Origin of the sequence: Photobacterium carnosum, assembly GCF_021236965.1 — a bacterium.
In the GTDB taxonomy this organism is placed as follows: Bacteria; Pseudomonadota; Gammaproteobacteria; order Enterobacterales; family Vibrionaceae; genus Photobacterium; species Photobacterium carnosum.
On sequence record NZ_WMDN01000007.1, the window covers coordinates 115,343 to 173,013 of the forward strand.

A 57,671-nucleotide genomic window follows, 5' to 3' on the forward strand; every position below is an offset into this window, starting at 1 on the left:
TCGGCTCCCCATTCTTTCAAGAGCATTATTCTTAGAGAGAGCAAAATAATGGCAAAAGAATTTAGCCGTACCCAACGTGTAGCTCAACAGCTACAAAAAGAATTGGCAGTGATTTTACAGCGTGAAATCAAAGACCCTGCGATCGCAATGACAACTATTTCAAGTGTTGATGTGTCGCGTGACATGAACTACGCCAAAATTTATGTAACGTTTTTCCCGATTGGTGAACAAACGGCTGAAGGTAGTTTAGACGCATTACGTGAAATGGCACCTTACATCCGTTCACTACTAGGTAAAGAAATTCGCCTACGTGTAACGCCTGAATTGAACTTTATCTTTGATCAGTCACTGACTGAAGGTATGCGTATTTCAAACCTAGTATCTAAAGCGGTACGTGACGATGAAGATCGTCGTGGTGATGAAGAAGAAGTAGAAAAAGGCGAGGAGTAAACATGGCACGTCGTCGTAAAGGTCGTCCAATTAACGGTGTGATCTTGGTTGATAAACCAACAGGCATTAGTTCTAACGATACCCTGCAAAAAGTGAAACGTATCTTTTTTGCACAAAAAGCGGGCCATACAGGTGCGCTTGATCCTTTAGCGACGGGCATGTTACCGCTTTGTTTTGGTGAAGCGACAAAGTTTTCACAATTTTTGTTAGATTCAGATAAGCGTTACCGTGTGGTTGCTAAATTAGGCGAGCGTACAGATACGTCTGATTCTGATGGTGAAGTGGTTGAAACCCGCGCTGTGAATGTTGAACGTGATCAACTTGAAGCATGTATTGATCGCTTTCGTGGTACGACAGATCAAATTCCATCCATGTACTCAGCATTAAAGTACCAAGGCCGTAAACTGTATGAATACGCTCGTGAAGGAATTTCTATTCCTCGTGAATCGCGTAAAATTACAGTGTATTCGGTTGAGTTACTGCGCTTTGATAACAACGAAGTTGAAATGGAATTACATGTGTCAAAAGGCACATATATTCGTACTATTGTTGATGATTTAGGTGAAATGCTAGGTTGTGGCGCTCATGTGATTTATTTACGTCGTATTGGTGTCTCTAATTTCCCTTACGATCGTATGGTAACGATTGAGCAGTTACAAGCCATGCTTGATCAAGCGAAAGTGGATGAAATTGAGCCTGGAACAGTATTAGATGCGTTGTTATTGCCAACTGATACTGCTGTGCAAGATTTACCTGAAGTGAATGTTACAGCTGAAGCTGCAGTTCATGTCTTACATGGTAATCCTGTCTGTGCTGAAGTTGTTCCTGCTGAGGGCACATTAGTGCGCATTACAGTGGGTGAAGCAGCGGAATTTATTGGTGTTGGTACCATTGATGCAAAAGGCATGTTGGCACCAAAACGCGTAATGGCTAACGAACAAGAGCAATAATGACGCCAAGGAATCATAAGTAATTCTGAGTGACAAATCAGTTTGATTATTACACATGAGTTGCTTGAGATTAAAAATAAAACTGGTTAATTATTCGCTTGTAGTTAGTACCTCTGATCAGTATAATCCGCGGCTTGGGTGTCGGCTGAATCAGAGATTGGCGGCACAAATTATAACATCTTGTATTAGGAATAAGTTATGTCTCTGAATGCAGAAACTAAAGCAGCAATCGTTGCAGATTACGCACAATGTGAAAATGATACTGGTTCTCCTGAAGTTCAGGTTGCACTTTTAACAGCGCAAATCAACCACCTTCAAGGTCACTTTGCTAACCACAAGCATGACCACCACAGCCGTCGCGGTCTACTACGCATGGTTTCTCGTCGTCGTAAGCTTCTAGATTACCTTAAAGGTAAAAATCTAGATCGTTACCAAGACCTAATCAAGCGTCAAGGCCTACGTCGCTAAGATTGCTTTAAGAAAGGAGCCCTAGGCTCCTTTCTTTTTATCTGCTCTTTATTATTGATACCGCTATTATTGATTCGTCCCCCTGTTATCTTTCGCAATTTCGTCTACTATCTGTACCGGAGTTAAGCTCAAGTTTGTTGTATGAATGCTTACGCAGAGATATGATAGGTGTCGAGTAAATAACTGCACATATCCACTTGTTATGACTTCGCGAGTCGTTTTCGTCGACCTTCAGGTCGCGGCTAATGATAGTTTTTTCATGGCTGAGAACTTTCATTAGTCGCGATACGTGAAATCACTACAAAAAGTGGACATCATTACATGACGCTTATGTTTGTCTTGGTTATAATCAACCAGTAAATAAAAAGCGGAATATATTTAAGGAAATTCACGTGAATCCTATCGTAAAAACTTTCCAGTACGGTAACCACACGGTTACTCTTGAGACTGGCGTTATGGCACGTCAAGCGACTGCTGCAGTAATGGTTAGCATGGACGACACTTCTGTGTTCGTTTCTGTTGTTGGTAAGAAAACAGCAGTAGAAGGCCAAGACTTCTTCCCGCTAACAGTAAACTACCAAGAGCGTACTTACGCTGCAGGTAAAATCCCTGGTGGTTTCTTCAAGCGTGAAGGCCGTCCTTCTGAAGGCGAAACACTGACTGCACGTCTAATTGACCGTCCAATCCGTCCGCTATTCCCTAATGATTTTAAAAACGAAGTACAAGTTATTGCAACAGTGGTTTCTGTAAACCCTGCAGTTAACCCTGATATGGTTACAATGATCGGTACTTCTGCAGCACTTGCTATTTCTGGTATGCCATTCAATGGTCCTATCGGTGCAGCACGTGTTGGTTACATCAACGATCAATTCGTTCTTAACCCAAGTAATGTTGAACTAGAAGATAGCCGTCTAGATCTTGTTGTTGCTGGTACTAAAGACGCAGTGCTAATGGTTGAATCAGAAGCTGATCGCCTATCTGAAGAGCAAATGCTACAAGCAGTTGTATTTGGTCACGATCAACAACAAGTTGTTATCAATGCAATCAATGAGTTTGCTGCTGAAGTTGCAACTCCTGTTTGGGATTGGGCTGCGCCTGTTGAGAACACAGCACTTAAAACTAAGATCGCTGAATTAGCTGAAGCTAAGCTTGTTGAAGCTTACCAAATCACTGAAAAAATGGCTCGTTACGATCGCATCCATGAGATCGCTGCTGAGCTAAATGACGTGCTACTTGCTGAAGATTCTGCACTAAGCACTAAAGAAATCCACACTATCTTCCACGATCTAGAGAAGACAGTTGTTCGTGGCCGTATCATTGCGGGTCTTCCTCGTATTGATGGTCGTGAAAAAGACATGATTCGTGCGCTAGACGTACGTACTGGTGTACTTCCACGTACTCACGGTTCTGCACTATTTACTCGTGGTGAAACACAAGCACTTGTTACTGCAACGCTTGGTACACAACGTGATGCACAAATCATTGATAGCATCATGGGTGAGAAGAAAGATCATTTCCTTCTTCACTACAACTTCCCTCCATACTGTGTAGGTGAAACTGGTTTCGTTGGTTCGCCTAAGCGTCGTGAAATTGGTCACGGTAAGTTGGCTAAGCGTGGTATTGCTGCTGTAATGCCATCTGTTGACGAATTCCCATACACAGTACGTGTAGTATCAGAAATCACTGAATCTAACGGTTCATCTTCAATGGCTTCTGTATGTGGTACTTCACTTGCTCTTATGGATGCTGGTGTGCCAATCAAAGCGTCTGTTGCGGGTATCGCAATGGGTCTTGTGAAAGAAGGCGATGATTTCGTTGTTCTTTCTGACATTCTTGGTGACGAAGATCACCTAGGTGACATGGACTTTAAAGTAGCGGGTACTAACGACGGTATCACAGCGCTTCAGATGGATATCAAGATTGAAGGTATCACTAAAGAGATCATGGAAATTGCACTTAACCAAGCTAAAGGCGCGCGTAAGCACATCCTTAGCGTAATGGATAACGCAATTAACTCTCCTCGTGAAGATATCTCTCAGTTTGCTCCTCGTATTCACATGATGAAGATCAATCCTGAGAAGATTAAAGATGTTATCGGTAAAGGTGGTGCAGTTATCCGTGCACTTACTGAAGAAACTGGTACAACTATTGAAATCGAAGACGACGGTACAATCAAAATCGCTGCGACAGAAGGAACTGCTGCACAAGAAGCAATCCGTCGTATCGAAGAAATCACTGCTGACGTTGAAGTTGGCCGTGTTTATACTGGTAAAGTAATGCGTATCGTTGATTTCGGTGCGTTTGTATCAGTTATCGGTACCAAAGAAGGTCTAGTTCACATTTCTCAAATCTCACAAGATCGTGTAGAGAAAGTGTCTGATTACCTACAGATGGGTCAAGAAGTTCAAGTTAAAGTACTTGAAATTGACCGTCAAGGCCGTATCCGTCTAAGCATGAAAGAAGCAGTAGAAGCGCCAGCCGCAGCTCCTGTACAAGACGAACAGCCACAAGGCTAAGCGTTTTGCTAATATCATGATATAAAGGGGCTATTAAGCCCCTTTTTTTGATCTCAATATTATCATAGACGCCGGATCGTCATTAATGTAACAGGGAGAACTGAGTTGATAATACGCCATCTTCGATATGCTGTAATAGCTACTGCACTGGTGCTGAGTGGATGTTCAGCAACGCCAACGACATGGACCCATCCGCCAATGGCGATCCCTTATCAACCTAGTTTGCAACAGCAGATTCAGTTGGCAAGAATTGAGCAAATATTACAACAACCCAATATTCCTCAAATAACCTTAGCAACCATTTATTATGATCGTGGTTTACTGCATGACAGTTTAGGTTTGCGTGATTTCGCCCGACTTGATTTTAATAAGTCGTTAACCTTAAATCCTAATCAACCTGATTTATTTAATGTTGCAGGCGTTATTTTTACTCAAATGGGGATGTTTGATTCTGCTTATGAATCCTTTGATTCCACGTTAGATTTAGCCCCTGATCATCCTTATGCCCACCGTAATCGTGGTATTGCGCTGTATTATGGCGAGCGTTATGATTTAGCTAATGATGATTTATTACCCCATTATCAGCAGGATATTAATGATCCTTATCGCGTGATTTGGTTATATATTAATGATTTGAAATTTGTGCCACAGCAAGCACAATCGTTGCTTCAACAGCGTTATGTGATGAGTGATAAACAAGATTGGGGTTGGCAAATTGTACGAATGTACCTTGGTGATATTAGTGAAGAGCAATTTGTCACGGATATTGCAGAAAGTAGTGATAACAATGAACAGTTAGCATTACGACTAACGGAAGGCTATTTTTATTTAGCGCAGCGATATCAACAGCAGCAAGATTATTCAACAGCAGTGATGCTATATAAACTCGCTTTATCCGGAAATGTGTATGAGTTTATTGAACATAGATTGTCGCTACTTGAATTGAGTCGTATTTTTATGGCAGAACAAAATGCAGCGCCAGAATTATCTTCGCTAAGCGAATAATCACAATGATTTTATATAAAAATAGCCACTATAATTAGCGGCTATTTTTTTATTTCTTTTGGCCCTCTAACGAAGATCCAATCCCGCAAGATTATGCCAATAGCCATTACATTGATGACCATTAATAAGAGGATGGCGAATAGTGCTTTGCTCATTAGCACGAAAATCATCAATTAAGGTCAAAGTATCAAGTCCCATAGGGCTTAATCGCACCACATCAACCATGTCTTTCATGCCTTTTAAATCATTGATTAAGTTATAGCAGTAACCTGATTGGGTTTGAATACCATTAAGAGTGAAGATTTTTTGATCTTCTTGACTGTTAACCGTGATCCCTTGAGGGTACTTAATACAACATGTCTCGCAATCATCTTTGGCTTTATTTTCAGCGCGAGCAGTAAAACAACGGGCTGAGTAGGCTAATGGTAGGTAACCATAGCTAAAAACTTCAGTTTCAAATTGATCACGGATCCCCAATTTTGCACATTCAGTTAAAGTGTTACTTAACCAATCACGAGACAGTTCTACAGGCATACACCAACGAGTCATGCCTTGTTTAACAAACAGTTTTAAAGTCTGCGCGTTATAGCAGTTAACTGCGGGGCCTACTACAAACGGTACTTTACTTTGTGATGCTAGTTGAATAGCTGATACATCGTTAGCTTCAACAATAAAGTCGCCATTATCGATATATTTTTTCATGATGTTAACTTCGCTAGGGGCTTCTAGCAACGCCATGGTTGATAGCACGACTTGTTTACCATTAGCAGCAAGTTCTTTTGCGATATCAATCCATTGAGTTGTTTTAAGTGCTCGACGTTTGGAACACACCGTTTCCCCTAAATAAATAATATCAACGTTGCTATGCTTTGCTTGTTGATAGAAGGTTTCAACATCATGCTGAGGCCAAAAATAGAGTAATGGCCCAAGTGAATATTTCATTAATGATCCCTTATTGCCATTTACGGTGGTATGCACCTAATGTTGTTTGTTTGCCTTCAGACAGATTACCCAAACATGAATTCCACGCAGGATTAACACTGTAGCCATCAGGATTCGCTAAATAGTGGTCAATCGCGGCGCGCCAAGTACGGGTTACTTGTTCAACATACGCAGGGCTACGTTGACGGCCTTCGATCTTAACTGATGCAATATTTGCTTTAAATAACTCAGGCAAAATATCAAGTGTATTAAGACTGGTGGGTTCTTCAAGCGCATGATAACGCTTCTGTTCACCGTCAATATTAATATCAAATCGACCTTTACAGAGTGTCGGATAGCCTGCGTTTTCACCTTCAGCGTAGCGATCAATTAATATTTCATTTAGACGCGACTCTAGCCCTTGTGGTGTTTCTTGCCAGCGAACATATTTTGCAGGTGAACAAGCGCCGACAGTATTTGGTGATTCGCCTGTCATATATGAGGATAAATAGCAGCGACCTTCCGACATAATACATAAGCTACCAAACGCAAATACTTCTAACTGCATATTGGTGTTACGTGCTAATTGCTTAACTTGATGCATAGACAATACGCGCGGCAATACCACACGTTTAATATTAAAATTTTGCTGATAATAATCAATTGCAGCGGTATTGGTTGCGGAAGCTTGAACAGAGAGGTGCAATTCTAAATCAGGGTAAGTCGTTGCTGCATATTCAAGTATACCAATGTCAGCTACAATCAGCGCATCAACACCCATTGCAGCAGCCTTATCAACCGCTTTTGTCCAACGGCTAAAACCATCAGGATGAGCAAAGGTATTTAAAGCGACATGTAATTTACGATCATGATCTTTAACATACTGTACCGCTTTTTCTAGTTTGCGCTCGGTGAAGTTTAAACCAGCAAAGTGGCGGGCGTTAGTATCATCTTTAAAACCGATATATACAGCATCCGCACCATTATCGATGGCGGTTTTTAATGCTGGAAGATTACCAGCAGGGCAAAGAAGCTCCATGTTATTTTATTATCCAATCTTTGCATAAAAACGATGTCATCATAGTAAAAGTGTTTATGGTTATGGATCTTGATGCGAGGCAGGTTTTGTTGATATTAAACAATAAAATTGTTACTAAATGATCGTGTTTTTAGATTCACATCAATCGTTAAGATAAATTTTTTCTTTTAATAATAAAGCTTCTAATTCTTGTTTTGGCATTGGGCGATGAAAATGAAATCCTTGAATATAATCACAATTGAGGTTTGAGAGTAAGGTGGCTTGCTGATGGGTTTCAATACCTTCAGCGACGACACTCATATTAAGTGATTTTCCGAGATTAATGATATTTTCGATTAAGATAATTTGTTTAGGGATAGTGTCTATGTCTTTAATAAAGGCGCGATCAATTTTAAGTTCATCAAGCGGAAAACGGGCTAAATAAGACAGTGATGAATAGCCAGTACCAAAGTCATCAATAGATAATGCAAATCCTAGATTTTTAATGGCATTGAGCATTTGAATAGTATGTTCACCATCATTCATCACCGTACTTTCAGTTAGCTCAAAGGTAAAATCATTGGTATTAATACCCGTAGATTGACGTAGGTTGTCAACAAAATTGATGAGGTTTGGGTTTTCAAATTGTCGTGACGATAAGTTAATAGCGACGCGTCCTTTTAATAACTTCTTATTTTTTAGTTGCTTAATGGTTGTGAATACTTCTCGCATCACAACCTGGCCAAGTTGTTCGATTAACCCTGAGCGTTCCGCTATAGGAATAAATTGTGCTGGACTAATATAGCCCTCAACGGGATGTTTCCAGCGTACTAACGCTTCAGCCCCGTCAATTTCAAAGTTTTTAGCATTAACTTTAGGTTGGTACCACACTTCTAAGCTGTTATTTTGCAATGCTTTTTGTAGTTCCATTTCAAGCCATAATCGCATTCTTGCTTCTTTGCTCATGGCATCACTGAAGACGACTAAGCGATTACGACCGCGATTTTTGGCCTCATACATTGCGGTGTCGGCATTTTGGATCATTATTCGCGCATCGTGACCGTTACCGGGTGATTTGACCATGCCGATTGAGCAGGTGAGGTGTTTACTAAAATAATGGAGATCAAATGGCTTGTTAATTAAAGTAATGATCTGTTCAGCTATCATATCACCACTATTTTCATGTTCTGGATGCGTCAATACAACCGCAAATTCATCACCGCTTAAATGACCGATAATGGCATTTTTCGGTAATAGTTGTTGTAATCGTTGGGCTATTTCTTGTAAGACTTTATCACCAATATGATGGCCTAATGAATCATTAATATTTTTGAAGTTATCAATATCGATATACAACATAAATAATGGGGTACTGGCTTTCATTAATTGATCAAGTTGGCGACTAAAACCATGACGGTTAAACAATCCCGTTAATGGATCGCGTTGGGTTAATTGTTCAATTTTATGGTGTTGATCATTGGTGTTCGTTGTGGGGGTCAGTTTTATGAATAAAGCAGTCTCACCCAAGAGAGTGATTGGGGTTGTTGTTATTATTAGTGGTAAGTGGTCGGTATTATTGATGGCGTAATAATGTTGATTATCACTATGGGTGGCTTGGGTTAATGCATTACAGTGACAAGGTTGGTTGTTACTATCTAGCAATAGCTCATCAAACTTTTTACCGAGTAATATGTGTTTTGATGTGATGCCTAATAACGCAACAGCACGTTGATTAGCATTGTTGATAATATTATTTTCTACAATGCAAATGCCATCAGTGATGAGATTTTGAAGTTGGTTTAATTGGTGCTCAGATTCTTGTAATGAATTAATCAGTATATGACGTTCTGAAGTATCAATTGAATGTGAAATAATATGTTTAATTTCACCTTGAGCATTTGTTAATGGCGCTAGACTAATATGCAAACTGGTATGATGCGGAGTGTCATTAATGGTGACTTCAGCTTCAATTACTTCACCATTAAAAGCACGCTCATAATACGGTTTTAGACATTGGTAATAGTAGTGGCCAAGAACATCGGTATCATTACTACCAATAAGCTCATGTTGTGGTTTACCACTGATATCACTATAACGAGTATTAACATTATAATAGCAGTGTCGGTCATCAATAATTGCAAACAGAAAAGGACTATTATTCGTCAGTAGCGGAAACCAATAGTCAAGTTGCTCTATCTGCATAACTGTTTGATCCTTGGTAATATGATTTTAATGTTAATAATAAGGCATAGCGCATTCATAACTAGTGTAAATGTTAGTCGACATAAATATAATACTCACTAACAAAATAATGACTTGTTTTAATCAAGCAATTGCTTTTTTTTGACTCAAGGCATAAAACAAATGGCTAAGATTGCCATAAAATTCATTTTTAGCGTTCGACTTTGAAACAGGAAAACAAATAGTGATTGCTCAACTTAGAAAACAATTGGTTCAACATGGTCCTGCATTATTACGTGTCCCTGCGAAATTGACACCTTTCTCTCTTCAGAAAAAGATCATGTTAGAGAGTCTTGCCATGGTTTTCAAAGAAGCATTGGCCGATGGTGATTTTGAATTTCTTGAAGATCGGTGGTTAAAAGTTGAAGTGCGTGATTTAGATCTTCAATGGTTTATTAGTTATCAAGATCAAAAATTAGTCGTTGCTGAGCACTGTGAACATCATGATGTGAGCTTTAGTGGCGAGTGTAATGATTTAGTATTAATTGCAGCACGTAAAGAAGATCCTGATACACTGTTTTTCCAACGTCGTCTTCGTATTGAAGGGGACACTGAACTGGGATTGGAAGTAAAGAATCTAATGGACAGTATTGATCTTGATTCTCTACCTTCACCCGTAAAATTTTTGTTACAGCAGTCAGCTGATTTTATTCATCAGGGAATGCAGACTAACGTGATTGAAAAAGAGGTTATACATGCTCATTAGATCTGAAGCGCCTGCTGATATTTTATTGATTGATCGATTATTAAAATCAGTTTTTGACACCGACGCTGAAGCTAATTTAGTGATGCGTTTACGTGAAAATGGCTGTCGAACTTTATCATTAGTTGCTTGTACCGATGATGGTGAAGTGATTGGACATGCTTTTTTTAGTCCAGTAACGATAGCGGGACAAGAAACCAATTGGCAAGGACTTGCGCCGTTATCTATTCGCGAAGATCACCGTAATCAAGGGGTTGGTTTAGCTTTATTAGCAGAGGCTCAAGCGACGTTAGCTGATTTTGATTATCCGGTAGTTGTGGTATTAGGCGATCCAAATTATTACCACCGTGCGGGTTATCAAGCGGCTTTACAGTATGGTTTAACTTGTTGTTGGCCTGGCACAGAAGAAGCCTTTATGGTGTTAGAAATTGCACCGGGTAGTGTGCAACAACATCAAGGATTAGTTGAATATTGCGAAGAGTTTAATGCGTTAGCATAAATGAATAATGTGCTTAACAGTTGTAACTAAGCAAATAAAAAGCCATGACCTTATCTTTTACGAAAGAGTTTTACGAAATAGTTTAACGACAAAACGTTTAAGAGAGTTATGGTTTTTTAGTATTTATTCATAAGTCATTCATATTTGTGCAATAAGATTAATATTGAGAATTAAGAACTCTTTATTTGTCATTTAGCTTAATATTTGGTGGTGGTATTTTATTGCTAAGAGAAAATCATTAAGGAATAGTATTCATGATCCCACGTAGTATTACCTCACCAAAAAAATTCATTATTGGCCAAAACCTATTGCCTCAACTTGATGGGTTTATTAAAGATTTTGGTAATAATGCTTTATTGATTTGTGATGAATTTATTCTAAATAAAGTTAAAGCAGAAGCGTTACCAGCCTTAGAAAAAGCAGGCATTACTGCTCATGCAGAACAATTTCAATATGAATGTACTGATACTGAAATTGGTCGTATCCATGAGATCGTAAAACATCACGGTGCAAATGTGGTTGTGGGTATCGGTGGTGGTAAAACCATGGATGTTGCAAAAGCGGTTGCGCATTTTGCTCATATTCCGGTGATTATTTTCCCAACTATTGCGTCAACTGATGCGCCTTGTACTGCATTGTCTGTGATATATAAAGATGATGGTGAGTTTGACCGTTACTTGTTCTTACCTCAAAACCCAGATGCTGTTATTGCTGATACCGGTATTATTGCCGCAGCACCAACGAAGTTCTTTGCAGCAGGTATTGGTGATGCGCTAGCGACTTTCTTTGAAGCGCGTTCATGTTGTTATGCTGATGGTCTAAATCTTGTTCAAAAACGCGTATCACGTACCGGTCTTGGTATGGCATTAATGTGTTATGAACTGATTGTTGAAAACGTTGAAATGGCAATGGATGCAGCACGTCGCCATGTAGTTACGCCAGCATTAGAAGAAATGGTTGAAGCAACGATTTACCTAAGTGGTATCGGTGCTGAGTCAGGCGGTTTAGCCGCAGCACACGCAGTTAGCAACGGTATGTCTTCACTACCACAATTACACCATATTCAACATGGCGAAAAAGTGGCGTTTGGTTTGCTAACTCAATTAGTACTTGAAAAAGCTGACGCAGAAGAAATTGAAAACGTAATTTATGTTATGAAAACTGCGGGCTTACCATTAACACTTGCTGATTTTGGTATCGAAGAAATGGTGGAAGCTGATTGGCGTCAAGTGGCTGAAATTGCCTGTGCTGAAGGTGACACTATGTGTAATATGACCGTTAAAGTAAATGCTGATCGTGTTTACCAAGCAATGGTTGCTGCTGATGCATTAGCACAACGTTACCATGACTAATTTTTCATGTTAATGATGACTGAATAATAATAATCAATGCCGACTAAATGTCGGCATTGTTGTTTTTAAGCAGTTAGAGACAGAAGACAATAGTTTATGAGTACAAAGCAGTGTGGATTTGCTAGGATCAGCCTCCATTTATATTCCATAGCAGGTAGGGTATGAAGCAACGCGATATTCAGGTGTTACAGGAAATGGGGATCACCTATTGGCAAGTGCGAAAGCCAGAGCTTTTTCCTAACCAAGTATTACCTGTCATTAATCTGCCCGCTGAGTGTAAGCTGCTTTTTGTTACAGCTGAGGAATTAAATGAGCATGATGCTTGGTTATTTGGGCGGATTTTGTCAAGTATGAAATTGACGCCACAACAAGCGTTATCCTTGCCGTTATCGGCACTTGATCAAATCGCAGAACATCATTTAATGTGGTGTTGGTTTGCCGGTTGCCAAGGGGCACACCCTACTGGTTGTCAGGTTCTGAATTCGGCCTCATTAAAACTTATGCATAATGATCCTTCATCTAAGAAAGCATTATGGCAACAGATTTGTAGTTATGACTCATAAAATTATTCCATTAGAAGCGCACCATACCGATGATGTTTGGCGTATAGAACAAGCCGCGAATACCTTTCCGTGGGCAGAATCAATGATCCGTAAAGAGCCAAATCGTATTGCTGCTAACTATGTATTAGTGGTAAATGAGCAGGTTGTGGGTTATTGCTTTGGGCAATTAGTCGCAGGTGAAGGTACTTTGCTTAATATTGCGATTGATCCTACTCAGCAACGTAAGGGCTACGGTAAGTTATTACTCAATGGTTTTATTGATGCGTTAGATGCGAAACAAGCAGAAGAAATTTGGCTTGAAGTACGTGAAAGTAATCTTGGTGCTTATAAATTGTATGAAGCGACTGGGTTTAATGAAACCAATCGACGTGTCGGTTATTACCCAGCAGTTAATGGCCGTGAAGATGCATTAATCATGGCTTATATGTTTATGCCTTTTGGTTAATACTGTTGGTTACTAAATTAATATTAATAAAAAAGCCGCACATCATATGATGGCGGCTTTTTTGTATTTAACTTGTTTTAGAACGAGACATCATAACCAGAACGTTGATTAGTGTTCACGTGTCGCGCGGAAATCACCTTCAGGGAAACGCTCTTTAGCAAGGTTTAGGTTAACCATTGTTGGTGCGATGTAAGACAAGTTATTACCGCCGTCTAAGGCTAAGTGTGCTTGGTTCTTACGCTTGAATTCTTCAAGTTTCTTCGCATCATTACATTCAACCCAACGTGCAGTTGCCACGTTAACGCCTTCATAAATTGCTTCAACGTTGTATTCTGCTCGAAGGCGAGCCACAACTACATCAAACTGAAGTACACCAACTGCACCAACGATCAGATCGTTGTTTTGTAGTGGACGGAATACCTGTACCGCACCTTCTTCTGAAAGTTGCACTAAGCCTTTTAGTAATTGTTTTTGCTTAAGTGGATCTTTTAGACGAATACGACGGAAGAGTTCAGGGGCAAAGTTCGGAATGCCCGCAAACTTGATGTCTTCACCTTGAGTAAAGGTATCACCAATCTGAATTGTACCGTGGTTATGCAAACCAATAATGTCACCCGCATAAGCCACTTCAGTACGTGAACGGTCACCCGCCATAAAGGTAACGGCATCAGAAATACTGACGCTCTTGCCTGTACGAACATGGTTCATCTTCATGCCTTGGTCGTAAGTACCAGATACAATACGCATAAAGGCAATACGGTCACGGTGTTTAGGATCCATGTTAGCTTGGATTTTAAACACGAAGCCTGAGAATTTCTCTTCAGTTGCTTCTACTTCACGGGTATTGGCTTGGCGAGGTAATGGCTCTGGAGCCCATTCTGTTAAGCCGTCAAGCATATGGTCAACACCAAAGTTACCTAGTGCAGTACCAAAGAATACTGGTGTTAGTTCGCCCGCTAAAAAGAGTTCACGATCAAACTCATTAGATGCGCCGATCACTAACTCTAGTTCTTCACGCAAGATCGCCGCAAGATCGCTACCAATTGCAATATCAAGCTCAGGGTTATCTAAGCCTTTAATGATACGTTGTTCTTGAATGGTGTGACCTTGACCTGTGCTGTAAAGAATTGTTTCATTGCGGTGAATATGGAAAACACCTTTAAATTCTTTACCACAACCGATAGGCCATGAAATTGGCGCACATGCCATACCTAGTTCAACTTCAACTTCATCAAGTAATTCCATTGGATCACGTGTTTCACGGTCCAATTTATTCATGAAGGTAATAATAGGTGTGTCACGTAGACGGGTAACTTCCATTAACTTACGAGTACGATCTTCAACACCTTTTGCGGCATCGATAACCATTAGACAAGAGTCAACGGCGGTTAATGTACGGTAAGTATCTTCTGAGAAGTCTTCGTGTCCTGGAGTATCCAGTAAGTTAACCAAACAAGAATGGTAAGGAAACTGCATAACTGATGTGGTTACTGAGATACCACGTTCTTTTTCCATCTCCATCCAGTCAGATTTTGCATGCTGGTTAGAACCACGACCTTTTACTGTACCAGCTTTTTGGATCGCGTTTCCGAACAACAATACTTTTTCAGTAATGGTGGTTTTACCCGCATCGGGGTGGGAGATAATAGCGAAAGTACGACGTTTAGATACTTCGCTCTGAAACTGTGTTTGCGACATTAGCATGTTCTTTTTGAATGAAGTGCATTGTTTGCTATTGTCGCTGATTTTACCCTTAGACTCAATCTAGCCGCAGCGAGAATTACTCACAAAGGTAAATAATGCCGTATTTGAATGCTAATTTTCGTAATATTAGTAATAATATCTGCCTTAATAGAGACTCATAGTATGTCTATAGTAACCAGTGATTCAGTAATAATAGATAGCCACTGTCATTTCGACTTTGCTCCTTTCTCAAATAATCCCGCACAAGCATGGATACAAGCGCAGCAAGCAGGCGTGAAAGCGATTATTATTCCAACCGTTGGTGGCAGTAATTGGCAACCTGTTATCGAATTATGTCGGCAATTTTCAGGTTTATATTATGGGTTAGGTATTCATCCTTTTTTTAGCCGCCAACATTCTATTGATGTTGTGGATGAATTAACACGTCAGCTTACTAAAGCTAATAATGATGATCGGTGTGTAGCGGTAGGAGAGTGTGGGTTAGATTTTGCCGTAGTTGATGTTAATCGAGACCAACAGTTGCAATGGCTACAAGCGCAACTTCAATTAGCTAATAAGTATGATTTGCCCGTGATCCTACATTGCCGTAAAGCCTTTCCTGAATTACTAAAATTACTGCGTCAGCATCCGCCTAAAATGGGAGGTGTTTATCATGGATTTAGTGGTAGTTACCAACAGGCAACGCAGCTTATTGATCTTGGTATCAAAATTGGAATTGGTGGCACAATTACTTATAGCCGCGCTCAAAAAACACGCGCTACTATAGCGAAATTGCCGTTATCAACGTTGTTATTAGAAACTGATGCACCTGATATGCCGTTATTTGGGTATCAAGGTCAGCCAAATCGCCCCGAGCGTTTAGTCGATATCGTTACCGTATTAGCTGATATTCGAGGGGACACTTATGCACAAATAGCACAAGCAACAACCTTAACATGTACTGAATTATTTCAAATAAATGTGTGATTTTGCTGCCAAAGCCAAACGATTGCGTTAACAGTGTGACTTGTAACGTAAGTGTTATGTGATGCGAGTCACAATAGTTGATTATGGTACATCAAATTTCCTCATAAACTGTGATCTTTGCATTACATCATCCGTAACTCCATGAGTATAATGCGCGGGCTCTATAAAAGAGCCTAACTGTCAATACGCCAAAACTTAACTATAGGATTCCATAAATCATGAGCCTGCTAATGAGCCTAGTTGGGATGGTGGTACTGCTATTACTTGCCGTACTTCTATCTGATAACCGTAAAGCGATCAACTTACGTACTGTTGGTGGTGCATTTGCTATCCAATTTCTTTTGGGTGCCTTTGTTCTTTATGTGCCTGTAGGCCGTGATGTGCTGTATGGCATGTCTCAAGCAGTAGCTAACGTTATTGGTTATGGTAATGACGGTATTAACTTCTTGTTTGGTGGTTTAACATCAAACAAAATGTTTGAATTATTTGGTGGCGGTGGCTTTGTATTCGCATTACGCGTATTGCCAGTTATCGTTTTCTTCTCTGCACTTATCAGCGTGTTGTACTACATCGGTGTAATGCAGGTTGTTATCAATGTTCTGGGTGGCGGTTTACGTAAAGTACTGGGTACTTCTCACGCAGAATCAATGTCTGCAACAGCTAATATTTTTGTAGGTCAAACAGAAGCGCCTTTGGTTATTCGTCCGTTTGTTCCTAAGATGACTCAGTCTGAGCTGTTTGCAGTAATGTGTGGTGGTTTGGCGTCAGTAGCGGGTGGTGTACTTGCAGGTTACGCACAAATGGGTGTGCCTCTAGAGTACTTGATTGCCGCTTCATTTATGGCAGCTCCTGGTGGTCTATTATTTGCTAAAATCATTAAACCTGAAACCGAGCAGCCAATTGAGCAAATCGCAGGTAACGATGAAGATGAAAATGAAGAAAAACCAGCGAACATTATTGATGCAGCAGCAGCGGGTGCATCATCTGGTATGCAACTAGCACTAAACGTTGGTGCAATGCTACTAGCGTTTATCGGTTTGATTGCATTAGTGAATGGTATGCTTGGTGGTATCGGCGGTTGGTTCGGTATGCCTGAGTTAACACTAGAATTGATTCTAGGTTATGTATTCGCTCCACTTGCATTCCTTATTGGTGTGCCATGGGGTGAAGCACAAGTTGCTGGTTCATTTATCGGTCAGAAGGTTGTTGTTAACGAATTTGTTGCTTACCTAAACTTTGCCCCTTACCTAAAAGATGTCGCTGATGGTGGCATGTTAGTAGCACAAACTGGCGTAGAAATGACAGATAAGACTAAAGCTATCATCTCATTCGCATTGTGTGGTTTCGCTAACCTATCTTCAGTAGCAATTCTACTGGGTGGCTTAGGTGGTCTAGCACCAACGCGTCGTGCTGAAATTGCTCGCTTTGGTATGAAGGCTGTTGCGGCAGGTACATTATCTAACCTAATGTCAGCAACCATTGCAGGTTTGTTTATTACCTTAGCATCATAGTTATACGTAAATAGTTACCTCAGAGAAGAAACGCCATGGCTCATGCTGTGGCGTTTTTTTTGTTTAGAGAAAAGCGATTCCATTTAAGTTTTGCTTAATGTAATAAAATCGATTGCGTTCCCCTTTCTGAATTTTCACTCTGTTATTATTCTCTTATAGAAACAGTCGCGGGGTTGTTATTGATCTCCTTATTGATGTTATTTGCATCATAAATAAAAATCATGCAAAAAAGCGCTTTTTTTATGTCTCAGTTGCATGAGTTGCGAAAACACTTTTGATTTCAGTAAACATATTATCCACCACAGGAAACACGAGTTTGATGGTCGAGTTGTGGTTGAGTTGGTATTATAAGGTGGTAAAACCTAAATAGATTAGGGTGACTTAATCTTATACGGGGTAGCCTACGCGGTACTAAGGATAGTAATCAGAATCGATTTATTTGTGTTTCTGGGTCTTCAAGGAATAAAGTCCGACTATAGATGACAGCGATAGTGAATGTCGTTGCACCGCAGTGAATCACTGCTGAATTCATATTGAGTATTCAGGTAGCAATATTAACACTACCGCGATCAAACATTACGACTGGAGAGAGTCATGAGCGATTTAAAAGCTGCAGCACTACGTGCATTAAAATTAATGGATCTTACAACATTAAATGACGACGACACTGATGAAAAAGTGATCGCGCTATGTAAGAACGCAAAAACAGCGGTTGGTAACACTGCTGCAGTATGTATCTACCCTCGTTTTATTCCAGTCGCTAAGAAGCAACTACGTGAGCAAGGTACACCTGATGTACGTGTTGCAACAGTAACTAACTTCCCGCACGGTAACGATGATATTGAGATCGCAGTTGCTGAAACAAAAGCGGCTGTTGCTTACGGTGCAGATGAAGTCGATGTAGTATTTCCATACCGCGCGCTAATGGCTGGCAATGCAGAAGTAGGCTTTGAGCTTGTGAAGCAATGTAAAGCAGCGTGTGGTGATAATGCGCTTCTTAAAGTAATCATCGAAACCGGTGAGCTAAAAACGAAAGCGCTTATTAAGCAAGCGTCTGAAATTTGTATTAATGCAGGTGCTAACTTTATTAAAACATCTACAGGTAAAGTGCCAGTCAATGCAACACCTGAATATGCTGAAATCATGTTGAATGTGATTAAAGATATGGGTGTAGCAAAAACAGTTGGCTTTAAGCCTGCTGGTGGCGTACGTACTGCTGAAGATGCTCAACAATATTTAGCCATGGCAAACACTATTCTGGGTGAAGAGTGGGCTGATAGCCGTCATTACCGTTTTGGTGCATCAAGCCTACTTGCTAATTTACTTCACACGTTAGGTGAAGGCGAGCAAGCGGCAAAAGGCGGTTACTAAGCTTTAGCTAAATAAGGTGGTGTCATGCCACCTTAATTTTCATTTATTATTCTTAACGCTAATTATTTTATATTAGCTGCAATTATCTATTTTATTTAATGCTATTCCCAATGATGTTTTGGCATCACTGAGTGGATTCGTGTACGTAAATTTTATAAATAAATAGTTAATTTTCCCGATTGAAATACATATCAATAAGAGGATCGTCATGTATTTACCTCAAGAAATTATTCGTAAAAAACGCGACAACATTGCTCTAACAGCTGATGAAATTAATTTCTTCATTCAAGGTGTTGCTAAAAATACGGTATCTGAAGGCCAAATTGCTGCATTTGCAATGGCGGTTTATTTTAATGATATGACCATGGATGAGCGCGTGGCATTAACATGCGCTATGCGTGATTCAGGCATGGTGATTGATTGGGGCCATATGAATTTTGATGGCCCAATTGTTGATAAGCACTCAACCGGTGGTGTGGGTGATGTGACCTCTTTAATGCTGGGCGCTATGGTAGCGGCATGTGGTGGCTATGTACCAATGATCTCTGGTCGTGGTCTTGGTCATACAGGTGGCACGTTAGATAAACTGGAATCAATCCCAGGTTACAACATTACGCCAAGCAATGAAGTGTTCGGAAAAGTAACCAAAGAAGCAGGTGTGGCTATTATTGGTCAAACCGGTGATTTAGCCCCTGCGGATAAACGTGTTTACGCGACCCGTGATGTAACGGCTACAGTGGATAATATTTCATTAATCACCGCGTCTATTTTGTCGAAGAAATTAGCGGCAGGCCTTGATTACTTAGTCATGGATGTAAAAGTAGGTTCAGGCGCATTTATGCCAACTTACGCAGCATCAGAAGAATTAGCTAAATCAATTGTGGCGGTTGCTAACGGTGCGGGCACATGTACATCCGCATTGTTGACTGACATGAATCAAGTGTTAGCATCAACAGCGGGTAACGCGCTTGAAGTTCGCGAAGCGGTACAGTTTTTAACGGGTGAATACCGTAACCCGCGTTTATATGCAGTAACGATGGCATTATGTGCTGAAATGTTAGTTATCAGTAAATTAGCATCTGATTTACCACAAGCACGTGCGAAACTTCAAACTGTGTTAGATAATGGTCAAGCAGCTGAACGTTTTGGCAAAATGGTTGCAGGTCTTGGTGGTCCAACTGATTTTATCGATAATTATGATAACTATCTTGATAAAGCAGAAATCATTAAACCTGTCTTTGCTGAAACAACTGGTTTTGCAACTGCGATGGATACCCGTGGTTTAGGTATGGCTGTTGTCGGTATGGGTGGTGGTCGTCGTGTCGCTAGTGATAGTATCGATTATGCAGTTGGTTTATCAAATATGATTCGTCTTGGTGATGAAGTGTATGCTGATACCCCACTAGCGATGGTACACGCCCGTACTGAAGCACAATGGCAAGAAGCGGCTAAAGCGGTTCGTGCCAATATCAGTATTGCTGATACGCAGTCAGAGCCAACCCCTGAAGTATACCGTCGTATTGGCGAACAAGACGTATAACGGAGCAAACATGAAACGTTCAATTATTTTAGTTTTAGATTCTTTTGGTATCGGCGCGACGGAAGATGCGGTTGATTTTGGTGATGTAGGTGCAAATACCCTAGGTCACATTGCTCAAGCGTGTGCGCGTGGTGAAGCTGATAACGGTGATCGTAGTGGTGCTCTTTATTTGCCAAACCTGACTAAGTTAGGTTTAGCCAAAGCGTGTGAAGAGTCATGTGGTCATTTCCCTGAAGGTATGGATGCTGATGTTGAAATCGTTGGTGCTTACGGCCATGCGCAAGAAATATCATCAGGAAAAGATACCCCTTCAGGTCACTGGGAAATTGCAGGTGTGCCAGTATTGTTTGATTGGGGCTACTTCAGTGATAAAACCAATAGTTTCCCTAAAGAACTAACTGATCGCATCCTTGAGCGTGCAGGCTTAGACGGTTATTTAGGTAACTGCCATGCATCGGGTACACAAATACTGGATGATTTGGGCGAAGAGCACATGCGAACTGGTAAACCAATTTTCTATACATCGGCTGACTCTGTATTCCAAATTGCATGTCACGAAGAGACTTACGGTCTTGATAAGCTGATGGAACTTTGTCATATCGTCCGTGAAGAGCTAGAAGATTATAATATTGGTCGTGTTATTGCGCGTCCATTTATTGGTGCTGGCAAAGGTCAATTTGAGCGTACGGGTAACCGTCGTGATTTATCTCTTGAGCCACCTGCAATTACTATTTTGCAAAAGCTAGTTGAAGAGAAGCAAGGCGAAGTTATTTCTATCGGTAAGATTTCTGATATTTATGCGGGTTGTGGTATTTCTCGTAAAGTAAAAGCAACCGGTATTCCTGCTTTATTTGATGCAACATTAGCGCAAATTGATGTTGCGGGTGATAACAGCATCGTATTCACTAACTTTGTTGATTTTGACTCAGCTTATGGCCACCGTCGTAATGTTGCTGGTTATGCCGCAGCATTAGAATATTTTGACCGTCGTTTACCTGAAATTTTAGCATTGCTAAAAGAAGACGATGTATTAATTATTACTGCTGACCATGGTTGTGATCCAACATGGCCTGGTACTGATCACACACGTGAGCACATTCCAGTGATCGTAACTGGACCAAAAATTCAGGCGGGCTCATTAGGTCGTCGTGAAACATTTGCTGATATTGGTCAAAGCTTAGCGACACATTTTGGTACTTCTGATATGGATTACGGTAAGTCATTTCTATAAAACGTAATAGACTGGCATTATCTTAATCATCAAGGTGAGGAATTATTGGATTAATTGCCTTGATTAGTATAAAAATGGATATATTTGTACGATAACGATCGTCATCAGATCGATATTAAACGGTTATTAGTAATCAGTTGTGCGTGAATGTAAAAAGACGTTATCGCCACTGATTGCTGATTCAATTAACAAAAGGATATAACGATGGCTACTCCACATATTAATGCTGAAATGGGTGATTTTGCAGACGTAGTACTGATGCCTGGTGATCCACTACGTGCTAAGTTCATTGCTGAAACATTTCTAGAGAATGTGACAGAAGTATGTAACGTACGTGGCATGCTTGGTTTCACTGGTACTTACAAAGGTCGTAAGATCTCTGTTATGGGCCACGGTATGGGTATCCCTTCTTGTTCTATCTATGCGACAGAGTTAATTAAAGACTTTGGCGTGAAGAAACTTATCCGTGTTGGTAGTTGTGGTGCGGTACGTGATGACGTTAAATTGCGTGATGTTGTTATTGGCATGGGTGCATCAACAGATTCTAAAGTAAACCGTATCCGTTTTGGTGGCCACGATTTCGCAGCAATTGCTGATTTCGGTATGGTACAAAATGCAGTAGATGCAGCAAAAGCAAAAGGTATCCCTGTTAAAGTAGGTAATATCTTTTCAGCTGATTTGTTCTACAATCCTAATTTCGATTTCTTCAAAACAATGGATAAATACGGCATTGTTGGTGTTGAAATGGAAGCGGCTGGTATTTACGGCGTAGCGGCAGAGTTTGGTGCTAAAGCACTGACTATCTGTACTGTTTCTGACCATATTCTACGTGGTGAAGCAACAACATCTGAAGAGCGTCAATTAACGTTCAACGAGATGATTGAAATTGCACTAGAATCAGTATTACTTGGCGATGCTGAGTAATCGAATGCTTGATTGATACTGTATATCAGTTGTCATAAGTATTAAAAAAAGCGGTAACAGTTAAGGCTGTTGCCGCTTTTTTATGTGCGAAAGATAAGATTATGGGTGCTGATTATGCAGAAAAGGAAAACTGCCTTGATAACGTTGACGACTAAAGACGATGGTCAGTAAAATTCCAATAATTAGTGCTGCAATAATAAGTCCGCGAATAATCGCAGTCATGGTCGACATGTGATCAATGGCATTAACCAGTAATTTATCGTGCTCTAGAGTGATGCGCATAAAGCCAATAATATGACCATTCATCAATACGGGTTCGGCAATTTGCTGACGACCAATACTTGCAAGTGCTAATGGTGTCGAAAGTCCCGTCAGTTGCTCTAATGGCAATGCTGTTTTGGTTTTTGCGAGTGCCACCCCTTCAATATTATAGATACTTGCATCTAATATAAGAGGTTCTGCTGCTAAATTATTGACTAATAATTGCAGTTGGCGCTGATTTTTATTTTCAATATCATCCGCAGCATTGTTAGCCGCTTGACGAATAATAATTTGTGATAAGGCTTGAGTCTGCTCACTGAGCATTTGGTAGTTTTGTTGGCTCAGTATCGAGCCATATTGCAGTATGCCAATAGATGTTAATAGGCATACAAACAATATCATGGCTTTTTGTAGCCGCTGACGTTGCCATCGCTTAGTGTTCCATTGGATCATTCATATCACTCGATTATGTTGATTACAGTTATTCTACACTAAAAAAATAATGGATGATTATTTCCCCTTAGAGTGAAGTGTTAAAGTTTATTAACAAATAATGGGCGTTAATAAATAGTCAATAAAATCAATCTTAAGTTGATGATTTTATGTCAATAATTGGTTTTTATTCGGTTATTTATGTAACACTAAACTTACAATTGACCTTGCTCTTCAAGAGTACAATCGTTAGGTTTATAGTAATTAAATTGTTAAGGATGACACAATGGACGTTGTGAACGTACTCAAAATCAACAAACACCCGACCTTATATAAACGCTTTCCAGAAATATTATCCGTCACCAATACCAGTAAACGCCAAGCCAATTGGTTGGTCTATGGTAAACACATTACTACCGATAATATTGATGCAATTAATGGTGTGGCTTTGAGTGCTATTGAGATTGTAGCGGCATGGAAAGTAGGATCATATGATGCGATTTTGATTGCCAGTGAACTGACATTAGAGCACCAACAGAGAGTATTGGATCAGCAGTTAGATTTTGCTTACGTGAGCGATATTCCTGATTTATCAATGCCTGGGATTGTGGTGTTAGATATGGACTCAACTGCGATTGAGATTGAATGTATTGATGAAATCGCCACATTAGCGGGTGTGGGTGAAGAGGTTGCCGCGGTGACTGAACGGGCGATGTTAGGCGAGTTAGATTTTGAACAAAGCTTACGTCAACGTGTAGCAACGTTAGCGGGGGCCGATGCCGCTATTTTAACTCAAGTACGCGATACGTTGCCGTTAATGCCCGAGTTACCACAACTTATTGCCACCTTGTATCATTATGGCTGGCAAGTCGCTATCGCTTCTGGTGGCTTTACCTATTTTTCAGAGCACCTTAAGCAGAAATTTAATTTAGTCTCTGCAACCTCAAATACCCTTGAGATTATTGACGGTAAGTTAACGGGGAAAGTAATCGGCGATGTTATTGATGCAAAATCAAAAGCCGATATTTTACTGGCGCTTGCTGAAGAGTTTGATATTGAACCCCATAATACCGTCGCCGTCGGTGATGGAGCCAATGATTTAGTGATGATGGACGTCGCTGGATTAGGTATTGCTTATCATGCGAAACCTAACGTTGAGCAGCAGGCGGATGTGGCAATTCGACATGCCGATTTAGGCGCGATTATTTGTATTCTATCAGCGTCGTTAGCCGAACAGCGATTAGCATGGTAGCGGTTAGCGTAGTGAGACAATGAGTACGTTAATTACCCTCAAACATTCCGCAGCTCAGAGGGGGCGGAATGTGGTTGATTTAATGTATTTCAAGTCTAATCAATACTTCATCGGTAATATCAAAAATTTCACCACAGCCCATTAACGACGTAAATTCTATTTCTAACGCCCGTGCTCGATGCAGCGATAAGCGTGCTAATTTACTGAGTTTTTGACTTATCAGTATTGTCAGCGGGTTTAATAATGGTAGCGCCGTAATACGTAATGCGAATAATTCACCCTGCTGACGTGCTTGCTGTATATAAACTCGTTGAGTGGCAAGATCCTCAAAATCTCCCCGCAGTTTAGTCTCAATCTTATGTATTTGATTATCGTGATACTCAACCGCTAAATATAATTCATGAATAAAAGGCGATTGTGGTTTATCTCGTGGACGCATGGGATTGGCCAACATTTCCTTTACTCGCTGTTTAAAAATAATATCGAGATCCAAGCGGTCATTATCACTTAGCTGATGCAACATGTTGGCAAGTGGTGATAATGGAAAATTGGAACCGACAGCTTTTATCTTTATTTTATGATCTACTTTTTCTGCAAAATACGGCAAGCTGTGAAGGCGGGTTAATAACATTTGATGCATAGTTAATAGCATCGCTGGTGACGGTTGAGGTTCTTTACAGAGTGCTAATTTTTCAAGGTTAAATTCAATTAAGGTCCGTAGGAATTGCCCGCCTAATAAACCGTCTTCATTTTCAATGGTTATGAGTTGAATGTTTTTACCATTTGGACTGGTTCGAATAATCTGGTATGGCATTTTTTTTAAAATATCATTTTTCGTACTTCGGGCTAATTGAGTAAATTCAATCAGTACTATATCGCCTTGCTTACATCGTAGTGGTTGATCTAAATGAATGTTGAGCCCACGACTTGAAAAATCAATCAAATAACCACTGATCCTATATTGATTTTGTTGTAATACAATGCTGGTTTTATAATTAAATCGAGATTCACTACGCAGTGGTTTAGGATCAAAATGAATAGCTTCCGCTTGGCTGATTGGGTTTCGAGGGTGGCGAAATTGATTAAGCTCTTGGGCGGATAAAGTCGATGGCATGCCACAGAGATAGTCTGGTTGTACTTCAGCATGAGTTAAATCTTGTAAAGTACCGATGTGTGATAAGTCCTGACAATAAGGCATCATCTCTGGAGTCAGTTGTGCCAATGTTTGGGTGTCATTTTGCGTTAAAGGGTAAATCGTTAAGCGCATAACTCGCCAGCTGTCGCGTTTAGCCCCTATCTGCCAAAATAATAGCCGTTGTTGACGTGTCATTTCAGGCAGCGCTGCCGAGTAAAAATAACGTTGGCCTTGATGTTCATGGAAGAAACTATAAATTAGGGTACTGGTATGCGAGATACCACTTAGCTCAAGATTCTTAATTCGGGTTGCAGACAACAGATGATTGATCACTGGCTGATTGCGCTCATCATGCCAATATTGCCATTGATGCTGATTATGATCGGTTAATAAGCTGTATTTTAGATTTTCTCCAGCAAAAAATAATGGCATCGTTATTGTGTGCTTTAGATAACAGTGCTCATAACCTTGAGTACGTAACTGAATGATTTTATCATCATGATTTTTAAGACTTAACGATTGATGTTGATCATGTTTAATGATTGCTTGTAAGGCCGTGTTATCAGTTAATGCCAGTAAACGTAACCATTTGATACTGTCATTTTCTTGAATATCATCAATAGCTAAAATACGGTAATAGTGGCTTTGATTGAGTCGAGCATCTTGGTATTGTTGTGCCAGTTGTGGAAACGAAGCCGTAATGGTTTGACCTAATTGATAGTCAAACGCCGTGGGCACTTTACATCTTGCTCCTGAAAGAGAAAGATCAACCGTTGTGGCTAAGATTTGCTGCTCATTGGCTAATGTTAATGCTATTTGCGTCGCAATACTGAGTCGTTTTTCTTCGCGATTAAGATAATATCCAAATCGAATCAACTGTGCCTGAAATAAGCTATATTGGGTATCTGTTGGCGTCGTGTTGCTTGGTGATATTTTTTGTTGTTGATGAAGAATACGAAAATTATTATGGGTATTGATTAATTCTTCATATAAACCATAGCAATATTGATCCGCAAATATCGCCTTACGGTGATGATAAATATTGATCGCGACATCATCAAGCCAATGATTAAGGCCCTTAAACGTATATTGTCGGCATTGGCCTTTAACGCGCCCTCGCAGATCAATAATCTTATTACAAGGGGTCATTAAGCGATTGATTTCCATTTTTATTTGTAGCCGTATTGGGCCACTTTCGTGTTGAGTTAGTAACTGGAACACGGCCTCAAAATCAGGCTGGTTATAAATTGGCAATAATTGCTCAATCAGTGGTTTATAATCGTCGAGATGCATGGTTTGGATCTATTGATAAATGGCTAGTTGTATCATCGACCAATAGCGTGAAAAATTTAGTATTAACTGACATATATTTGTCGTTATTTGATAGTTTATTGACACTAATATGATTCGCGATTGTAAATAATAAATGATGTAGGATTTAGAATGGCAAAAGCAGCAAAACGAGCATATGTATGTAGTGATTGCGGAATGGATTTTGCGCGTTGGCAAGGTCAATGTTCTGGGTGTAAATCATGGAATACGATCACTGAATTTACAATTCATAATACCAAAACTGGGGTCGCTACTTCGGCTCGTTCAAGTATGTCTGGCTACGCTGGTATTGCGGGTGGTGGCTCTAAAAAACTGCATGAAATTGAAGCCGTTGATGCTCAGAAAATGTTAACCGGCATTGGTGAGCTTGATCGGGTGTTGTGTGGCGGATTAACCACTGGCTCAGTCAATATTATTTCGGGTGATCCCGGTGCAGGTAAAACAACATTATTGTCTGATTTAGTGGCGCGAATGTCACAATTAATGCCATCGTTATACTGTACAGCGGAAGAATCGTTATCGCAGTTTAAAAACCGTGTTAATCGACTTAAATTAGACTGCAATGAAGATAATTTGTATTTAATGGCTGAAACCAGTGTTGAAGCTATTATTGCAGAATTAGACGCGAAACAGATCAAATTTGCGGTTATTGACTCCATTCAAGCGGTATCGACCGAATTAGCTAATGGTAGTCCGGGCTCACCGTCACAAGTAAAAACAGCTGCTCAATCATTAACGCAATATTGTAAACAACATAACGTCACCATGTTTTTGATTGCTCACGTTAATAAAAACAATGAAATTGCGGGTCCACAAACATTGGTTCACATTGTCGACGCGTTACTGCATATCGATACCAATGATGGTCAAATTCGAACACTACGCGCCAATAAAAACCGTTTTGGTGATGTCGATACGGTCGGTATTTTCCGTATGACCGAGCGTGGGATGCTCAGTGTTGATAACCCAAGTGAAATTTTCTTATCAGGATCAACCACTGAATCATCAGGGTCTGCCATTACTTGTATTCGTAAGGGTAACCGGAATATTTTACTTGAGATCCAATGTTTAACGACTGAAACAGAAGGGGAATTTCCTCAACGGGTTTGTGTCGGATTAAATATGAATCGAATTAAAATGTTGACGGGTATTTTACGTAAGCACGCGAAGACCAAAATCTTCCATGATACTTTTTTCAATATTGTCGGCGGTTTAAAAATTGATGAATCAGAAACCTGTATCGATTTAGCATTGGTAACCGCCTTATTAAGTAGCTTAAATGAATTTGTGGTGCCGCGTACAACCTGCATTATGGGAGAGCTAAGCCTTAACGGTGATGTGCGCCCGATAGACAGCGGTGTGCCTCGGGTAAAAGAAGCGGCGCAACATGGCTTTACGGAAATCTTTATTCCTTATCGTAACTACCATAAATCAATGGAAGGGTTGGGTGCAAAAATTGTGGCGGTTAAAACTATCCACGAGTTAATTGAGCTGATTAACTAATACCAATGCGCTAATTAATCCTATTAACAGCAGTAGCTTCAAATAAAAAGGCCAACCACATTATCGTGGTCGGCCTTTTTTGTTATTCGTTACAGGTAATTAAGGTTGGTCTTGTTTACAGCTCGTCGTGGTTTGGTGACGGTTGAGTATGACTGACTGTTGTCATACCCGTGTTGTGATTTTCATCGCCGGTTAACTGCACCTGCATCGCAACCATACTATTGATGGTGTTTAACAATGATGCCCATTGGACATTTTTTTCTTGTTTAAATAGCGCATCAAAATTTTCAATGTTCCATTTCACAAAGGGTCGCGGATTTAGCGGTTTGCCTAAAAAACGAATTTCATAATGTAAGTGAGGTCCTGTTGATAATCCTGAATTGCCAGTTAAACCAATAAGTTGACCTTTTTTAACAAACTCGCCTTGGTTAACTTTAAATTTACTCATGTGTGAGTAAGTCGAAATAAAGCCCATGGTATGATTAAGGGTTAATTGATTTCCATAGCCATAGTTACTGCTACGGGCGCGTTCAATAACCGCATCGGCAGGCGCATAAATCGGAGTGCCAATTTTAGCAGCAAAATCAAGGCCATTATGGCGTTTACGTTTTTTGGTTATCGGATGAATACGAGATCCAAAGCTTGATGTTAATTGGACATTAGGGGTTGGAGCACCATTGGGGATTAATTGAAATAATGTTGCTCTAACGGCTGAATTAATCGCTGCCGTATCAACCCGTTGGGTTATGGTTTGGTTATCGGCTGGTGGCTCAATACCCAATACAGTTTCCATATCATCAATCCGTTGATTCAGTGCAATTAATGATTTTTTCTTAGCGGCTAATGCTTGGTTGAGATCTTGATTCATTGCCGTTTCTTCTAACAGTGAGGCACTTAATGCTAATGCCTGCGCACTGAATTTTTGGGCTTTGATCTGCGAAATTTTAGCATTCTGATAAAGGTGAAACATTGAATAGCTGCTGTAGCTAAATAGGCCACACACTGCAATGATGATAACTGTACGATAATGCTGTAGTAATAAGTGTGATGATTTAGTAATGAATGATGGCTTTGACGCTGGTGGTTTTAAATGAGGCATAATTTATAGCTATTATTGATAAGTAAGAGAGAGTCGACAATTAACAACGAATTTAAGCTGCCATTGTTGGGTGTAAGAAGTGCCAACGAGCGATAAATAATAAGCGACTCAGTCTATGTCTTCATTTTCATTATTGCTAGTTATCACATCACAAAAATGAGGTTATATTGTATCTATTAATGAATGCTTAATTAAAACGATTGATTTAAAAGAAGATTTATTTTAATGAAAAGAGCTGTTTAAACAGCTCTTTTATAGGATGACACTAATTATTTGGTGATACGTTTGTACTTGATACGGTGAGGATCGGCAGCATTAGCCCCTAAGGTTTTCTTCAGCCAATCAGTGTATTCAGTAAAGTTACCTTCAAAGAAGCTCACTTTACCTTCATCACGATAATCAAGAATATGGGTCGCAACACGGTCGAGGAACCAACGGTCGTGTGAGATAACCATCGCACAACCAGGGAACTCAAGTAACGCTTCCTCGAGTGCACGTAAGGTTTCAACATCAAGGTCGTTGGTGGGTTCATCGAGCAGTAATACGTTACCGCCCGCTTTTAGCAGTTTCGCTAAGTGAACACGGTTACGTTCACCACCTGATAAGTCACCGATGCGTTTTTGATGATCACTGCCTTTAAAGTTAAAGCGTGATACATACGCACGAGCTGGGATCTCAAAGTTATTGATCTTAAGAATATCAGCGCCTTCAGAGATTTCTTGGTAAACCGTATTGTTGTCATTCATGCTATCGCGGAACTGATCAACCGACGCCAGTTTCACGGAATCACCCAGTTCAATAGTGCCAGAATCTGGTTGTTCATCGCCACTTAACATCTTAAATAGCGTTGATTTACCCGCGCCATTGGCACCGATAATACCGACGATTGCACCTTTAGGCATACTGAATGATAAGTCATCAATAAGTATGCGATCGCCAAACGATTTAGTGAGGTTTCTAACTTCAATCACTTTATCGCCTAAACGTTCACCGGGCGGAATGAAGAGTTCATTGGTTTCATTACGCTTTTGGTGTTCGGTCGTATTAAGCTCTTCAAAACGTGCCATACGTGCTTTTGATTTAGCCTGACGACCTTTAGGATTTTGACGTACCCATTCAAGTTCTTTCTCAATGGTTTTTTGCAAAGCACGTTCTTGAGTGGATTCTTGTTTTAGACGGGCATCTTTTTGCTCAAGCCATGAGGTGTAGTTACCTTGCCATGGAATACCTTCACCACGGTCAAGTTCTAAAATCCAGCCAGCAGCATTATCTAGGAAGTAACGGTCGTGGGTAATCGCTACCACAGTACCACTGTAATCGACCAAGAAGTGCTCTAGCCATGCCACTGATTCGGCGTCTAAGTGGTTGGTAGGTTCATCAAGTAACAGCATGTCGGGTTTATCAAGCAATAAACGACAAATAGCGACACGACGACGCTCACCACCAGAGAGGTTTTTAACCACCGCATCCCAATCAGGTAGGCGTAATGCATCGGCAGCACGCTCAAGTTGCATGCCTAAGTTGTGGCCATCTTTGGTTTCAATTAATGATTCCAAATCGCCTTGTTCTTTTGCAAGTGCATCAAAATCAGCATCAGGTTCAGCATAGGCTGAATATACTTGATCGAGACGAATTAAAGCCTCTTTAACGTCAGAAACCGATTCTTCAACAATTTCACGTACTGTTTTGGTTTCATCTAATACCGGTTCTTGAGGTAGGTAACCGACTTTAAGGCCAGCTTGAGGACGTGCTTCACCTTCAATATCAGTATCAATGCCTGCCATGATGCGCAGTAAGGTTGATTTACCTGAACCGTTAAGACCAAGGACACCAATTTTGGCACCAGGGAAAAAACTCAGTGAAATATCTTTTAAGATTTGACGCTTAGGTGGGACGATTTTGCCCACTCGCGACATGGTATAGACGTAATCAGCCATATCCGTGTGTGATCTCTACTCTAAAATGAAGTTTATATAGTACCTATAATCTTTAAAAGTTCATCCGAATTGTTATTTATTCCTCGGTTGAGTAATGTATTTTAGCGATAGAAAGGGATTGTTTATTGTTATCGTTGCTATCACAATCAGACTTTATAGTAATTACTACCGATGAATGTGTGTTAGTGCTTATGAAGTAACACTATTTTGCGTTAATGTGGCTTTTTTTTGCTATCTTTGAACAAGGATTGTACATGTTTGTTAGTGTTTTTTTGATATGGAGTTAATCGTGGCACGTCTATTTAGTTCTTCTCGCATTTTTTCATTGGCTTTGTTGACGGTTGGGTTAACCAGTACTGTGACTGTTCATGCCGCTTCTTTAGCGCAACAACGTACATGGTATGAACAAGCCCAAACTGCTTTTTCAGCCAATGATATGGCACTCTTTCATCAAGAGAAAACCAAGTTAGGAGGGTATCCACTTTATCCTTATTTGGAGTATCGTGAATTTAATGCCCAGTTGGCGACTCAAAAATCGAGCCAAGTGCAGGTGTTTATTGATAAATATAAAATGTTACCGTTTAGTCAGTCGATTAAAACACGCTATTTAAACCAATTAGTAAGGACTGGGCGGTGGCATGATTTTTTAATGATCCAACCTGCGGTCCCTCGTAATACTGATCTTCAATGTGCATTTTATTACGCCAAAGAGAAAATGGGCCATGCTCAATTAGCGTGGCAAGGTGCGAGTAAATTGTGGCAAACAGGCAGTTCGTTACCCGCTAGTTGCGATAATTTATTAGACAGTTGGAGTGCAGCGGGTAAACGCACTAATGCGATGGTGCTAGATCGCATGGTATTAGCCTATGCCAAGGGTAATAAAAGTTTATTAAGCTACCTTGATAAGTTATTAACGGGCGATGCGCAAGTTAGTGGTGAGGCTGTGTTAGCGTTATATAACCAACCTCAAAATGTGGGTGAGTTCGCTAAAAAAAGTAAAGTCACACCGTTTAATCAAGCGTTGACTCAAAATGCCTTTTTATTATTAGCACGTACCGATACTCAACAAGCGGTTGCTGAGTATGACCAAGTGGTACGCGGACAGCATTTTGATAAAGCCACCAAGCAAACATTGGCTGATGCGGTCGCTTCGCGTCTTATGTCAACGACAGATGCGAGCTTAGCGCAATGGCGTGACAGCAAATTAGCACAGAGTGACAATGCCAGCCTGTTAGAGCGTCGTGTGCGTAATGCTATTCGTGAGGCGGATTGGAAACAAACGCAAATATGGGTTAATCGTTTACCTAAAGAAGCGCAACAGACGTCACGTTGGACATTTTGGAAAGCGAAATTATTAGCGCAAAACGGTAATAAAAAACAAGCGAATAAAATCTATACTTCATTATTAGGTGAACGTGACTTTTACAGTGCAGCCGCGGCAACAATATTACATAAGCCGATTGTCTATCCATTAACGAAAGCACCGACGTCGACCGCATTATTAAAGCCTTATAAAAAGAGTTTAGTGCGTATTAAAGAGTTGATAGCACTTGATAAAGTGACTGCTGCTAACCGTGAATGGGGTTATTTGTTATCTAAAATCACCAATGTACAAACGAAGCGTCAATTAGCGGTATATGCAGAGAAACATCAATGGCATTACCTTGCTGTTCAGGCTACGATTTCGGGTAAATTATGGGATCATATGACGTTGCGCTTTCCATTGGCACACAAATGGTTATTTGATTTCTTTGGTAAGCAACGAAATATTCCAACGTCGACCATGATGGCATTAGCGCGTCAAGAAAGTGCGTTAAATATTCATGCACGATCTCATGTTGGTGCGAGTGGATTAATGCAACTTATGCCAGCAACCGCGGCAGAAACAGCGAAAAAACTTGATTATAAATACAAGGGTAAACAAAGTTTATTTAATCCGAGTGTGAATATTCGTTTAGGCAGTGCGTATTTAGAAATGATGTTAAAGCGAAATGATGATAATCGTATTTATGCTTTTGCTTCTTATAATGCCGGCCCTGGTCGCGTATCACAATGGAAAAAAGTAACCGACGGTAAACTTGATGTTTATGCCTTTATTGAACAAATACCATTTAATGAAACTCGCGGTTATGTCCAAAATGTGCTGATGTTTGATATTTATTATAATGAATTAATGGGACGTAAAGGGGTGTTATTTAGCCCCTCAGAACTAAAAGCTCGCTATTAATCATTACTTGAGTGTTGTAAATTAACCGCTATTGTTATGTTAAAAATAACAGTAGCGGTTATTTATTAATAAGAGAATATTTCCATATGAGTGTTAGCGTTCTAATCGTAAATATCATACTGATTGATATAAAGATTATTTAGCCAGCAACGGCTAGGATAATAACCCTTACTTGGTCTGATGTAGAAATCGCGGTACACTGCATCGCGTATATAATGCCTTACGGGATAAACGAAAATGGTTGTAGACTCACCAAAATATACTGACTGGCAACAGATTTTAGATTTACTTCAGCAAGCTTCTATGGAGCAACGAGATCAGTTACTGTTTAAAGTATTATTAACTCATGATGAAAGAGAAGCCTTAATCGCACGAGTGAACATAGTACACGAACTACTAAATGGTGAACGTAGTCAGCGTAAAATTAGTGAGTTACTCGGTGTTGGGGTAGCAACAATTACACGCGGTTCAAATGAACTTAAACATCAAGACGACGCAACAAAAGCATGGTTAGCTGATTTTCTAGCTAAAAACACCCCTTCTGTCGCAGAATAATGCTAATTAGTCGTTATTAAAATATCGCGCGTTAGTCATACACACTGAATTGGCTTTAGTATAATTCAGGATGTAAAAAAGGGATTAACGCGAGAATTAATGCTTGTTGATAAACACTACTACGACTTAATAAATGGTGGGTTAACATTGCAATAGCACCACCTTTTTGTTTAATATTTTGTTGAGCAAACATTTCATCCATCACATCTCCCAACTCCATTCCTTGTGCTATTTTTGCTAAAGCTAGTGGCGGCAAAGGTAGCGAAGCAGAACGTGCTGTCGATTTTTTACCTTGGTGTTCAATCACCATCCATGCAAAAGTGAAATTATCATCTAATCCCGCTTCTAGCCCGACAATGTAATCTGCATCAGGGTAACGTTCACGGCAAGAAATAACGCGATTATTCGCCCCTAGTAATGTTTCTTCACACGTTAATGGTTGATCACGCACGCCACTGTCAGTGCTTACACCTGTTGTGGTAAATATTTGTTGAGGAAAAGCAGCATTAAATGCATCGATTACTGCGGTAATTTTTGCAGGATTGGTTGAGGCGACAATAATAGTAGGCATAATGATAAATTCAGTTAAATAACGTATTAAATAGTTTAAAAATAACCGCTTTATGTTCGAAATAAAAGTAATAAAAAAGCCCACCTAAAAAGATGAGCCTTCCTTAATCCCTAATTGAGCAGCTTGTCGTGATTAACGATCGTAAGCCCAGTCTGATTGGATAATATAACCGTGAATTTGAAACTCACCATTATTGACAAATAGATTTGGAAAATCAGGTTGTGAAGTCGAGAATACAACGCCATCAGCAAGTTGAGTCATGTGATAAAAATCAGGCTCACTACCACGTAAAGAAGCAAATACGGGTTGCTTTGGACGGTAAGCGGCTTCTTTAGTTGCTAATGCGTAGCTACCCACTGGTGCGCAATGCGAGATGTTTTCATTATCAATGAATAGACCTATACATGCATCACGCTCTAAATGCTGGGGGATCGCACGCTTACTGATCACCTCAACCGAATCACCTAAATTGTAAGCTGAAAAATCTTTACGATGGATCACCGGAATATATGTGCAGGTTGCAGAGCTATCGTGTTCAGTACTGATAGTTGTCGTTGCTTGTGTTCCTGTGTCAATTTGACCCGTTAAAATATAGCCAATTGATGTATTTAATGTTTCAGCAATTTTTTCTAATTCACGTACTTCAATACCGTATTTACCCGAGAGTTTACGGCTCATTGTACCTTGCTGAAGGTTTAGCGCTTCACCAAGTTGTTTTTGACTGATGCCTTGAACTTTAGCTAAACGCTTAATTCTTTCTAAATATTCCATGTAACTAGCTTCCTGCTTCAAATAGGGGGGTGAATACAATATGAATTCTCAATAGTTATAAAAGATATTACTCAAAAGTGTAGAAAAGGAATCATTGTTACTTAAAAAGTGCGATTGATTTGGTTAAAGGAATATACCCCAGAGGAAAGATGGGTAAAAAGTGGAACAAAATACGCAGAAAGAAATAAGTTTTGATTGTGAAACGGGTGATTTTTATGTCTGGGTTCTTTTCGAATACAGACCGTAAAAGGGAGATGTAAAAATAACAAAAAGTTATAACAACATGATTTTAAATAATTTAAAAGTAAACTCTAGAGTGTTAAATAAGATGGGATCATTTGTTTTTTTATTTTTGTAAAACGCACCTTATTTTGTAAAATTAACATTTTTAATGATGATTGACTCAATAATGAAATTAAATAGTTTTTATTGGTATTAATTTTATTATTGATTAATTGAAGAATAATACGGGCTTGAAGTATGGTTATTACTGTTATTTATGCTAAATACGCATTTAATGCTTAAGTTTAAATATACATATGATGGTGGTTTTGATTGTTTCATTATTAGAGATCAGTTGATTCGACGTTAGATAAAGTATTTATAGCTAAAAGGGTGATTATTCAGTGTGTTATTTTTTTAATATTAAAAAGGCCAGTTCTGATTGAGAACAGGCCTTTTGTTTATTTGATTAATTTATAGTACGGATATAATTATTTTTCAGTTGGTGCTGGTGTACGAATTAAGTAATCAAATGCGCCTAAACTTGCTTTTGCACCTTCACCCATAGCTATGATGATTTGCTTGAAAGGAACGGTGGTTACATCGCCAGCAGCAAAGATGCCGTTAACGTTAGTATTACCGTGAGTACCAATTTCAATTTCACCGCGTGGTGTTAATGCAACGGCTGATTCTTTTAGCCATTCAGTATTTGGCACTAAGCCAATTTGAACAAAGATACCTGCAAGTTCGATGTGTTTGATTTCATCAGTATTACGATCTTTGTAGCTAATACCTGTAACGCGCGTGCCATCACCTACAACTTCAGTGGTCTGAGCCATTGTAATAATGTCGATGTTAGGCAAGCTTTCTGCTTTATTGATCAACACTTGGTCGGCACGTAATGTGTCAGCAAACTCAAGCACAGTAACGTGTTCAACAATACCGGCTAGGTCAATGGCAGCTTCAATACCAGAGTTACCGCCACCGATAACCGCAGTACGTTTGCCTTTAAATAATGGACCATCACAGTGAGGACAGTAAGCTACACCTTTATTACGGTATTCTTGCTCACCAGGGACGTTCATTTCACGCCAGCGAGCACCGGTACTGATGATCACACTGCGAGATTTTAGAATTGCGCCACTTTCTAAGTAAATATGAGCATAGCCATCATCAGTATTAGCCGCTTCAATAATGTTACTTACACGTTGTTCATTTATGATATCAACGTTGTATTGTTTTACGTGCTCTTCTAGGCTTGCTGCTAAACGAGGACCTGTTGTTTCTTGAACTGAAATAAAGTTTTCGATAGACATAGTATCCATCACCTGACCACCGAAGCGCTCAGCGACAACACCAGTGCGAATACCTTTACGTGCTGCATAAATGGCAGCAGAAGCACCAGCAGGACCACCACCAACCACTAATACATCAAAGGGGGCTTTATCATTTAAGCTAACGGCTGCTTTCTTTGCTGCGCCAGTGTCTAACTTGTTTAAAATTTCAGTTAGCGACATACGACCTTGACCAAATACTTCACCGTTTACATAAACAGTCGGTACCGCCATGATATTACGTTCAGTTACTTCTGCTTGGAAAGCTGCACCATCAATCATGCTTGCTTTAATGCGTGGGTTAATCGCCGCCATCATATTGAAAGCTTGAACGACGTCAGGACAGTTTTGGCAAGATAATGAAATGAAAGTCTCAACCACGATGTCTTGATCTAATGCGGCGATTTGGTCGATAACTGGTTGTTCTAGTTTCATTGGGTGACCACCGCTGTGCAGTAGTGCTAATACCAATGATGTAAATTCATGTCCCATTGGCAGACCAGCAAAGCTCATTGAAGTCTGTTTGGTTGGGTTAATCACTTGCATTACGGGCTTACGTACGCTGGCGTTATTATCTTCTATAACACTGACTTTATCGTTGAGTTCTGCAATCTCGTAAGCCAATTCATGTAATTTTTGTGCAGTGTCACTATCATCTAAACTTAATACCAGTTGTACATCAGTTTTTAAGTTTTCTAAATACGCTTTTAGTTGCTGCTTCATGTTTTGTTCTAACATAATTTTGCCTTTTTAATTTGTTCACGGCTTAACAGCAGATAATGAATGCGGGTCTACTGTAATACGACATATTGCCTATATAAAAAGGCGTAAATATGTTTGAAGGTCTTCTAATTAATAAGGCACCAAACATGAGGAGATGTTTGATGCCTTATTACTTTTAAATAAGTGAATTATTTAAAAGTAAGATGAATAATATTTATTTCGGATTCGGCGTCAAAAACGAATATTGTCATCTAAGGTCAATAAGATTAGATCTTACCAACTAGGTCTAGAGAAGGAGTCAGTGTTGCTTCGCCTTCTTTCCATTTTGCAGGACAAACTTCACCTGGGTGTGATGCAACATATTGTGCTGCTTTCACTTTACGCATTAGGTCTTCAGCTTCACGGCCAATACCTTCTGCAGTGATTTCCATTGCTTGGATAACACCTTGTGGATCCATTAGGAAAGTAGCGCGGTTTGCAAGACCTTGACCTTCACGCATAACGTTGAAGTTATTAGTGATGTTACCAGCTTGGTCGCCTACCATGAAGTAGTTGATTTTGCCGATAGTGTCAGAGCTGTCGTGCCATGCTTTGTGAGTGAAGTGAGTATCAGTTGATACTGAGAATACTTCAACACCACGAGATTGTAGCTCTGCGTAATGGTCTGCTAAGTCGCCAAGTTCAGTAGGACATACGAAAGTAAAGTCAGCAGGGTAGAAGAAGAATACTGACCACTTACCTAAAACATCTTTTTCAGTGATGTCTACGAATTTGCCTTCTTTGTATGCTGTAGCGCTAAATGGCTTGATTTCAGTGTTGATCATAATATGGAATCCTTTTGAATATAATTTTAATTCTTTATGCTGTAGTGCAAATCAAATCTCTGGAACCATTATTGTCAAAACAGGGATCTTAAGGAAATCGTTACAGCCGATACATTCGATAGCTAAAACCTATTATTGCTGAGCATCTGTTCTGGATTGATACTGACAGCACATAATGGGTGGTCAGCTATGAATGATTTAGCTATGAAGGGAATAGCAAAGAGGATAGCTTGCTGAGTAACTCGGATAATCTAGGTAATAAAAAAGCCCTACTTTATTTGACTATAAAATAGAGCCTTTCTAAAAATGTAACACGCTTACCATTAAGACAAACTTAAAAAATCATGGTGAGTTGCTAATTTTATTAGAAGCGCATTTTTCGATAAAAAACTAAAATAATGGTGAGAATTTGCCATCACCACGAGATCAACCGATAAATTTGTCGCTAATCGTTCAATCGCCATCCCAACAGGTCCATTAACAATACAAACATGATCTCTATTTATGGTCGTGTCAGTAATTAACGCCTGTATTTTACTTTCTAGCTCGGCTTTTTCTGTATTAACAATATCATCCCCAACGGTATTTCCTAAATACGCATCATCAGAAAATAGTTGTTCATCAAGATTCGTTGCATAACCTACAAAGAGTTCTGCATTGAGTTGATCAGCTAAAGCAATCGCTTTGAGAAGATAGGGCTTAGAATCGATATCTAGCGCATACAATACTTTTTTATACATCTTTGCCTTCTTTCGGTTTATTAACCCATGCATATTCTAAACGAGAGACTAATGCATGGTACAACAGTGCAATAAGAACAATGAAGCAGCTACCTGCAAAAATGGGATAAAACGCGAACAGAATACTGGTATGTGCACCTAACATGATCAACAACGGGTTTCCGCCTGCTGGTGGATGGGTAACATTGAGCATGATCATCATAAAAATCCCCACCCCAACCGCCAAGCCTAAAGACCAAAACGTTACAGGTAAAAGATTGGCAAAGATAATGCCTATGATCGCTGTCGTCAGGTGACCGAATACGACATTTTTAGGGTGGGCTAAAGGGCTTTGTGGCAAACCAAAGACCAACACCATTGTGGCTCCAAAAGGCGCGACTAATAGATAGTCACCCTTGGCGACCCCATCTACAAAGGCAAGAATACCAATACATAATGCAGATCCTGCTGCGGCAACTAACGCAATCATCCATAGTTTATGAGCTGGGTGGGTGATCTTATAATGGATCCCCTTTTGCATATTATCCATTCGTAATACTTACTTATTAGTTCAATTTATTAATAGTATATGTCAATTATAATTAAACGTGATGGTTATTAATGCCTCATAAGTATTATCTAAGAATGCGGTGATGATGCTTATTTGTTTATCAGCAAGAGTTTTTATCTTCAATACCTATTGAGATAGTATTTTGTGAGAAAATCCTCATAATCGTGTTATACAAAACTTAAAGAAGAAATGACTCATGACTAGCTTTCAATATTACTTCCATAAACTGCCTTGTTATAAATGCAAAAAAAACACAGTAAATGCTGATCTTGGTTGGTTAACACCAGCAATGAAAGAAGAGGTTATCGCACAAGTAATAGCGATGATCGCACAAGATAATGTTGAGCCAGAATTGTTGGTGAACGTGACTTGTACTAAAGATGAAGCGCGTGATTACTTATTATTAAACTTTTACGGTTACTCAGAAGAAGCACTAGCAAATCAAGTAAAAGCAGAAGATGAGCAAGAAGTAGCGGAAGAAATCGCAGAGCTACTAGCAGACGGTAGCGAGACTGCTGTTTTTGAACATGAAATCGTATTACAAAGTTGTACTGATTGCGGCATTGATGAGTAATCACTCAATGTAATCATTAACCACCATGTGCGTCATTCGTAACATGATGGTTTATTTAATGCGCTAGCAACGTAAGTTTGCTGGCGCTTTTTTTATTTTAATAGTTAAACCTTCGATTTTAATTCGCCCAATCCTCTTAGTAATACAACTTAAATATTGTATTTGATGCTTGTTACAACTTTAAAGTTGTTAGAATGGTGATTTACAACTAATCTGTTGTATGTGGCGGTTGGTACAATTTTTAAGTTGTTTGAGGTGTGTCGTGAAGAATGTAGATGAAATTGCAGCGCTGCTTATACAGCAACGTAAAAAACTGGGTATCGAACAAAAAGATATGTATATGCTAATTGGCATGAAGCAACAACAATATCAACGTATTGAAGCGGGGAGTGACGTAAAACTATCGACATTACTTAGAGTTCTCGAAGGGCTCGATTTAGAGCTTTCCATTGTCCCTAATACAAGAAAAGCGACTCATTCCTCGATCGACAATGTATCTGATAATCAAAATGAACATAAAAAAAGTAAAAGTGAGCTAGAAGATGACTCTGATGATCTTGGGTTTTGGTTTAACTCAGGAGATGATGCATGATTAAGCCGATCGAAAAAGTAGAAGGCTTAAACCTTCAGTTGCACGGTATCGATGTCGCTATCATTGTGCATTATGCTGGCGGTAAAAATATACTGACCTTCAATCCTGAATTTGTCGCAATGCCAATTAATAAACGGTTTGTTTTTACCTTGAGACAATTGCTCGATCCTGTTTATTTAAGTAAGCCTCAGATTCGAACCAATAAGATACCACCTGTATTATCTAATTTATTACCAGAAGGCGCTTTAAGAGAGTTGACGGCTAAAGTACTTCAATGCCACGTAGATAATGAATTCTCAATTCTTGCTTACTTAGGTTCTAACTTGCCTGGTGCACTAATCGCTAAGCCGATAAAAGCGGGTAGTGTACCTGATTGGGCATTAGAGCAGCGATTATCGACTGAGCCTCAGCAAATCAATGTTAAACATGCTGATACTAAATTTTCTTTAGCTGGTGTACAGATAAAATTTTCATCATCACTTTTGGATGGAAGATATCATATAGATCAAGAAATATCTGAGGATATGTGGATCATTAAAACACCATCGACTGTACATAAAGGTGTGCCTGTTAATGAGTATACCTGTATGAAACTTGCTGAAACAGCAGGGGCAGATATACCTGAAGTACGACTAATCGAACTTAAAGATCTTGAAGGTTTGCCTAATATTAGATTACCAGATGAGCGATATGCCTATGGTATTAAGCGATTTGATCGTTGTGAGAAAGGGCGTATTCATACCGAAGATTTCGCTCAAGTTTTCGGGCTTTATCCATCAGACAAATATCAACGTGTTAACTACGATATTCTGGGCAATGTTCTTTATTCATCAAGCTCTGAACGATTGAAAGATATTCAGCAGATGGCAAGAAGATTATTAATAAACATCTTGCTTGGTAATGGTGATGCACATCTTAAGAATTGGACACTAATTTATAATGATGGTTATTCACCGCGTTTATCGCCACTTTACGATGTTGTGTTCACTCCTCCGTATATAGTGCATGACAACCTTGCTCTGAATATGACAGGAACTAAACAATGGTTTGATATCACCATGAAACACTTTGAAGAATGGGCCGAGAAAGTTGGAGCACCGTGGGTAGCGATTAAGCCACATTTAATCGATGTGGTAAGTAAAGCGAGGGATAAGTGGCCTGAACAATTGCAAAAACTTCCTATGGATGAAGAACAGAAAGCTGCATTACAACAACATTGGCAACAGTTAAGCATCGATTTTAAGATCATATAAATAAAATCAGCATATTTGCCTAATTTAACTGGTATCAAAAAACATCCGTTTATTGATACCAGTTTTTTATTACTTAAACTGGTATCAATAATATAGGGTATAACATTTATGATACTTATTTTAAATGATACTATAATTTATGACACCAATTCAGATGGAATTAAACATAGATGCGTATTTTTGCTTATTGTCGAGTATCAACAACAGAACAGACAACACAAAACCAAATTATTGCTATTCGTCAAAAAGGTTATGAAGTCTCTGATTCTCGTATTGTAAGTGAAACGGTTTCAGGCTCAATTGAAGCAATGAAGCGAGAGCAATTTAAAATGCTTATTAATCACCAAATGGAAACGGGTGATATGTTAGTCGTTTTAAAATTAGACCGTTTAGGGCGTGACAATATTGATGTACAAAATACGATTAATGTATTAACCCAAAAAGGGGTTAAGGTCGTTTGCTTAGATTTACCCGTTGCCGATTTATCCAGTGCTGAAGGAAAGCTAATGCTACAAATGTTTGCAGCCTTTGCTGAGTTTGAACGGAATCGCATAAGAGAACGAACCAAAGAAGGGATTGAACGGGCAAAAGTTCAGGGTAAGAAGTTGGGTAGACCAAAAGCTCGTAATACGACCATCGCAGTACAAGAAAAAAAAGCTGGTGGATTATCACAAAGTAATGTGGCTAAAGAATTAGGGATTAGTATTGCAACAGTAAAAAGGCATTGGAACAACTCGAATCCTAATTGTTAGACTATCGTATTTCCATCCCGAAAGACGTTAAAATCAAAACTCATACATATTCTATTAATATCCCTTTTTTAAATAAAAATCATTTACTTTATGATGTTAATTATTGTAAATAACTGTGATATTTCGTAATTGAAAGCCCGTATAAAACGGGCTATATTTAAGTTTTATCGAGTTGCCCTAAACTCTTGACTCAAAGGTATCAGCAAATCGACAAATTTAATTGCATTTTCGAATTTAGCAAAAATATCTTCCGCAGTGAATATTAACTGAAACGTCGCATAGTTTCCGTGTACTAACTTATTTCTTGTAGAACCTAGAATCATAAAGTCACGAATACTTTCATTAAGAGCTGCATCTTCACTTAACTTTGTTTTCATAAATTCTTTAAATTCAGAACCAAACAACGAAAAGAACTGATTAGCATTGTCTTGATCCCAGTTAAAAAGTGTATGGTACTGCCGCTTTAGAGCCTTGGTTTTCATGAATCCATAGTTTATTAAGCACATATTCGGGTTCAAAATATCAAGCATAATTTGAATAATCTTATTTTCAAAGTAACTTGCAGTAGATAACAACATTACCTTGGAATATTGAGCTTTATAATCATTGGCAATACTGACTTGGTTATTGTTCATCAGAAATGCATAGTTATCGCTGTAATCATTGAAGAGCGCAGCAATAGCTGTATGTCCTGAATCATTACTGGGCATTGATAAATTCCTGTAGTAAATCTCTCGCACGGTCAGTTCTGTTTACCACGCTCTCTTTGCGGGTTGTTTTATCAGTACTCGCCTCGATAAACTTTTGGTCAGCTTTTAAAATAGCCAAATATTCAGAGGTTATCGGTGGTACCGCTACTATTCTTTGCTCGACAGATGAGCGACATGCAGCATAAAAGACAGACTCGAATAGAGTTATACTCAATCGATTAGCACCAGTTCTAAAGTCTTCTACTTTCAGGCCATCACATGCAAGCATGAAACTATTCCAAAGTTCTTTAAAGAAGTCAGTATCTTCTTGAGTAAACGATTTCGTTGCGTTGGAAAATGAATTAAGAAAACCAGATATTGTAGTTTTGTATTTTTCACGACAATGAACCATTGCTAGCGTGCGAAGTATAGCTTCAACATCATTAAGTCTCATATCTACTATGTTTTTCCCCAAAATCACGTTACGCCAAACGTCATTTTCGTTTAGTTTAATCAAGCTGACATTAAAATTAGAATGATACAAACTCATTCTAATTTCTTGCGGTGTAAGGTTCATACCACCACTATTCAGGCGATTAAATATCTCGAACATAGCACCATCTTCTTCATCATCTTTTGTAACTGGCTTAATGATCATATTTCTGATTGTTGCAAGGTTGAGAGCCATTTGGTTGTCACCTAACGTTTTATAATTTTTGCCATTAAAACGATTATCTTGACCATCAACTAAGCCATCTAACCTTAAGTTAAACCTTTGGAAATAAGTATCATCCTGCATAATTTCATCAGGAATATGGCCTTGTTTATCAAAAATGGTTCTTAATTCTGAACGCTTCTCTTTTTTAGGAAAGCGACCGTTAACAAAGTAATATAAAGTCATCAAACGCTGTTGGCCATCGATAACCAAAAACTCATTTTTACCGCTTTCATATAAGAATATTTGAGGGATTGGTAAACCAATTAAAAGAGATTCAATTAGTTTTGATGCTCTTTTTATGTCCCATACATAGTGTCTTTGAAACGCTGGTATCTTAAAAACTTTCGAGCTTATAAAAGAAATGATTGTCGATATGTTGAAATCATTTGGTGTGGTTGTTAGTTGAAATTCATTTATCGGATACGATTCACTTTCTTGATCTGTTATATCATTCATACTGATACTCTATATGATGGTTTAATTTTGTTTTTAATATAATACGTTGAATTTTAATATAGAAAAAGCCGAACATCTTATGGTATTCGACTTTATTTCAGTGTTGTAAGCAAAAGCACATTGTAGTAGATGAGTGAAATGTAGCTAATTAGAATACTTTCCGTAACAGAGGCTATCTGAAACTTTTCAGACTCATGAAATTCGTAATAAGGTTTTGTCCAAAACGTGTTTTGATATAGTTAAGTAGTCACCAGTATTACTGGCGACTTCAAGTGAATTAAATTGCTGTTGCCTGTAATGCTAGAGTACTTGTAACAGAGAGGCTACCTTGTGCAGCATTTTCTATATGCTCACTCCACCAGCCCATCATAGGAATGCGTCTTTCTAAGTAATCGGTACGGTTATAGGTACTACGTACTTGGTTACTGTCTACATGCGCTAATGCAGCTTCGACTAAATCAGCTTCAAAGGCTTGTTCATTGAGTGTAGTGCTTGCGAGTGAACGTAGACCATGGCTTACTAATCTTCCTTCAAATCCCATTCGCTTTAATGCCATATTTACTGTTTGGCTATTACACGACTTTAATGGGTCTCTATCTGATGGAAACACAAATTCTCGATGCCCACTAATTGGTTTCATGATTTCTAATAGGGCAATGGCTTGTTCAGTTAATGGAATACGATGCTCACGACGTTTTTTCATTCTTGCTGGTGGAATCGTCCAGACTTTTGCATCTAAATCTATTTCGTCCCAGCGAGCGCCTGCTGCCTCTGATGGACGAGTCATAGTATGTAATTGCCATTCTATTAAACAACGAGTGATGCGTTTTATACTGGCGTTGGCAATGGCATTAATGAGTTCGGGTAATTCACTCGGTTGTAGGGAAGCCATGTTTTCTTTTTTGGGCTTTTTGAATGCAGCTTTAATGCCCGTTAGTGGGTTCGCAGTAACTAAACCACAGTTGGTTGCAAAATCCATTATTTCATTTAAACGCTGTGCTAATCGTTTTACAGTTTCAAGGCTACCTCTGGCTTCGATAGGCTTTAGTAACTTAATAACCATTGGGGCGGTAATTGCTTTAACAGGTGTATTTGCCAAGTTAGGAAAGATATGTAGCTCAAGTGAACGCCATATGTCGGTAGCATGATTAGCAGTGATGTCATCTTGTTTGATAGCAAACCAGTCTTGAGACACATTAAACAAAGTATGCTGGTGGGTAGCTTGTTGTTCTTGTTGCTGCTGTTTCTTATTCTCTTGTGGGTCGATGCCTTGAGCGATAAGTGCTTTCGCACCTAAAGCGATTTTGCGCGCATTAGCAAGTGACACCTCAGGGTATTTACCTAATCCAAAGTTAGTGCGTTTGCGTATTGTTGGATGAGTGTAATTAAGCAGCCATAGCTTTGAACCATTAGGCTTTATTCTTACACGTAATCCGTCACCATCAGAGAGCATATATTCTTTCTCTTTTGGCTTTGCTGCTTTGATTTCTTTATCGCTTAGTCGAGTTGTTATTTTAGCCATAATAGGTACACCATTTTGTTTGATTGATTTTATGGTGTACCCGTAAAAAGGCAGTGTCAATATGTGGTGTTATTCATTAACTTAATGTTTTTTAATGTTTTTATTTTTAACTTAGGAAGTGGTTGGATGTGGTTGGACGTTGTTGGATTATATTATTAGTGTATTTCGGGAGTTGAACTGTCGTCTATTTATTTTTGACTAATGTTACTGTTTGGTTGTTTTGTGAGCATTTGTGAGGGGCTATGGGATAATTGATGAAAGAATTGTTTAGCCTCGTGTGAGACTAAACAATCGTATTAAATCACTTTTAACTGTTTAGTACCTGTAATAGATAGACTGCCCAATGCGGCTGCTTCTATATGTCCACTCCACCAAACCATCATTGGAATACGTCTTTCCAAATAATCTGTGCGGTTATAAGCACTGCGTACTTGGTTATCATCAACGTGCGCTAATGCTGCTTCGACCAAATCAGCCTCAAAACCTTGTTCGTTAAGTGTCGTACTTGCAAGTGAGCGCAAACCATGACTAACCAACCTTCCTGCAAATCCCATTCTCTTTAATGCCATGTTTGCCGTTTGGCTATTACATGGCTTTTTCGGATCTCTGTCTGCTGGGAAAACAAATTCCCGATGTTGACTAATGGGCTTCATTATTTCCAATAGGGTGATAGCTTGTTCTGTTAGTGGAATACGGTGTTCACGACGTTTTTTCATGCGAGCTGGTGGAATAGTCCATATTTTAGTCTCTAGGTTTATTTCATCCCAGCGAGTTCCTGCCGCTTCAGATGGTCGTGTCATAGTATGTAATTGCCATTCAATTAAGCAGCGTGTAGTTCGTTTGATACTGGCATAAGCAATCGCATTAATGAGTTCAGGTAATTCATTAGATTTTAATGATGCCATGTTTTCTTTTTTAGGCTTTTTGAAAGCAGCTTTAATACCTGTTAATGGGTTCGCAGTAACTAAACCACAGTTGGTCGCAAAATCCATAATCTCATTTAAACGCTGCGCTAATCGTTTCACCGTTTCGAGACTACCTTTTGCTTCAATCGGTTTGAGTTGTTCAATGATCAAAGGCGCAGTGATGTCTTTAATTGGTGTATTTGATAGGTTGGGGAAGATGTGTAGCTCAAGTGAACGCCATATATCAACAGCATAGTCAGGCGTAATGTCACCTTGCTTAATTTCAAACCATTCTTTAGCGATATTAAGCAAAGTGTGTTGATGAATGATTTTGTGTTCTTGTTGTTTTCGTTTCTTATCTTCTTGAGGGTCGATATTTTGGGCGAGGAGTTCACGCGCTTCTTGAGATAGCTTACGGGCGATAGCGAGTGAGAGATCGGGGTATTTACCTAGACTTAGGTTTGCCCGCTTTTTGCTATTGGGGCGGTAGTAGTTCAACAGCCAATGTTTTGCACCATTTGGTTTGACTCGAAGCCTAAGACCTCCACCGTCAAATAGATTGTATTCTTTGTCTGCTGCTTTTGCTGATTTGATTTCTTTATCGGTAAGCCGAGTAGTTACTTTTGCCATAATGGGTACACCAAATAAACATCGTTATAGCAGTGTACCCATTGGTGTACCTATAAATCAAAGATGCTACTGGACGTCTTAGAATCTTACAGATACAAAAAAGCCCTCTAAACCAATGGTTTAGGAGGCTTTTAGGACATCCTAGGATGTCTTCGTATACGAATTTGGTGGAGCTGGCGGGATGAGTACAGTACACAGATGATACGTATTTAACTGTATGTTAAATATGAACTAATGATAAGGTGTTGTACAGTGTCAATTTTAAAATGTACCTCAGTTCAGTTCCTCATCTGGATGCTGGTTCAGTTCCCTTATTTATCGTACTTTTTAATACATCTAATGAGATAGTTGGTTTTTTCTTATGGATCATTCTGTGGCAATTAGCGCATAAAACACAGACGTCTTTCAGTGTTGATACGAAAGTTTCATCTCTCTCTGAAAGCGGATTTAAGTGATGGCATTCAATGTACTCTTTACCTATATCGCCATATACAGATTGGAAGTTGAATCCACATGCTTGACAGGTATAGCCATAATGTTTCTTTGCTGAGATGGCTAATTTAGGATTTCGTTTAAAGTAGGAATATTCACGAGTTTTACGTTCACCTTCTTCATATTCATTATTTTGTTCGTTTTCTTCTTCTTCAATATCTTTTAATGATGGTCTTTCAATACCATGTCTCAACATATCAACATAGGCATTCACACCGCCAAAGTCAGTCAGACGAGATTCTATTACTCTAGAAACTTGACCGCTAGGTCTGTAATTTTGCTTATATCCTAAGTCAGTTTTTAGTTGGAACCAAGTTAGCTTTATATCTTCAGTTTTAAAAAAGAAAACATATGGGAAGTGAGTATTTCCCCATAAAAAATCTGATAGCTCTAATAATGGTTCTCTCCAAAACCCTTGAACATGACATAATGCAGGAATCTCACCATCTCCACCTGTTGTTTTAATTAAAAGTATTACATCATTAATTGCTAATTTATTAATCACAGAACTAGCTCCTAGTGGAACTCCCCATGCATTACAAAAGCCATTAGGAAATTTAGTAATTAATGTTTCATATACTTCTTGTTTTAAATTATCGGGTACATGTTCAGTGATTTTTTGTATTGATATATTACTATTTATAGTTTTTGGAAAGTCAGTCGTTGATCCTTTTAGACCAACATCATGAATATATAATTGCATAGAAATCTCTGATATAGATATAAATCAAGTGGTTATATACAATTAGTTTAATATTTACTTGTTGTTTTATAAAGAAATATATTCTTATTTATTAAATGTGCATTTTTGACTGTTCTAAGGACGATGTTGTAATTTAGAGCAAAAATTTCTGAGTAGATATATCTATAGGTATTAGCTGAGAATACCCCCGTCCAAGAAATTAAGACCGTACCCATCAATTAATCATGACAATATAATCATTACTGATTGTTATCTATCATAAGGGTATGGTCTATTGATATGTGATAGATACACTATCATTTAATATTGACAAGACTTATATGATGGGTTTATCGTAAGGATACTTTAATGATAGATGCCTGAGATAATAACAATGACTAAATACTTTAATGCTCGTGATATTAAGAAAGACCACGTAACTACTATAGATTTGAGTAATGGCTTAATCGTAGAGATAACAAAGACTGATAAGATTGAAGCAACTCGTACTGATACTGGTATAACTATTTATCATGGTGCTGTTGAGATGCGTAAAGAGTTAGCACTGTGGGAAGCAGAGTCTATCACTGAGGTGGTTAGTGGGAAGCGGTTCATTTATGCTCGTGTGTCTACTACCGACCAGAACGTAGAGCAGCAAGTACAGAAGTTACAGAGTGAACTAAGTTGGGAAGATGCTATCGTTTACGCTGAGAAGATCTCTGGCAAGACATTAGACCGTGAACAACTGAATGCCCTACGTTCTACAGTAAAGCCCTCAGATTCAATTCTAGTGCTGTCTGTTAGCCGTCTAGGTCGTAACACGAGAGAGGTATTAGACTTCATTGCTGAGATGACAGACAAGGCTGTTAAGGTCTATGTACAAGACTTAGGGATGATGGACGTAACAAGCTCAATGGGTAAGTTAGTTCTAACCACACTGGCTGCTGTGGCTGAGATGCAACGTGAAGAAATACTAGACAAACAGCGTACTGGTATTGAACGTGCAAAGGCTGAGGGTAAGTACAAAGGTAAGCAGCAATCAGATAAGACTATCAAGGCATGTAAGGCTGCTGTAGCTGATATTGATAAAGGTCTAAGCAAAGAGAAAGCAGCTAAGGCTAATGGTATTGGTGTTGCTACATTGTACCGTTTCATTAAGCAGCAAGGTTAATTGTGTCTGTATCACTCCCTGTTTAATAATTAATTGTTGTCTGCAATACGTAAGTGGTTCAAATGACTCCTGTATGGCTAACTACAATGTTTTATGTGTAACCGTAATACAATTTTAGCCTATAACTTATCACAGAGCCGTACAGGGCGTGGTGAAGTGATGGTAAGAATGGATGATTCTATTTCCTTGCACTAGGGAAGGAGAGAATTAACTCAATCTCTAAGTATTCTTAAAGTATATCTCTAAGACACTAACCAATTAGGTTGTCCTATGGATGAAGAAAATAAAAGGTAATGCTAAGACTTTTCTTGTTAACGAGTACATAACTCATCATCGATGATAGACCACTACAACTGAGTAAATTAGGAACTATGACGTAATTGTATATTGTTAGTAATTAGCACTAGCTATATATGCTGGGATAAATAATAAGTTAATTAAATTAATTTGCATAAGAAACTTTCGCAGACTTATTAAGTATATTTAAGGATTAAAAGATCATATACCCATGCACTTAACATACCTACCCACACTGACTATATTTTATGTATATCCTGATAATAAAAGTGTCTTCCTCACACATTGTTTAGCAACCTAATCGAGTCTTAAAAATTCCACTCAATAATAAACTTGCACTAGGGATTCAAAAATATATACCCACCAATGGATGACCACTCACAAGGTCATTCACATCTAACCAATCAAATCTAACTAATGCGTTATTAAGTACGCACTTTGCCTTAGCTATATTTCCATAGCATTAGTACTGGCAAGGGTGTGACTTAGTGCGTACCTAATAAATGGAAATCAAAATGAACACATTAACAGTTATCAATCCTCAATACATTACCGCGAACAATATCTCACAAAAGCTACTAATCGAACTTGGTCTTGGCTCTCTGTGGACAACACTGAGAAAGTACCGCACCAAATTACCTTGTTTATCCGAACATGGACTTATGGAGCAAAATCCGGTTGTAAATGCCCGAACACTTCATACACAATTAAAGATAAAGAAAACCTTTAGCCAATGGTTAAAGCCTAAATTAGAATATCTAAGCCAATCAGATTACTGCATCACAACCATTCCAGAGGTTAATACCTTTGAAGATAAAAACCTTGGTGGACGACCTAGCATTGATTACCTACTAACAGTTGATGCAGCTAAATCTATTGCCATGCAGACACGAACACAAGAAGGTCAATCAGTCCGTGATTACTTCATTAATATGGAAAAGCTAGTCGGCTATTTAATGGTTTGGAACTCGAAACGAAAACCTCAATTTGACTATGAGAGGTTCGTGAAAAAGAAAGCTACTGAAGCAGCTAAAGCCGACCTGTCAGCTATGAGTTTTATAGATAAAATGCAGAAATATATACGTGAAATGCAGCGTTTGGTTAACCAAATAGCCTTTGGTAATGGGATTACAAGCGTAGAGCGCAATCTCTTAAATTCTGAAGGACAAGATAAACTAAATAATGCCATGACGGCATTTATGATGATGGCTGAGCAAGGGCTGACACTGAAGGTAATCGCTAATATATTTAAAATTAAAGATTACAAGACAGCAATGAATAAAAAGGCATAGAAATAAGTTTACTAGTTCTTATTACAATAGATTACTAGAGTGGATGGGCATATAAATAAAAGAGTTGAATAATTGTCATTTCATTACTTCTGCTGGTGGACTTTTTGATGATATCAATAGTTAGAGTTAAATCGATGCGGACAAACATTAGTCCGCTATAGATTCATCTATTACTAGATTGATTTTAATTGTTGGATAGCATTTTTAACCAGCAATGAATCAAGTTTTGGATAACGAACAGTATGAATCACATCTCGTTCTAATTCTTTAAACGTTTCAAGAGACATTTCGCAGATACGCTCTTCATCGGCACTTACTAACCAAGTTTTACCTGAAGAATCTTTTTCTAAAGAAAATGCAGTACCGTCTGTTGCGTATATCCATCCTGCTATTTGCGTCATGACTAAGATGTTCTCCGTTTTGCTTCTTCTGCTGCCTGTTCACTTGTCCAATAACAACGATATTTATAGAAGCTATGTGTTGGGGTTTGAATAATTGACCATGAAAGATCAATGTTTTTATCATCTGAAGTTAATTGTAACTTACTACCAAGAATATAAGAACAAGCTTTATTTAATCGATTATCAAATAGCGATGTAATTTTTAAGAGGTCAGCTTTAACAAGGTTAGCAATAGAACGTTGAACTGTTTTCGTAGAGAGACCAGATAACAATGCAACTTTTGAATGGCTACATGCAATATTTGGGAGAAAGGTACTCATAGTAACAAGAACTGTTTTTTCTGTTGCAGTAATACCAAGCTCATCTGCTGATGTTCTTAAGAGTGCAGTTGTAATTTCAAATTGAGTAGAGGTCTTACGCATTGTTATTAGATCGCAAATTAGGGTATAGACATACAGTCTACACCCTATGGGCTTTCAGTCCCTAACCTCTAGTCAGTATGTCCAGTTAACAAACAATAAATTAAACAAAAATAAGAACATGATTTTGCTTTAGAAACTTTGAAGATATGGCAGGCTATTTATATAATCAGATAGCTTCTTAATGGTATATCCAGATCCATATGCGGCACTTACACTATCATCTGTCCATCCACCTAACTGCTTGTAAGCGGCTTCTGGTAGATCAGCCATTAACGCATAGTCTTTAAAATTATGGCGTAAGCTGTGAAATGAAACCTTGTCTGCTTTTAGGTCACGGCACTTAGTAAAGTAGGCATATCGTTTACTGTATACATCTGAACGGTAGCCTGTTGTCTTCGATACTTGAACATTAAATAAGGTAGCTGTCGTACAGTGCGTAACAAATTCAATGAATCCTAGTTCCAGTAAACGGTTAGGGATAGGGATTTGACGGATTGAAGATAGTGTTTTAACAGCCTTACCATCATTCTTATTTATATCAATAAACCAGACACTATCTGATGACTGTTTAATATCATTTGGTGTTAGCTGTACGATCTCATTCATTCGTAGACCACATAATCCTAAGCGTACAGTCCAATAGTGCTCTGTGTTCTCTGTTTGCTGTAGCAGCTTATCCAATAACTCTGGTGAATAGGGTAGGCGCATATCTTTATTCGCTACAGTCTTCTGTACTCGGATCTTCTCGGCAGGATTAACTGTTAACCATGATTCTTGAATACAAAATTGGAATAGTGAGTTTAAAGCTTCTAGTCGTTGGTTAATGGACGTAACAGATAGTAATGGTAAGTGGATGAGTTTATTTGCTTGGACTAATTCAAAGACCTCACATAACGATAGATTACGAGTTTCAGGTTTCTTTTTGATATTGGTCGGTAGTTTAGACAGCAGCGTTCTTAATTCACGGATATGGGAGCGAGTAATAAGATTTAGCATGCAATCTTTACTTACTAATGCTTGTAATGACTCAAATGCAGATAAGTAACGTTGTTCAAGCTTGAGGCTCATTGGTTTTTCAGCGTGTTTATTCTTGAGGAATTGATTACAAGCGTCTTCAAGCGTTGGGAGTTCTTTGGGAAGATCATAAGGATGTACTGCTGCAAGATCAGGATATAGTTGTAAAAGTTCCTGTTGCACTTGCAGAGACAATGGATGGGTGTGTTTTGCAATTAATTGGAATAGCTTAATTTTCTGGTTAAGCGGTAAGCCAGTAACTAATGACTGCTGTTCTGACGACATAGTATTTAGAACATTTGACCATATTAAGTCTTGTTCAAATGACTTTACATTAACTTTATCTTTGTATTTATCAACGGTAGAGGCAGTTAAGTATTGTTCTTCATCTAATCCAATAAGGAAAGAATCAATAACATTATCTGGTTGGTCTTCAATAGACTGTGCAGCATCTTTAACTAGAGACAACCAACTATTCGCTGTCATCAACGCTAAACGAGAAATCTTTGCTGGTGGTACTGATGTATGTTGAGATACAGATGATTCGTATTGAGTAAACTCATAAGCCAAACGTGCAGAATGAATAGACGCTAGACGTTTTGCTTCAATAGCATTGTTGGTCTGTAGCGAGAACTTGATGTGGGTTTTATTATTGTAGTATTGCTTGATTAAATCAGGCACACGACGTTGGTAGTAATAGACACCGCTTTTACCACGACGATATAGATGCATGTTATTTTTCTCTGTTGTATATCATCTATGTACCACAGTTCGTCTCCTTTTCTAGCTATTCACGTTACGTCTAAAAACAAGAAAGCCCGCTAAGTCATTGACTCAACGGGCTTCCCAAGTACCCGAAGGTACGTTCGTATACGAATTTGGTGGAGCTGGCGGGATTTGAACCCGCGTCCAAAATCAGTCTAACAGATGGCGCTACATGCTTAGTCAATCTTTATTCTCGTATCGTCACTGCGAATTGACACGCTATGCAAATACATACCAGAATTCTATTTCGCGGTTCATCTCTCTAGTCAAAGAATCCCTCGCTATCTCGTTTGGGTTTGAACCCCTGTTAATCCCCGTCTTACAAGCGGAAGCTAGGGCAGGAGCGCTCTCAGCAGGGTATTAAGCTGCTAGTGCGAAGTTTTCGTCGTTTGCGACTATTTTTTTGCGGTTGTTTAACGAGGCAAACCGCACCTCGACATGCTCCACAAGCCTTCGTGATCCTGTCGAATCCTGAATCAGCCCCAGATGCGATTGATGTTAGCAGAATATTTAACAAGGTCAATAACTATATTATAATTTATTGACCAAGTGATTGATTACTATTCAAATGCTAACATCATGTTGCATAGGTAGCTTAACGGTTACTACCTTTCATGATGCGGGCTTTATCACGTTGCCAATCTTTGGCTTTGCTGTCAGCGCGTTTATCATGCAGTTTCTTACCACGTGCAGTACCGATCTTCACTTTTACGAAAGAAGTGCTCCAGTACATCACCAATGCCACGATAGTATCGCCTTCGCGGTTCACTGAATCTTCTATTTTTCTCAGTTCACGACGGTTAAGCAATAGCTTACGTACACGAGTTGGATCAGCGACAACGTGGGTTGATGCTGCATTTAATGGTGCAATGGTTAAGCCTGAAATAAAGGCTTCACCGTTACGTAAGAAAACATAGCTTTCAGTCATGTTTACTTTACCGTCACGGATGGCTTTTACTTCCCAACCTTGTAGTACCATTCCGGCTTCGTATTCGTCGCCGATGGAAAATTCAAAACGAGCGCTTTTATTTTTGGCAATAGTATTGCTACTTTGCTTTGGTTTTTTAGCCATGTTGACCTCGTAGAGTCATTGTTGCAGTCCCAGAACAAAATCTAATATCAGTGATTTTTCTGGTCGAATAAGCTATGGACGTTACCATAATACCGCTTGATGGTAACTGTTATTTTGGTCGATAGCCCAGTAATGGTATCATTGACTAAACGCAACGAATAGATTTTATCTTCAGGGTGAGGATGTGTTCGATGAAGGAGAAACTATGCCACAAATTAGCCGTTCGGCACTGGTGCCTTTTAGCGCACAACAAATGTTTAACTTGGTGAATGATGTTGAATCTTACCCGATGTTTTTACCCGGCTGTGCAGGCAGTAAAATCATTGAGAGTTCAGCCAGCCATATGATGGCCTCGGTTGATGTTGCTAAGGCGGGTATACGCAAAACATTTGTGACGCATAATAAATTGGTTGATTTTAACCAGATTCAAATGCAGTTGGTGGATGGTCCTTTTCGAAAATTAGTTGGTGGATGGACATTTACTGAACTTGATGCGACAGCGTGTAAAATTGAATTAAACTTAGAGTTTGAATTTACCAGTGGGCTGATTGATATTGCCTTTGGTAAAATTTTTCGTGATCTGACCGGTAATATGGTGCAGGCGTTCACACAGCGAGCAAGAGAAGTGTATGCATTCTGATCAACCCTTAATTCATGTTGAGGTTGTTTTTGCACTGCCCAACGTACAGCGGGTGTTAAAGCTGGCGGTTGTTGCTGAAACGCCTATTCAAGCGATCATCGAGCAATCAGGGATATTAACTATGTATCCTGAGATTGATTTGAATATCAATAAAATTGGTATCTACAGCCGTAATGTGAAATTAGATGCGACCGCGCGTGATGGCGATCGAATTGAAATTTATCGTCCGTTAGTGGCTGACCCGCGTGAGATCCGCCGTAAGCGCGCAGAACAAGCGAAAAAAGACGCAGAAAAGTAATATTTATTTTCTTGCAGACAACAAAAAGCTCGCCATTAGCGAGCTTTTTTTATTACTTTGAAAACAACCATTTTCTATGAATAGAATTAATTCATAGGATCCATGAAGTTAGGACCTTGTTTGTAATCACCTTTCATACTAACAAGCTGTGCCTGTTGGTTGAAGGTTAAGAACAAGTTCTTTTGAACTGGCTTATCATGACCATTTTGTTCGTAGAAAATGTAGTTCCATGTATTGGGGTAACTTGGATCAACTAACATAGGTGTACCCAGTACATATTGAACTTGTGTTTTCGTCATGCCAACACGCAAGGTATTAACACTTTTTTGTTCTACATAGTTACCTTGGTCAATATCAATACGATAAACCAAACGTTCAGCGACCGAACAGCCGCTAAGTAAGCCCAACACTAAGGTTAGGGCTGCAATGTTTTTCCAACTCATAGCATCCTGGCTTTTTAGCTTTAACTGCTGCGATGATAAACAAGGTCTTGGCAGAAGTAAAAAGCGGTAAAGAAAAAAAGTAATATATTCTGATATTCGACTACTGCTGATGGCAATAGTTGCATCAATGTTTTAGTTTATTTCATATTCGCGCAAGATGCGAAATTAAATCAAGCCGTAACCAGCAGTTCTTTTGCATTTGCGAGAGTGCGCTCAGTAATCTCACTGCCACCTAATAGGCGTGCTAGCTCTGCAATACGATCATCAGTACTTAATGGGCGCATTTGGGTTTCTGTCTGACCATCAGTGGTTTTTTTTGCAACAAACATTTGTTGATGACCACAACCTGCGACTTGCGGTAAGTGAGTCACACACATAACTTGGGTTGATTTGCCGAGCTTTCGTAGCATTTTGCCGACAATAGCCGCTGTTGGGCCACTGATGCCGACATCGACTTCATCGAAAATCAAACTTGGGGTTTCAACTTTTTGAGCAGTGATCACTTGAATCGCGAGTGAGATACGGGAAAGCTCACCACCCGATGCCACTTTGCCTAATGGCTGTAACGGTTGGCCTGGGTTCGTTGATACTAAGAAATTAATGCTGTCGTAGCCTAGCGGGCTTAACATGCGATCAGGATCGCTTGTCAGTGCTATTTCAAATTCACCGTGCTCCATACTTAACATATGCATACTTTCGGTGATTTTTTGATCTAACTCTTTAGCGTAACGCTGGCGGCTTTTGC

The 57,671-nt window shown here is 39.1% G+C and carries 53 protein-coding genes and 1 other RNA gene (1 of these 54 cut by a window edge); 28 read left to right on the forward strand and 26 right to left on the reverse strand.

The window, feature by feature from the left end; genetic code table 11:
* The first annotated feature begins 48 nt into the window (after nt 1-48).
* From rbfA to nlpI, 5 genes are all read left to right on the forward strand, one after another.
* Entirely contained in the window at nt 49-450 is a 402-nt protein-coding gene (gene rbfA / locus GLP24_RS09035) for a 30S ribosome-binding factor RbfA (RefSeq protein ID WP_101768244.1), read from the forward strand.
* A 2-nt stretch (nt 451-452) separates the two neighbouring features.
* Nucleotides 453-1,400 carry a tRNA pseudouridine(55) synthase TruB gene (gene truB / locus GLP24_RS09040; RefSeq protein WP_101768243.1) on the forward strand — a complete coding sequence of 316 codons (948 nt, stop codon included), beginning with the start codon at nt 453-455 and terminating at the stop codon, nt 1,398-1,400.
* Nucleotides 1,401-1,598: 198 nt separating this feature from the next.
* The gene (rpsO, locus tag GLP24_RS09045; RefSeq protein WP_045027573.1) at nt 1,599-1,868 is read left to right on the forward strand and encodes a 30S ribosomal protein S15; all 270 of its coding nucleotides are present in this window, start codon (nt 1,599-1,601) and stop codon (nt 1,866-1,868) included.
* A 392-nt stretch (nt 1,869-2,260) separates the two neighbouring features.
* Nucleotides 2,261-4,384 carry a polyribonucleotide nucleotidyltransferase gene (gene pnp / locus GLP24_RS09050; RefSeq protein ID WP_101768242.1) on the forward strand — a complete coding sequence of 708 codons (2,124 nt, stop codon included), beginning with the start codon at nt 2,261-2,263 and terminating at the stop codon, nt 4,382-4,384.
* Nucleotides 4,385-4,495: 111 nt separating this feature from the next.
* The gene (gene nlpI / locus GLP24_RS09055) at nt 4,496-5,389 is read left to right on the forward strand and encodes a lipoprotein NlpI (RefSeq protein ID WP_101768326.1); all 894 of its coding nucleotides are present in this window, start codon (nt 4,496-4,498) and stop codon (nt 5,387-5,389) included.
* Between the two features lie 66 nt (nt 5,390-5,455).
* Here the strand turns inward: nlpI and GLP24_RS09060 are convergent, their stop codons facing one another.
* The 3 genes from GLP24_RS09060 to GLP24_RS09070 all read right to left on the reverse strand — a co-directional run bounded on the left by GLP24_RS09060 (nt 5,456) and on the right by GLP24_RS09070 (nt 9,530).
* Complete coding sequence (locus GLP24_RS09060) at nt 5,456-6,331, reverse strand: U32 family peptidase (RefSeq protein WP_232577305.1); 876 nt, start codon at nt 6,329-6,331, stop codon at nt 5,456-5,458.
* A gap of 10 nt (nt 6,332-6,341) precedes the next feature.
* Entirely contained in the window at nt 6,342-7,349 is a 1,008-nt protein-coding gene (gene ubiU / locus GLP24_RS09065) for a ubiquinone anaerobic biosynthesis protein UbiU (RefSeq protein WP_101768240.1), read from the reverse strand.
* A gap of 141 nt (nt 7,350-7,490) precedes the next feature.
* Nucleotides 7,491-9,530 (reverse strand): sensor domain-containing protein, encoded by a 2,040-nt coding sequence (locus GLP24_RS09070; RefSeq protein ID WP_232615892.1) that lies wholly within the window; start codon nt 9,528-9,530, stop codon nt 7,491-7,493.
* A gap of 223 nt (nt 9,531-9,753) precedes the next feature.
* On the opposite strand from GLP24_RS09070, the gene ubiT reads away from it, so the two are divergent.
* From ubiT to rimI, 5 genes are all read left to right on the forward strand, one after another.
* Nucleotides 9,754-10,275, forward strand: coding sequence for a ubiquinone anaerobic biosynthesis accessory factor UbiT (gene ubiT / locus GLP24_RS09075; RefSeq protein WP_101768238.1), 522 nt, complete (start codon nt 9,754-9,756; stop codon nt 10,273-10,275).
* Nucleotides 10,265-10,771: a GNAT family N-acetyltransferase gene (locus GLP24_RS09080; protein ID WP_101768237.1), complete on the forward strand. Its 507-nt coding sequence runs from the start codon at nt 10,265-10,267 to the stop codon at nt 10,769-10,771. Before ubiT ends, GLP24_RS09080 begins: the two co-directional genes overlap by 11 nt.
* A 254-nt stretch (nt 10,772-11,025) precedes the next feature.
* Nucleotides 11,026-12,123 carry a glycerol dehydrogenase gene (locus GLP24_RS09085; protein WP_101768236.1) on the forward strand — a complete coding sequence of 366 codons (1,098 nt, stop codon included), beginning with the start codon at nt 11,026-11,028 and terminating at the stop codon, nt 12,121-12,123.
* Between the two features lie 161 nt (nt 12,124-12,284).
* Nucleotides 12,285-12,686, forward strand: coding sequence for a DNA polymerase III subunit psi (locus GLP24_RS09090; protein ID WP_101768235.1), 402 nt, complete (start codon nt 12,285-12,287; stop codon nt 12,684-12,686).
* Nucleotides 12,676-13,131, forward strand: a complete 456-nt coding sequence (gene rimI, locus GLP24_RS09095) for a ribosomal protein S18-alanine N-acetyltransferase (protein WP_101768234.1) — start codon at nt 12,676-12,678, stop codon at nt 13,129-13,131. Before GLP24_RS09090 ends, rimI begins: the two co-directional genes overlap by 11 nt.
* A 108-nt stretch (nt 13,132-13,239) precedes the next feature.
* On the opposite strand, the gene prfC is transcribed toward rimI, so the two are convergent.
* Nucleotides 13,240-14,835 carry a peptide chain release factor 3 gene (gene prfC, locus GLP24_RS09100; RefSeq protein ID WP_373322834.1) on the reverse strand — a complete coding sequence of 532 codons (1,596 nt, stop codon included), beginning with the start codon at nt 14,833-14,835 and terminating at the stop codon, nt 13,240-13,242.
* 162 nt (nt 14,836-14,997) lie between these two features.
* Here prfC and GLP24_RS09105 point away from each other — a divergent pair, with 162 nt between their 5' ends.
* From GLP24_RS09105 to deoD, 6 genes are all read left to right on the forward strand, one after another.
* Nucleotides 14,998-15,801, forward strand: a complete 804-nt coding sequence (locus GLP24_RS09105) for a TatD family hydrolase (protein WP_232615893.1) — start codon at nt 14,998-15,000, stop codon at nt 15,799-15,801.
* A 218-nt stretch (nt 15,802-16,019) separates the two neighbouring features.
* The gene (locus GLP24_RS09110; protein WP_101768232.1) at nt 16,020-17,312 is read left to right on the forward strand and encodes a NupC/NupG family nucleoside CNT transporter; all 1,293 of its coding nucleotides are present in this window, start codon (nt 16,020-16,022) and stop codon (nt 17,310-17,312) included.
* Nucleotides 17,313-17,906: 594 nt separating this feature from the next.
* On the forward strand, nt 17,907-18,683 hold the full coding sequence (gene deoC, locus GLP24_RS09115; protein WP_232575987.1) for a deoxyribose-phosphate aldolase: 777 nt from the start codon (nt 17,907-17,909) through the stop codon (nt 18,681-18,683).
* Between the two features lie 208 nt (nt 18,684-18,891).
* Entirely contained in the window at nt 18,892-20,223 is a 1,332-nt protein-coding gene (gene deoA, locus GLP24_RS09120) for a thymidine phosphorylase (protein ID WP_101768230.1), read from the forward strand.
* A gap of 10 nt (nt 20,224-20,233) precedes the next feature.
* Complete coding sequence (deoB, locus tag GLP24_RS09125; RefSeq protein ID WP_101768229.1) at nt 20,234-21,454, forward strand: phosphopentomutase; 1,221 nt, start codon at nt 20,234-20,236, stop codon at nt 21,452-21,454.
* A gap of 204 nt (nt 21,455-21,658) precedes the next feature.
* On the forward strand, nt 21,659-22,378 hold the full coding sequence (deoD, locus tag GLP24_RS09130; RefSeq protein ID WP_045039527.1) for a purine-nucleoside phosphorylase: 720 nt from the start codon (nt 21,659-21,661) through the stop codon (nt 22,376-22,378).
* A 99-nt stretch (nt 22,379-22,477) separates the two neighbouring features.
* On the opposite strand, the gene GLP24_RS09135 is transcribed toward deoD, so the two are convergent.
* Nucleotides 22,478-23,092, reverse strand: a complete 615-nt coding sequence (locus tag GLP24_RS09135) for a YtjB family periplasmic protein (RefSeq protein ID WP_152653738.1) — start codon at nt 23,090-23,092, stop codon at nt 22,478-22,480.
* A 265-nt stretch (nt 23,093-23,357) separates the two neighbouring features.
* Between GLP24_RS09135 and serB the strand changes: the two genes are divergently transcribed.
* Complete coding sequence (serB, locus tag GLP24_RS09140; protein ID WP_232615894.1) at nt 23,358-24,323, forward strand: phosphoserine phosphatase; 966 nt, start codon at nt 23,358-23,360, stop codon at nt 24,321-24,323.
* Between the two features lie 79 nt (nt 24,324-24,402).
* Here serB and GLP24_RS09145 read toward each other — a convergent pair whose 3' ends face one another.
* The gene (locus GLP24_RS09145) at nt 24,403-26,751 is read right to left on the reverse strand and encodes a PilZ domain-containing protein (protein WP_232615895.1); all 2,349 of its coding nucleotides are present in this window, start codon (nt 26,749-26,751) and stop codon (nt 24,403-24,405) included.
* 150 nt (nt 26,752-26,901) lie between these two features.
* Between GLP24_RS09145 and radA the strand changes: the two genes are divergently transcribed.
* Nucleotides 26,902-28,293, forward strand: coding sequence for a DNA repair protein RadA (gene radA / locus GLP24_RS09150; protein WP_232615896.1), 1,392 nt, complete (start codon nt 26,902-26,904; stop codon nt 28,291-28,293).
* Between the two features lie 115 nt (nt 28,294-28,408).
* Here radA and GLP24_RS09155 read toward each other — a convergent pair whose 3' ends face one another.
* Together GLP24_RS09155 and ettA are read right to left on the reverse strand one after the other, a co-directional pair.
* Nucleotides 28,409-29,392 carry a M23 family metallopeptidase gene (locus tag GLP24_RS09155; RefSeq protein WP_232615897.1) on the reverse strand — a complete coding sequence of 328 codons (984 nt, stop codon included), beginning with the start codon at nt 29,390-29,392 and terminating at the stop codon, nt 28,409-28,411.
* Between the two features lie 269 nt (nt 29,393-29,661).
* Nucleotides 29,662-31,329, reverse strand: a complete 1,668-nt coding sequence (ettA, locus tag GLP24_RS09160; RefSeq protein WP_101768223.1) for an energy-dependent translational throttle protein EttA — start codon at nt 31,327-31,329, stop codon at nt 29,662-29,664.
* Nucleotides 31,330-31,618: 289 nt separating this feature from the next.
* Between ettA and sltY the strand changes: the two genes are divergently transcribed.
* Nucleotides 31,619-33,556: a murein transglycosylase gene (gene sltY, locus GLP24_RS09165; protein WP_232612905.1), complete on the forward strand. Its 1,938-nt coding sequence runs from the start codon at nt 31,619-31,621 to the stop codon at nt 33,554-33,556.
* A 237-nt stretch (nt 33,557-33,793) separates the two neighbouring features.
* Nucleotides 33,794-34,111 (forward strand): trp operon repressor, encoded by a 318-nt coding sequence (trpR, locus tag GLP24_RS09170; RefSeq protein ID WP_101768221.1) that lies wholly within the window; start codon nt 33,794-33,796, stop codon nt 34,109-34,111.
* Nucleotides 34,112-34,166: 55 nt separating this feature from the next.
* Here trpR and yjjX read toward each other — a convergent pair whose 3' ends face one another.
* From yjjX to GLP24_RS09200, 6 genes are all read right to left on the reverse strand, one after another.
* On the reverse strand, nt 34,167-34,682 hold the full coding sequence (yjjX, locus tag GLP24_RS09175) for an inosine/xanthosine triphosphatase (protein ID WP_101768324.1): 516 nt from the start codon (nt 34,680-34,682) through the stop codon (nt 34,167-34,169).
* A gap of 132 nt (nt 34,683-34,814) precedes the next feature.
* Nucleotides 34,815-35,453, reverse strand: coding sequence for a helix-turn-helix domain-containing protein (locus tag GLP24_RS09180; RefSeq protein WP_101768220.1), 639 nt, complete (start codon nt 35,451-35,453; stop codon nt 34,815-34,817).
* A gap of 713 nt (nt 35,454-36,166) precedes the next feature.
* A complete protein-coding gene (gene ahpF / locus GLP24_RS09185) occupies nt 36,167-37,747 on the reverse strand; it encodes an alkyl hydroperoxide reductase subunit F (protein ID WP_101768219.1) in 1,581 nt (526 codons plus the stop codon).
* 251 nt (nt 37,748-37,998) lie between these two features.
* Nucleotides 37,999-38,556 (reverse strand): alkyl hydroperoxide reductase subunit C, encoded by a 558-nt coding sequence (gene ahpC, locus GLP24_RS09190; protein WP_101768218.1) that lies wholly within the window; start codon nt 38,554-38,556, stop codon nt 37,999-38,001.
* 323 nt (nt 38,557-38,879) lie between these two features.
* On the reverse strand, nt 38,880-39,296 hold the full coding sequence (locus tag GLP24_RS09195) for a universal stress protein (RefSeq protein ID WP_101768217.1): 417 nt from the start codon (nt 39,294-39,296) through the stop codon (nt 38,880-38,882).
* Nucleotides 39,289-39,825: an HPP family protein gene (locus GLP24_RS09200; RefSeq protein ID WP_101768216.1), complete on the reverse strand. Its 537-nt coding sequence runs from the start codon at nt 39,823-39,825 to the stop codon at nt 39,289-39,291. Before GLP24_RS09200 ends, GLP24_RS09195 begins: the two co-directional genes overlap by 8 nt.
* A gap of 217 nt (nt 39,826-40,042) precedes the next feature.
* Between GLP24_RS09200 and GLP24_RS09205 the strand changes: the two genes are divergently transcribed.
* From GLP24_RS09205 to GLP24_RS09220, 4 genes are all read left to right on the forward strand, one after another.
* Nucleotides 40,043-40,420, forward strand: coding sequence for a hypothetical protein (locus GLP24_RS09205; protein WP_152653744.1), 378 nt, complete (start codon nt 40,043-40,045; stop codon nt 40,418-40,420).
* Nucleotides 40,421-40,682: 262 nt separating this feature from the next.
* Complete coding sequence (locus GLP24_RS09210) at nt 40,683-41,012, forward strand: helix-turn-helix domain-containing protein (protein ID WP_107272913.1); 330 nt, start codon at nt 40,683-40,685, stop codon at nt 41,010-41,012.
* The gene (locus tag GLP24_RS09215; RefSeq protein ID WP_232598224.1) at nt 41,009-42,265 is read left to right on the forward strand and encodes a type II toxin-antitoxin system HipA family toxin; all 1,257 of its coding nucleotides are present in this window, start codon (nt 41,009-41,011) and stop codon (nt 42,263-42,265) included. The genes GLP24_RS09210 and GLP24_RS09215 overlap by 4 nt, the downstream gene beginning before the upstream one ends.
* Before the next feature lie 170 nt (nt 42,266-42,435).
* Nucleotides 42,436-43,017, forward strand: coding sequence for a recombinase family protein (locus GLP24_RS09220; RefSeq protein ID WP_232615898.1), 582 nt, complete (start codon nt 42,436-42,438; stop codon nt 43,015-43,017).
* Nucleotides 43,018-43,181: 164 nt separating this feature from the next.
* Here GLP24_RS09220 and GLP24_RS09225 read toward each other — a convergent pair whose 3' ends face one another.
* The 5 genes from GLP24_RS09225 to GLP24_RS09245 form a co-directional block, all read right to left on the reverse strand.
* Entirely contained in the window at nt 43,182-43,727 is a 546-nt protein-coding gene (locus GLP24_RS09225; protein WP_232615899.1) for a HEPN domain-containing protein, read from the reverse strand.
* Complete coding sequence (locus tag GLP24_RS09230) at nt 43,717-44,880, reverse strand: DUF262 domain-containing protein (RefSeq protein WP_232615900.1); 1,164 nt, start codon at nt 44,878-44,880, stop codon at nt 43,717-43,719. Before GLP24_RS09230 ends, GLP24_RS09225 begins: the two co-directional genes overlap by 11 nt.
* A gap of 277 nt (nt 44,881-45,157) precedes the next feature.
* Nucleotides 45,158-46,402: an integrase domain-containing protein gene (locus GLP24_RS09235; protein ID WP_232615901.1), complete on the reverse strand. Its 1,245-nt coding sequence runs from the start codon at nt 46,400-46,402 to the stop codon at nt 45,158-45,160.
* A gap of 296 nt (nt 46,403-46,698) precedes the next feature.
* Nucleotides 46,699-47,937, reverse strand: coding sequence for an integrase domain-containing protein (locus GLP24_RS09240; protein WP_232615902.1), 1,239 nt, complete (start codon nt 47,935-47,937; stop codon nt 46,699-46,701).
* A 286-nt stretch (nt 47,938-48,223) separates the two neighbouring features.
* Entirely contained in the window at nt 48,224-49,132 is a 909-nt protein-coding gene (locus GLP24_RS09245; protein WP_232615903.1) for an HNH endonuclease, read from the reverse strand.
* Between the two features lie 373 nt (nt 49,133-49,505).
* Between GLP24_RS09245 and GLP24_RS09250 the strand changes: the two genes are divergently transcribed.
* Both GLP24_RS09250 and GLP24_RS09255 read left to right on the forward strand, forming a co-directional pair.
* A complete protein-coding gene (locus GLP24_RS09250) occupies nt 49,506-50,282 on the forward strand; it encodes a recombinase family protein (protein ID WP_232615904.1) in 777 nt (258 codons plus the stop codon).
* Nucleotides 50,283-51,094: 812 nt separating this feature from the next.
* The gene (locus tag GLP24_RS09255; RefSeq protein WP_232615905.1) at nt 51,095-51,871 is read left to right on the forward strand and encodes an antA/AntB antirepressor family protein; all 777 of its coding nucleotides are present in this window, start codon (nt 51,095-51,097) and stop codon (nt 51,869-51,871) included.
* A gap of 173 nt (nt 51,872-52,044) precedes the next feature.
* Here the strand turns inward: GLP24_RS09255 and GLP24_RS09260 are convergent, their stop codons facing one another.
* From GLP24_RS09260 to smpB, 5 genes are all read right to left on the reverse strand, one after another.
* Nucleotides 52,045-52,272 (reverse strand): hypothetical protein, encoded by a 228-nt coding sequence (locus GLP24_RS09260; protein ID WP_232615906.1) that lies wholly within the window; start codon nt 52,270-52,272, stop codon nt 52,045-52,047.
* 2 nt (nt 52,273-52,274) lie between these two features.
* Complete coding sequence (locus tag GLP24_RS09265; protein ID WP_232615907.1) at nt 52,275-52,694, reverse strand: hypothetical protein; 420 nt, start codon at nt 52,692-52,694, stop codon at nt 52,275-52,277.
* 129 nt (nt 52,695-52,823) lie between these two features.
* The gene (locus GLP24_RS09270; protein WP_232615908.1) at nt 52,824-54,440 is read right to left on the reverse strand and encodes a DUF6538 domain-containing protein; all 1,617 of its coding nucleotides are present in this window, start codon (nt 54,438-54,440) and stop codon (nt 52,824-52,826) included.
* A gap of 147 nt (nt 54,441-54,587) precedes the next feature.
* Nucleotides 54,588-54,957: a transfer-messenger RNA gene (gene ssrA, locus GLP24_RS09275) on the reverse strand.
* 111 nt (nt 54,958-55,068) lie between these two features.
* Nucleotides 55,069-55,545 carry an SsrA-binding protein SmpB gene (smpB, locus tag GLP24_RS09280; protein WP_101768207.1) on the reverse strand — a complete coding sequence of 159 codons (477 nt, stop codon included), beginning with the start codon at nt 55,543-55,545 and terminating at the stop codon, nt 55,069-55,071.
* Between the two features lie 205 nt (nt 55,546-55,750).
* Here smpB and GLP24_RS09285 point away from each other — a divergent pair, with 205 nt between their 5' ends.
* Together GLP24_RS09285 and GLP24_RS09290 are read left to right on the forward strand one after the other, a co-directional pair.
* Nucleotides 55,751-56,185 (forward strand): SRPBCC family protein, encoded by a 435-nt coding sequence (locus GLP24_RS09285; protein ID WP_152653748.1) that lies wholly within the window; start codon nt 55,751-55,753, stop codon nt 56,183-56,185.
* Nucleotides 56,175-56,483: an RnfH family protein gene (locus GLP24_RS09290; RefSeq protein ID WP_152653749.1), complete on the forward strand. Its 309-nt coding sequence runs from the start codon at nt 56,175-56,177 to the stop codon at nt 56,481-56,483. The genes GLP24_RS09285 and GLP24_RS09290 overlap by 11 nt, the downstream gene beginning before the upstream one ends.
* Nucleotides 56,484-56,569: 86 nt before the next feature.
* Here GLP24_RS09290 and bamE read toward each other — a convergent pair whose 3' ends face one another.
* Entirely contained in the window at nt 56,570-56,926 is a 357-nt protein-coding gene (gene bamE / locus GLP24_RS09295; protein WP_036795911.1) for an outer membrane protein assembly factor BamE, read from the reverse strand.
* Nucleotides 56,927-57,096: 170 nt separating this feature from the next.
* Nucleotides 57,097-57,671 carry the final stretch of a DNA repair protein RecN gene (gene recN / locus GLP24_RS09300; protein ID WP_232615909.1) on the reverse strand. The gene runs 1,093 nt beyond the window's last position, so only the last 575 of its 1,668 coding nucleotides appear in the window; the start codon falls outside the window, past its right edge — the gene reads right to left on this strand; its stop codon occupies nt 57,097-57,099.

What these genes read in the sequence shown, in the direction of transcription:
- bamE (WP_036795911.1), bottom strand. Translation starts at nt 56,926, where the DNA reads ATGAGTTGGAAAAACATTGCAGCCCTAACCTTAGTGTTGGGCTTACTT.
- GLP24_RS09225 (WP_232615899.1), bottom strand. Translation starts at nt 43,727, where the DNA reads ATGCCCAGTAATGATTCAGGACATACAGCTATTGCTGCGCTCTTCAAT.
- rbfA (WP_101768244.1), top strand. Translation starts at nt 49, where the DNA reads ATGGCAAAAGAATTTAGCCGTACCCAACGTGTAGCTCAACAGCTACAA.
- rimI (WP_101768234.1), top strand. Translation starts at nt 12,676, where the DNA reads ATGACTCATAAAATTATTCCATTAGAAGCGCACCATACCGATGATGTT.
- GLP24_RS09250 (WP_232615904.1), top strand. Translation starts at nt 49,506, where the DNA reads ATGACTAAATACTTTAATGCTCGTGATATTAAGAAAGACCACGTAACT.
- GLP24_RS09195 (WP_101768217.1), bottom strand. Translation starts at nt 39,296, where the DNA reads ATGTATAAAAAAGTATTGTATGCGCTAGATATCGATTCTAAGCCCTAT.
- GLP24_RS09145 (WP_232615895.1), bottom strand. Translation starts at nt 26,751, where the DNA reads ATGCATCTCGACGATTATAAACCACTGATTGAGCAATTATTGCCAATT.
- truB (WP_101768243.1), top strand. Translation starts at nt 453, where the DNA reads ATGGCACGTCGTCGTAAAGGTCGTCCAATTAACGGTGTGATCTTGGTT.
- GLP24_RS09135 (WP_152653738.1), bottom strand. Translation starts at nt 23,092, where the DNA reads ATGATCCAATGGAACACTAAGCGATGGCAACGTCAGCGGCTACAAAAA.
- GLP24_RS09090 (WP_101768235.1), top strand. Translation starts at nt 12,285, where the DNA reads ATGAAGCAACGCGATATTCAGGTGTTACAGGAAATGGGGATCACCTAT.
- GLP24_RS09070 (WP_232615892.1), bottom strand. Translation starts at nt 9,530, where the DNA reads ATGCAGATAGAGCAACTTGACTATTGGTTTCCGCTACTGACGAATAAT.
- yjjX (WP_101768324.1), bottom strand. Translation starts at nt 34,682, where the DNA reads ATGCCTACTATTATTGTCGCCTCAACCAATCCTGCAAAAATTACCGCA.
- ahpF (WP_101768219.1), bottom strand. Translation starts at nt 37,747, where the DNA reads ATGTTAGAACAAAACATGAAGCAGCAACTAAAAGCGTATTTAGAAAAC.
- GLP24_RS09260 (WP_232615906.1), bottom strand. Translation starts at nt 52,272, where the DNA reads ATGACGCAAATAGCAGGATGGATATACGCAACAGACGGTACTGCATTT.
- rpsO (WP_045027573.1), top strand. Translation starts at nt 1,599, where the DNA reads ATGTCTCTGAATGCAGAAACTAAAGCAGCAATCGTTGCAGATTACGCA.
- GLP24_RS09110 (WP_101768232.1), top strand. Translation starts at nt 16,020, where the DNA reads ATGAGCCTGCTAATGAGCCTAGTTGGGATGGTGGTACTGCTATTACTT.
- deoB (WP_101768229.1), top strand. Translation starts at nt 20,234, where the DNA reads ATGAAACGTTCAATTATTTTAGTTTTAGATTCTTTTGGTATCGGCGCG.
- GLP24_RS09155 (WP_232615897.1), bottom strand. Translation starts at nt 29,392, where the DNA reads ATGCCTCATTTAAAACCACCAGCGTCAAAGCCATCATTCATTACTAAA.
- GLP24_RS09205 (WP_152653744.1), top strand. Translation starts at nt 40,043, where the DNA reads ATGACTAGCTTTCAATATTACTTCCATAAACTGCCTTGTTATAAATGC.
- GLP24_RS09215 (WP_232598224.1), top strand. Translation starts at nt 41,009, where the DNA reads ATGATTAAGCCGATCGAAAAAGTAGAAGGCTTAAACCTTCAGTTGCAC.
- GLP24_RS09180 (WP_101768220.1), bottom strand. Translation starts at nt 35,453, where the DNA reads ATGGAATATTTAGAAAGAATTAAGCGTTTAGCTAAAGTTCAAGGCATC.
- ubiU (WP_101768240.1), bottom strand. Translation starts at nt 7,349, where the DNA reads ATGGAGCTTCTTTGCCCTGCTGGTAATCTTCCAGCATTAAAAACCGCC.
- GLP24_RS09270 (WP_232615908.1), bottom strand. Translation starts at nt 54,440, where the DNA reads ATGCATCTATATCGTCGTGGTAAAAGCGGTGTCTATTACTACCAACGT.
- GLP24_RS09290 (WP_152653749.1), top strand. Translation starts at nt 56,175, where the DNA reads ATGCATTCTGATCAACCCTTAATTCATGTTGAGGTTGTTTTTGCACTG.
- GLP24_RS09060 (WP_232577305.1), bottom strand. Translation starts at nt 6,331, where the DNA reads ATGAAATATTCACTTGGGCCATTACTCTATTTTTGGCCTCAGCATGAT.
- GLP24_RS09255 (WP_232615905.1), top strand. Translation starts at nt 51,095, where the DNA reads ATGAACACATTAACAGTTATCAATCCTCAATACATTACCGCGAACAAT.
- GLP24_RS09285 (WP_152653748.1), top strand. Translation starts at nt 55,751, where the DNA reads ATGCCACAAATTAGCCGTTCGGCACTGGTGCCTTTTAGCGCACAACAA.
- prfC (WP_373322834.1), bottom strand. Translation starts at nt 14,835, where the DNA reads ATGCTAATGTCGCAAACACAGTTTCAGAGCGAAGTATCTAAACGTCGT.
- serB (WP_232615894.1), top strand. Translation starts at nt 23,358, where the DNA reads ATGGACGTTGTGAACGTACTCAAAATCAACAAACACCCGACCTTATAT.
- radA (WP_232615896.1), top strand. Translation starts at nt 26,902, where the DNA reads ATGGCAAAAGCAGCAAAACGAGCATATGTATGTAGTGATTGCGGAATG.
- GLP24_RS09235 (WP_232615901.1), bottom strand. Translation starts at nt 46,402, where the DNA reads ATGGCTAAAATAACAACTCGACTAAGCGATAAAGAAATCAAAGCAGCA.
- GLP24_RS09105 (WP_232615893.1), top strand. Translation starts at nt 14,998, where the DNA reads ATGTCTATAGTAACCAGTGATTCAGTAATAATAGATAGCCACTGTCAT.
- ettA (WP_101768223.1), bottom strand. Translation starts at nt 31,329, where the DNA reads ATGGCTGATTACGTCTATACCATGTCGCGAGTGGGCAAAATCGTCCCA.
- GLP24_RS09220 (WP_232615898.1), top strand. Translation starts at nt 42,436, where the DNA reads ATGCGTATTTTTGCTTATTGTCGAGTATCAACAACAGAACAGACAACA.
- deoD (WP_045039527.1), top strand. Translation starts at nt 21,659, where the DNA reads ATGGCTACTCCACATATTAATGCTGAAATGGGTGATTTTGCAGACGTA.
- deoC (WP_232575987.1), top strand. Translation starts at nt 17,907, where the DNA reads ATGAGCGATTTAAAAGCTGCAGCACTACGTGCATTAAAATTAATGGAT.
- GLP24_RS09085 (WP_101768236.1), top strand. Translation starts at nt 11,026, where the DNA reads ATGATCCCACGTAGTATTACCTCACCAAAAAAATTCATTATTGGCCAA.
- GLP24_RS09080 (WP_101768237.1), top strand. Translation starts at nt 10,265, where the DNA reads ATGCTCATTAGATCTGAAGCGCCTGCTGATATTTTATTGATTGATCGA.
- GLP24_RS09245 (WP_232615903.1), bottom strand. Translation starts at nt 49,132, where the DNA reads ATGCAATTATATATTCATGATGTTGGTCTAAAAGGATCAACGACTGAC.
- GLP24_RS09200 (WP_101768216.1), bottom strand. Translation starts at nt 39,825, where the DNA reads ATGGATAATATGCAAAAGGGGATCCATTATAAGATCACCCACCCAGCT.
- ahpC (WP_101768218.1), bottom strand. Translation starts at nt 38,556, where the DNA reads ATGATCAACACTGAAATCAAGCCATTTAGCGCTACAGCATACAAAGAA.
- GLP24_RS09230 (WP_232615900.1), bottom strand. Translation starts at nt 44,880, where the DNA reads ATGAATGATATAACAGATCAAGAAAGTGAATCGTATCCGATAAATGAA.
- smpB (WP_101768207.1), bottom strand. Translation starts at nt 55,545, where the DNA reads ATGGCTAAAAAACCAAAGCAAAGTAGCAATACTATTGCCAAAAATAAA.
- trpR (WP_101768221.1), top strand. Translation starts at nt 33,794, where the DNA reads ATGGTTGTAGACTCACCAAAATATACTGACTGGCAACAGATTTTAGAT.
- deoA (WP_101768230.1), top strand. Translation starts at nt 18,892, where the DNA reads ATGTATTTACCTCAAGAAATTATTCGTAAAAAACGCGACAACATTGCT.
- GLP24_RS09265 (WP_232615907.1), bottom strand. Translation starts at nt 52,694, where the DNA reads ATGCGTAAGACCTCTACTCAATTTGAAATTACAACTGCACTCTTAAGA.
- GLP24_RS09240 (WP_232615902.1), bottom strand. Translation starts at nt 47,937, where the DNA reads ATGGCAAAAGTAACTACTCGGCTTACCGATAAAGAAATCAAATCAGCA.